General features: G+C 62.3%; 40 protein-coding genes and 12 pseudogenes (2 of these 52 only partly in view). 24 read left to right on the plus strand and 28 right to left on the minus strand.

Annotated elements, in window-relative coordinates; genetic code table 11:
• On the minus strand, positions 1-1,315 hold the 5' portion of the coding sequence (gene gatB / locus ETW23_RS06550) for an Asp-tRNA(Asn)/Glu-tRNA(Gln) amidotransferase subunit GatB (RefSeq protein ID WP_134829511.1). The gene continues 197 nt to the left of window position 1, outside the view; only the first 1,315 of its 1,512 coding nucleotides appear in the window; its start codon is at positions 1,313-1,315; its stop codon lies off the left edge, out of view.
• Between the two features lie 275 nt (positions 1,316-1,590).
• On the opposite strand from gatB, the pseudogene ETW23_RS06555 reads away from it, so the two are divergent.
• Positions 1,591-3,935 (plus strand): annotated as a pseudogene (locus ETW23_RS06555) (Tex family protein).
• A 43-nt stretch (positions 3,936-3,978) separates the two neighbouring features.
• Here ETW23_RS06555 and ETW23_RS25780 read toward each other — a convergent pair.
• The 4 genes and pseudogenes from ETW23_RS25780 to pepN form a co-directional block, all read right to left on the minus strand.
• Positions 3,979-4,302, minus strand: coding sequence for a hypothetical protein (locus ETW23_RS25780; RefSeq protein ID WP_254695161.1), 324 nt, complete (start codon positions 4,300-4,302; stop codon positions 3,979-3,981).
• A 32-nt stretch (positions 4,303-4,334) separates the two neighbouring features.
• Positions 4,335-4,922 (minus strand): hypothetical protein, encoded by a 588-nt coding sequence (locus ETW23_RS25785; protein ID WP_254695162.1) that lies wholly within the window; start codon positions 4,920-4,922, stop codon positions 4,335-4,337.
• A 512-nt stretch (positions 4,923-5,434) separates the two neighbouring features.
• Complete coding sequence (locus ETW23_RS06565; protein ID WP_134829512.1) at positions 5,435-5,893, minus strand: hypothetical protein; 459 nt, start codon at positions 5,891-5,893, stop codon at positions 5,435-5,437.
• A pseudogene (pepN, locus tag ETW23_RS06570) lies at positions 5,886-8,439 on the minus strand (aminopeptidase N). The gene ETW23_RS06565 and the pseudogene pepN overlap by 8 nt, the downstream one beginning before the upstream one ends.
• 223 nt (positions 8,440-8,662) lie before the next feature.
• On the opposite strand from pepN, the gene ETW23_RS06575 reads away from it, so the two are divergent.
• The 4 genes and pseudogenes from ETW23_RS06575 (at position 8,663) to ETW23_RS06590 (ending at position 12,780) form a co-directional block, all read left to right on the plus strand.
• A complete protein-coding gene (locus ETW23_RS06575) occupies positions 8,663-10,810 on the plus strand; it encodes a malate synthase G (protein ID WP_134829513.1) in 2,148 nt (715 codons plus the stop codon).
• A 114-nt stretch (positions 10,811-10,924) separates the two neighbouring features.
• Positions 10,925-11,353 (plus strand): heme-binding protein, encoded by a 429-nt coding sequence (locus ETW23_RS06580; RefSeq protein WP_129371446.1) that lies wholly within the window; start codon positions 10,925-10,927, stop codon positions 11,351-11,353.
• A gap of 121 nt (positions 11,354-11,474) precedes the next feature.
• Positions 11,475-12,253: pseudogene (locus tag ETW23_RS06585) on the plus strand (gamma-glutamyl-gamma-aminobutyrate hydrolase family protein).
• Between the two features lie 92 nt (positions 12,254-12,345).
• Positions 12,346-12,780: a GNAT family N-acetyltransferase gene (locus tag ETW23_RS06590; RefSeq protein ID WP_254695163.1), complete on the plus strand. Its 435-nt coding sequence runs from the start codon at positions 12,346-12,348 to the stop codon at positions 12,778-12,780.
• Positions 12,781-12,824: 44 nt separating this feature from the next.
• Here the strand turns inward: ETW23_RS06590 and ETW23_RS06595 are convergent, their stop codons facing one another.
• Together ETW23_RS06595 and ETW23_RS06600 are read right to left on the minus strand one after the other, a co-directional pair.
• Positions 12,825-15,065 carry a xanthine dehydrogenase family protein molybdopterin-binding subunit gene (locus ETW23_RS06595; protein ID WP_134829515.1) on the minus strand — a complete coding sequence of 747 codons (2,241 nt, stop codon included), beginning with the start codon at positions 15,063-15,065 and terminating at the stop codon, positions 12,825-12,827.
• A 4-nt stretch (positions 15,066-15,069) separates the two neighbouring features.
• The gene (locus ETW23_RS06600; protein WP_134829516.1) at positions 15,070-15,534 is read right to left on the minus strand and encodes a (2Fe-2S)-binding protein; all 465 of its coding nucleotides are present in this window, start codon (positions 15,532-15,534) and stop codon (positions 15,070-15,072) included.
• Positions 15,535-15,627: 93 nt separating this feature from the next.
• Between ETW23_RS06600 and ETW23_RS06605 the strand changes: the two genes are divergently transcribed.
• Positions 15,628-16,209, plus strand: a complete 582-nt coding sequence (locus ETW23_RS06605; RefSeq protein ID WP_134829517.1) for a TetR/AcrR family transcriptional regulator — start codon at positions 15,628-15,630, stop codon at positions 16,207-16,209.
• A gap of 33 nt (positions 16,210-16,242) precedes the next feature.
• On the opposite strand, the gene kynA is transcribed toward ETW23_RS06605, so the two are convergent.
• The 4 genes and pseudogenes from kynA to ETW23_RS06625 form a co-directional block, all read right to left on the minus strand.
• Positions 16,243-17,076, minus strand: a complete 834-nt coding sequence (gene kynA, locus ETW23_RS06610) for a tryptophan 2,3-dioxygenase (protein ID WP_129371440.1) — start codon at positions 17,074-17,076, stop codon at positions 16,243-16,245.
• A gap of 148 nt (positions 17,077-17,224) precedes the next feature.
• Positions 17,225-18,417 (minus strand): annotated as a pseudogene (gene kynU, locus ETW23_RS06615) (kynureninase).
• Positions 18,418-18,509: 92 nt separating this feature from the next.
• Positions 18,510-18,893 (minus strand): MmcQ/YjbR family DNA-binding protein, encoded by a 384-nt coding sequence (locus tag ETW23_RS06620; RefSeq protein WP_134829518.1) that lies wholly within the window; start codon positions 18,891-18,893, stop codon positions 18,510-18,512.
• Positions 18,893-19,645, minus strand: coding sequence for an SDR family NAD(P)-dependent oxidoreductase (locus ETW23_RS06625; protein ID WP_129371437.1), 753 nt, complete (start codon positions 19,643-19,645; stop codon positions 18,893-18,895). The genes ETW23_RS06620 and ETW23_RS06625 overlap by 1 nt, the downstream gene beginning before the upstream one ends.
• 146 nt (positions 19,646-19,791) lie before the next feature.
• Here ETW23_RS06625 and ETW23_RS06630 point away from each other — a divergent pair.
• From ETW23_RS06630 to ETW23_RS06650, 5 genes and pseudogenes are all read left to right on the plus strand, one after another.
• Positions 19,792-20,744 (plus strand): annotated as a pseudogene (locus tag ETW23_RS06630) (MBL fold metallo-hydrolase).
• 223 nt (positions 20,745-20,967) lie between these two features.
• Positions 20,968-21,416 (plus strand): annotated as a pseudogene (locus ETW23_RS06635) (isoprenylcysteine carboxylmethyltransferase family protein).
• Between the two features lie 138 nt (positions 21,417-21,554).
• Entirely contained in the window at positions 21,555-23,126 is a 1,572-nt protein-coding gene (locus ETW23_RS06640) for a Re/Si-specific NAD(P)(+) transhydrogenase subunit alpha (protein ID WP_129371434.1), read from the plus strand.
• A gap of 15 nt (positions 23,127-23,141) precedes the next feature.
• On the plus strand, positions 23,142-24,569 hold the full coding sequence (locus ETW23_RS06645) for an NAD(P)(+) transhydrogenase (Re/Si-specific) subunit beta (protein WP_134829519.1): 1,428 nt from the start codon (positions 23,142-23,144) through the stop codon (positions 24,567-24,569).
• A 221-nt stretch (positions 24,570-24,790) separates the two neighbouring features.
• Positions 24,791-26,070, plus strand: a pseudogene (locus ETW23_RS06650) (DUF3422 family protein).
• Here ETW23_RS06650 and ETW23_RS06655 read toward each other — a convergent pair.
• The 4 genes from ETW23_RS06655 to ETW23_RS06670 form a co-directional block, all read right to left on the minus strand.
• Positions 26,006-27,079, minus strand: coding sequence for a YeeE/YedE family protein (locus ETW23_RS06655; RefSeq protein WP_134829520.1), 1,074 nt, complete (start codon positions 27,077-27,079; stop codon positions 26,006-26,008). The pseudogene ETW23_RS06650 and the gene ETW23_RS06655 overlap by 65 nt on opposite strands.
• Positions 27,080-27,310: 231 nt before the next feature.
• Positions 27,311-28,222 (minus strand): ABC transporter permease, encoded by a 912-nt coding sequence (locus ETW23_RS06660; protein ID WP_129371430.1) that lies wholly within the window; start codon positions 28,220-28,222, stop codon positions 27,311-27,313.
• The gene (locus ETW23_RS06665) at positions 28,215-29,222 is read right to left on the minus strand and encodes an ABC transporter permease (RefSeq protein WP_129371429.1); all 1,008 of its coding nucleotides are present in this window, start codon (positions 29,220-29,222) and stop codon (positions 28,215-28,217) included. Before ETW23_RS06665 ends, ETW23_RS06660 begins: the two co-directional genes overlap by 8 nt.
• Before the next feature lie 146 nt (positions 29,223-29,368).
• The gene (locus ETW23_RS06670) at positions 29,369-31,072 is read right to left on the minus strand and encodes a peptide ABC transporter substrate-binding protein (protein ID WP_134829521.1); all 1,704 of its coding nucleotides are present in this window, start codon (positions 31,070-31,072) and stop codon (positions 29,369-29,371) included.
• A 342-nt stretch (positions 31,073-31,414) separates the two neighbouring features.
• Here ETW23_RS06670 and ETW23_RS06675 point away from each other — a divergent pair.
• From ETW23_RS06675 to ETW23_RS06690, 4 genes and pseudogenes are all read left to right on the plus strand, one after another.
• Positions 31,415-33,234: pseudogene (locus ETW23_RS06675) on the plus strand (ABC transporter ATP-binding protein).
• Between the two features lie 2 nt (positions 33,235-33,236).
• Complete coding sequence (gene argE / locus ETW23_RS06680; RefSeq protein ID WP_134829522.1) at positions 33,237-34,418, plus strand: acetylornithine deacetylase; 1,182 nt, start codon at positions 33,237-33,239, stop codon at positions 34,416-34,418.
• A gap of 183 nt (positions 34,419-34,601) precedes the next feature.
• Entirely contained in the window at positions 34,602-35,768 is a 1,167-nt protein-coding gene (locus ETW23_RS06685) for a M20 aminoacylase family protein (protein WP_134829523.1), read from the plus strand.
• Positions 35,769-35,802: 34 nt separating this feature from the next.
• Entirely contained in the window at positions 35,803-36,966 is a 1,164-nt protein-coding gene (locus ETW23_RS06690) for a M20 aminoacylase family protein (protein ID WP_129371424.1), read from the plus strand.
• Between the two features lie 267 nt (positions 36,967-37,233).
• On the opposite strand, the pseudogene ETW23_RS06695 reads toward ETW23_RS06690, so the two are convergent.
• From ETW23_RS06695 to moaA, 6 genes and pseudogenes are all read right to left on the minus strand, one after another.
• Positions 37,234-37,952 (minus strand): annotated as a pseudogene (locus ETW23_RS06695) (IS5 family transposase); the annotation flags it as partial.
• A 41-nt stretch (positions 37,953-37,993) separates the two neighbouring features.
• Positions 37,994-39,123, minus strand: a protein-coding gene (locus tag ETW23_RS06700; RefSeq protein ID WP_134828802.1) for an IS3 family transposase whose coding sequence is annotated in 2 segments (ribosomal slippage) — positions 37,994-38,889 and positions 38,889-39,123 — 1,131 coding nt in all. Because the reading frame shifts where the segments join, the coding sequence is not laid out codon by codon here.
• Between the two features lie 138 nt (positions 39,124-39,261).
• Positions 39,262-39,477: pseudogene (locus ETW23_RS06705) on the minus strand (transposase); the annotation flags it as partial.
• Between the two features lie 77 nt (positions 39,478-39,554).
• A complete protein-coding gene (locus ETW23_RS06710; protein WP_134829524.1) occupies positions 39,555-40,613 on the minus strand; it encodes a glycosyltransferase family 4 protein in 1,059 nt (352 codons plus the stop codon).
• A complete protein-coding gene (locus ETW23_RS06715) occupies positions 40,600-41,922 on the minus strand; it encodes a 3-deoxy-D-manno-octulosonic acid transferase (RefSeq protein ID WP_134829525.1) in 1,323 nt (440 codons plus the stop codon). Before ETW23_RS06715 ends, ETW23_RS06710 begins: the two co-directional genes overlap by 14 nt.
• 2 nt (positions 41,923-41,924) lie before the next feature.
• Positions 41,925-42,935 carry a GTP 3',8-cyclase MoaA gene (gene moaA, locus ETW23_RS06720; protein ID WP_134829526.1) on the minus strand — a complete coding sequence of 337 codons (1,011 nt, stop codon included), beginning with the start codon at positions 42,933-42,935 and terminating at the stop codon, positions 41,925-41,927.
• A 91-nt stretch (positions 42,936-43,026) separates the two neighbouring features.
• Between moaA and ETW23_RS06725 the strand changes: the two genes are divergently transcribed.
• The gene (locus ETW23_RS06725) at positions 43,027-43,467 is read left to right on the plus strand and encodes a hypothetical protein (protein WP_129371418.1); all 441 of its coding nucleotides are present in this window, start codon (positions 43,027-43,029) and stop codon (positions 43,465-43,467) included.
• 86 nt (positions 43,468-43,553) lie between these two features.
• On the opposite strand, the gene ETW23_RS06730 is transcribed toward ETW23_RS06725, so the two are convergent.
• From ETW23_RS06730 to glmU, 5 genes are read right to left on the minus strand one after another with little or no spacing between them, the layout of a single operon-like run.
• Positions 43,554-44,237, minus strand: a complete 684-nt coding sequence (locus tag ETW23_RS06730; RefSeq protein WP_134829527.1) for a DNA alkylation repair protein — start codon at positions 44,235-44,237, stop codon at positions 43,554-43,556.
• Positions 44,224-44,421 carry a hypothetical protein gene (locus ETW23_RS26720; RefSeq protein WP_368075877.1) on the minus strand — a complete coding sequence of 66 codons (198 nt, stop codon included), beginning with the start codon at positions 44,419-44,421 and terminating at the stop codon, positions 44,224-44,226. The genes ETW23_RS06730 and ETW23_RS26720 overlap by 14 nt, the downstream gene beginning before the upstream one ends.
• Positions 44,418-44,783, minus strand: a complete 366-nt coding sequence (locus tag ETW23_RS06735; RefSeq protein WP_368075878.1) for a pyridoxamine 5'-phosphate oxidase family protein — start codon at positions 44,781-44,783, stop codon at positions 44,418-44,420. The genes ETW23_RS26720 and ETW23_RS06735 overlap by 4 nt, the downstream gene beginning before the upstream one ends.
• A gap of 6 nt (positions 44,784-44,789) precedes the next feature.
• The gene (glmS, locus tag ETW23_RS06740) at positions 44,790-46,610 is read right to left on the minus strand and encodes a glutamine--fructose-6-phosphate transaminase (isomerizing) (RefSeq protein ID WP_134829528.1); all 1,821 of its coding nucleotides are present in this window, start codon (positions 46,608-46,610) and stop codon (positions 44,790-44,792) included.
• Positions 46,610-47,965, minus strand: coding sequence for a bifunctional UDP-N-acetylglucosamine diphosphorylase/glucosamine-1-phosphate N-acetyltransferase GlmU (glmU, locus tag ETW23_RS06745; protein ID WP_134829529.1), 1,356 nt, complete (start codon positions 47,963-47,965; stop codon positions 46,610-46,612). Before glmU ends, glmS begins: the two co-directional genes overlap by 1 nt.
• A 131-nt stretch (positions 47,966-48,096) precedes the next feature.
• Between glmU and ETW23_RS06750 the strand changes: the two genes are divergently transcribed.
• Together ETW23_RS06750 and ETW23_RS06755 are read left to right on the plus strand one after the other, a co-directional pair.
• The gene (locus ETW23_RS06750; protein WP_134829530.1) at positions 48,097-48,759 is read left to right on the plus strand and encodes an HAD-IA family hydrolase; all 663 of its coding nucleotides are present in this window, start codon (positions 48,097-48,099) and stop codon (positions 48,757-48,759) included.
• A gap of 79 nt (positions 48,760-48,838) precedes the next feature.
• A pseudogene (locus ETW23_RS06755) lies at positions 48,839-50,031 on the plus strand (DegT/DnrJ/EryC1/StrS family aminotransferase).
• On the opposite strand, the pseudogene ETW23_RS06760 reads toward ETW23_RS06755, so the two are convergent.
• Positions 50,019-50,476, minus strand: a pseudogene (locus ETW23_RS06760) (CreA family protein). The pseudogenes ETW23_RS06755 and ETW23_RS06760 sit on opposite strands and share 13 nt — an antisense overlap.
• Positions 50,477-50,652: 176 nt before the next feature.
• Here ETW23_RS06760 and ETW23_RS06765 point away from each other — a divergent pair.
• From ETW23_RS06765 to ETW23_RS06775, 3 genes are all read left to right on the plus strand, one after another.
• Positions 50,653-51,321: a DUF1236 domain-containing protein gene (locus tag ETW23_RS06765; RefSeq protein WP_134829531.1), complete on the plus strand. Its 669-nt coding sequence runs from the start codon at positions 50,653-50,655 to the stop codon at positions 51,319-51,321.
• A 157-nt stretch (positions 51,322-51,478) separates the two neighbouring features.
• A complete protein-coding gene (locus ETW23_RS06770) occupies positions 51,479-52,639 on the plus strand; it encodes an isovaleryl-CoA dehydrogenase (protein ID WP_134829532.1) in 1,161 nt (386 codons plus the stop codon).
• Positions 52,639-53,139: a lysozyme inhibitor LprI family protein gene (locus ETW23_RS06775; RefSeq protein ID WP_134829533.1), complete on the plus strand. Its 501-nt coding sequence runs from the start codon at positions 52,639-52,641 to the stop codon at positions 53,137-53,139. The genes ETW23_RS06770 and ETW23_RS06775 overlap by 1 nt, the downstream gene beginning before the upstream one ends.
• Before the next feature lie 60 nt (positions 53,140-53,199).
• Here ETW23_RS06775 and ETW23_RS06780 read toward each other — a convergent pair whose 3' ends face one another.
• A complete protein-coding gene (locus tag ETW23_RS06780) occupies positions 53,200-53,805 on the minus strand; it encodes an OmpW family protein (protein WP_129371408.1) in 606 nt (201 codons plus the stop codon).
• 149 nt (positions 53,806-53,954) lie between these two features.
• Between ETW23_RS06780 and ETW23_RS06785 the strand changes: the two genes are divergently transcribed.
• From ETW23_RS06785 to ETW23_RS06795, 3 genes are all read left to right on the plus strand, one after another.
• Positions 53,955-55,484 carry an AMP-binding protein gene (locus tag ETW23_RS06785; RefSeq protein ID WP_134831274.1) on the plus strand — a complete coding sequence of 510 codons (1,530 nt, stop codon included), beginning with the start codon at positions 53,955-53,957 and terminating at the stop codon, positions 55,482-55,484.
• A gap of 403 nt (positions 55,485-55,887) precedes the next feature.
• Positions 55,888-57,492, plus strand: coding sequence for a carboxyl transferase domain-containing protein (locus ETW23_RS06790; RefSeq protein WP_129371405.1), 1,605 nt, complete (start codon positions 55,888-55,890; stop codon positions 57,490-57,492).
• 9 nt (positions 57,493-57,501) lie between these two features.
• A protein-coding gene (locus ETW23_RS06795; RefSeq protein ID WP_134829534.1) for an acetyl/propionyl/methylcrotonyl-CoA carboxylase subunit alpha crosses the window boundary here: on the plus strand, positions 57,502-57,671 show its 5' end (the start). Its footprint extends 1,768 nt past the window's final position; only the first 170 of its 1,938 coding nucleotides appear in the window; it begins with the start codon at positions 57,502-57,504; its stop codon lies beyond the right edge, outside the window.

Consider the following 57,671-nt stretch of genomic DNA (forward strand, 5'->3'; position numbering starts at 1 on the left):
TGCCGCGCTCTTCGACGATCTGCGCAGGGTCGCCACCTTCGGTATAGACGATCTCGAACAGGTCCTTGGCGATCTTGCCCGAGATGGCGTCCGAGGAAATCAGATCGATGATACCGCCGAGCTGCGCCGGGGAAACCGGCGAATCGCTGATGGCATGATCTTCTTTCTTAAGGCGGCCGAACAGTTCGTTGATCACCCAGTTGGCAGCCAGCTTGCCGTTGCGGCCATTGGCGGTTTCTTCAAAGTAGGCCGCGGCCTCGACCTCGGCGGTCAGCACCGAGGCGTCATAGTCGCTAAGTCCGAAGTCTTTGATGAAGCGCGCCTTTTTCTCGTCCGGCAGTTCCGGCAGCTTGGCGGCGATGTCATCGACCCAGGCTTGTTCGATCTCCAGCGGCAGCAGGTCGGGGTCGGGGAAATAGCGGTAATCATGCGCTTCTTCCTTGGACCGCATGGAGCGGGTTTCGCCCTTGTCCGGATCATAGAGCCGGGTTTCCTGGTCGATCTTGCCACCCGCTTCGATGATGGCGATCTGGCGGCGGGCCTCGACTTCGATGGCCTGCTGGATGAAGCGCATGGAGTTCATGTTTTTGATCTCGCAGCGGGTGCCGAGGTGGCCGAAATCCTGGGTTTCCTGGTACTTCTCGTACTGGCCCGGCAAGCAGACCGAAACGTTCACGTCGGCGCGCAGATTACCGTTCTGCATGTTGCCGTCGCAGGTGCCCAGGTACTGCATGATCTGGCGCAGCTTGGCGATATAGGCGGCGGCTTCTTCCGGCCCGCGGATGTCGGGGCGCGACACGATCTCCATCAGGCAGACGCCGGTCCGGTTCAGGTCGACAAAGGACATGTTGGGATCCATGTCGTGGATCGATTTGCCCGCGTCCTGCTCCATGTGGATGCGCTCGACCCGCACGTTGCGTGCGGTGCCGTCGCCCAGTTCCACCAGCACTTCGCCCTCACCCACAATGGGATGGTAGAGCTGTGAAATCTGGTAGCCCTGCGGCAGGTCGGGGTAGAAGTAATTCTTGCGGTCAAAGGCCGACCACAGGTTGATGTCAGCCTTCAGGCCCAGCCCGGTGCGCACCGCCTGTTCAATGCAGTATTCGTTGATCACCGGCAGCATGCCGGGCATTGCCGCGTCCACAAAAGCCACATTGGAGTTCGGTTCGGCGCCGAATTTTGTGGAGGCGCCGGAGAACAGCTTGGACTTTGAGCTGACCTGGGCATGCACCTCCATGCCGATGACCAGTTCCCAGTCATGCTTGGCGCCCGCGATCACCTTGGGCTTGGGGAGTTCATATGTCAGGTCGAGCATGGTTTTCCGCCGTATCCGAATGTCCGATGTTGGCAAGCGTTCTAGGCCCGCTGGCGGGCAGGGGCAAGAGGGCAATGGGCGCTTGGTGCGGGCTAAAAGACCGGGCCGCGCCCGCCGCTCCCGTCAAACCGCAGGTTTGCCTCCGGCAAAGGGGAGGGCGCGTTCGCAGCCTCTCAGGTTTGGGTGCGGCCCTCCGCCGGGGGCGAAACATTCGCTTGGCGGTGCCCGCCAGCGCGGCTAAGAAAGATGCCCGAGCAGAATTTCAGGAGGCCGCATTGGACACATCCGCCCGCATCAGCCAGACAATCGCCGCAGAAATCGGCGCCGCATCGAAACAGGTGAACGCCGCGGTTTCGCTGCTGGACGAGGGCGCGACGGTGCCCTTTGTCGCTCGCTACCGGAAGGAGGCGACGGGCGGGTTGGATGATACCCAGCTGCGCACCCTGGCGGAACGGCTGGAATATCTGCGCGAGCTGGAAAAGCGGCGGGCGGCTATCTTCGATTCGATCAAGGGGCAGGACAAGCTGACCGAAGATCTGGCGGCCTCAATCGCCAAGGCAGAGACCAAGGCTCAGCTGGAGGATATCTATCTGCCTTACAAGCCCAAGCGGCGCACTAAGGCAATGATTGCGCGCGAAAACGGGCTGGAGCCGCTGGCCGATGCCATTCTGGCGGACCGGAGTGCTGACCCGGAACAGCTGGCCGGCGGGTATGTGACCGGGACGGTGGCAACGGTGAAGGATGCGCTGAACGGGGCGCGGGACATTCTGACCGAGCGTCTGACGGAAAAGGCGCATCTGCTGGGGCGGTTGCGGGAGTTCCTGCAGCGGGAGGCGGTGCTCACAGCCAAGGTGATAGAAGGCAAGGAACAGGAAGGCGCCAAGTTTTCGGACTATTTTGCCCATACCGAGCGCTGGGCGGATGTTCCGTCACACCGGGCACTGGCGATGCTGCGCGGCGCAAATGAAGGCGTGCTGACGCTGGATGTGGGGCCGGAGCCGGAGGAAGGCGCGGCCAGGGCCGAGGCGATGGTCGCAGCGGAGCTGGGCGCGGGCGGCAATGGTCCGGGGATATCTGGCTGCGCAAGGTGGCAGGCTGGACCTGGCGGGTGAAGCTGAGCCTGTCGATGATGCTGGAACTGATGGGCGATTTGCGGGGGCGGGCGCAGGAAGATGCCATTCAGGTGTTTGCACGCAACCTGAAGGACTTGCTGTTTGCAGCGCCAGCCGGTGCGCGGCCGACTCTCGGGCTGGACCCGGGCATCCGCACCGGCGTCAAGGCGGCGGTGGTTGATGCTACGGGCAAACTGGTGGCCACCGAGACGCTGTACCCGTTTCAGCCGAAGAATGATCTGCGCGGCGCGCAAGTGTCCATCGTCAAACTGATCGCCGAGCATGGCGTCGAGCTGATCGCCATTGGCAACGGCACTGCCAGCCGCGAGACCGAGCGGATGGTGGCGGAGGTGCTGAACCATCTGCCCGCGAAAGTGAAGGCGCCGACCAAGGTGGTGGTGTCTGAGGCTGGCGCCTCGGTCTATTCCGCGTCCGAGCTGGCAGCGCGGGAATTCCCGGATCTGGACGTGAGCTTGCGCGGCGCGGTGTCGATTGCGCGGCGCCTGCAGGACCCGCTGGCGGAACTGGTGAAGATCGAACCCAAAAGCATCGGTGTGGGCCAGTATCAGCACGATGTGGACCAGCACAAACTTTCGAAATCGCTGGAGGCAGTGATCGAGGATGTGGTGAACGGGGTGGGTGTGGATCTCAACATGGCATCGGCGCCGCTGCTGGCGCATGTCTCGGGTCTTGGCCCCGGCTTGGCGGAGGCGATTGTGGCGCACCGCGATGTGAATGGTGCGTTTATGTCCCGCAAGGAGCTGCTGAAGGTGGCGCGGCTGGGCCCCAAGGCGTTTGAGCAATGTGCGGGCTTCCTGCGCATCCGCGATGGCAAGGAACCGCTGGATGCGTCCTCGGTCCACCCCGAGGCCTATGATGTGGCGCGCAGGGTGGTTGCAGCCTGCGGGCGCGACATCCGCCAGATCATGGGCGATGAGACCGCCTTGAAAGGGCTGCGGGCAGAGGATTTTGTCAGCGACAGTTTCGGTCTGCCCACCGTGCGGGACATTTTGCAGGAGCTGGAAAAGCCGGGCCGCGACCCGCGTCCTTCTTTTGTGACGGCGTCCTTCAAAGACGGGGTGGAGCAGATCACCGACCTGAAACCGGGCATGGTGCTTGAAGGCACGGTGACAAATGTGGCAGCCTTTGGCGCCTTTGTGGACATTGGCGTGCATCAGGACGGGCTGGTGCATGTCAGCCAGTTGGCGGACCGTTTTGTGAAGGACCCGCATGAGGTTGTGAAGACCGGCCAGGTGGTCAAGGTGACGGTCACCGAAGTCGATGTGCCGCGCAAACGGATTGGACTGACCATGCGCAAGGATGGCGGTGCTTCGGCCAAGGAGGACCGCAGCGCGCGCGGTCCGTCCAAGGGCGCGGGGCCGCGGCGGGGCGGCATGCCTGCCGGCGCAAAAGGCAAAACCTCTGCCAGCCCCAAGGACAGTCAAGGCAAGGGGCAGGGCACAGGCGCGCTGGGCGCGGCGCTGATGGATGCCTTCAAGAAAACTTAGCAAAGCGGGGCCATGGCCCCGCTTTTTCCTTGATACCGGCCAGTTACGCCGGGCTGACTTGCAGGCCCCGGCCGGTAAAGGCGATTTGTTGCCCGCCTTCGATCTCTTCGCGGAATTGCCCGGCGATGGCCGCAAGCGCGCCGGCATGGCCACGGGCGGCAAAGCGGCTGACAGAGCGGATGCGGGCGCTGTTGTCAAAGCCTTCGGCGGCATGCGCCCAGACCAGCGGATGCAGTTCCGTCAGGTGATCGCGGATCAGCCAGTTTGCAGCCTCGGCAATCTTCAGCCGCGGCAGGTCGGCTTGCAGGTTTTGCCCCAGACCCTTGCGCAGGGAAACCGTGCAATAGGCGGCCAGCAGGTTGATCATTTCCTGCGAGGGGTTGGCATTGACGATGTCCTTCAGCCCGTCGAGAAAGAGCCGGGAGTCAACACGGGCGCAGGCCTGATCGTCGATGGCAATGGCGTCGAAATAGACCCAAGCGTAGCCGCCGGCCCCCAGGTTTCAGCGGTGCGCGAGGCGGTGCGGCGGGCCTCCAGTTCGAGGGCCGCATAGGAGCCGGACCGGCGCGGCAGCATATGGGTGCCGAGTGTGCGCATGTGGCGGTGGTTGCCGGGAGCGAGATCGATCAGCGCGGCGAATTCATCGGCCACCCGCAGCGTCCCGGCATTGCGGCCGGCAAACAGCGCGCAGTGTGCGGCTTTCAGGAACGGGCTGTCCTGGCAATCGTTTGCAATTGGATCCAGCAAGGCCGCGGCACGGTCGAAATGGGCGGCGCAGCGGCGCTGGTTCGCCTGCGGGGCTGCAATGGGTCCCTCAGATCCGCGCCAGGCCCAGCCGATGTCGATATGGGCAAGGGCGACCAGCGCTGTCAGATAGGGGTCGTGGCGGTTCTCGGCCCGCAACGCTTCAAACGCCATCAGGCCGCGGATCAATGTGCGGTTGCAGACATCCTGGTTTTCCGTCAGCGCATCTTCGGTTGCGTTCACAACATCAGCCCGGGCACCATAGGCGATGAGGTCGGCCAGCGGCAGTCCGCAGCGTGCGGCGGCGCGGGATTGATCTGCTTCACCGATTTGCCGGACAGTTCGTCCCAGCGCTCCTGACGGGCCAGAAACTGGCCGCGGTCCTGGGCCTGGATGCAATCCGGATCACCCTGTTCGCGGCTGACCGGGATCGACAGGCTGTCTTCCAGGCGGCGGTTCAGCAGTTCCTCTGCCGGGGCAGGGACCAGGACGAAACAGGAACAGGAACAGAAGTGGCGGCAGGCTTGGAGCGGTCGGAAACCAGACCTGAAATGCGGGACAGAAAATCCCGTGCCTGTCGTGAGGTTGTGAGCATTTGCGCTTCCTGATGAGTGGCAGCTTATCGTTGCTCCCAATGTCGTCAGGCATTGGGGCGCAAAGATGGCGGCACTGGGGAAGTTAACGCCTCAATGGGAACAATCGCGGGTGGCGGCAGCGGCAATGGCAGCTGATGCGCAAGTTCAAGACCAGCGCCGTCAAAACGCAGTGAAATAATGGCGTTCGGTCCTGATGCCGCGGGCCTGGAATGCGGCGTCCGCTTCGGCGTGCGGCGGGGTGGCCTCTTGCGGCAAGCGGATGCGTTTACCGTTGCGCAGGATCAATGTGGCGCGGACTGAGAAATCCCATCGGGTGTCAAAACGCACGCGGTCGATCTCTCCAAGCTCGGCCTTGCCGGTCAGGCCTCCGGTGAACCATTCCAATTGGTTTCCAGAAAACATGAGGCCTGACAGGGGGTTGCGGATCAGGTCCAGCAGCGCAGGAACAACCGGCAGAGCCAGCAGGATCACCAGCCAAACGGCCGCATCCAGCAAGAGCCACAACACCAGCAGCGCCGCCAGCCAGCCGCCGGTTGCCAGCATTGCCGTGGGAGAGCGGCCCCGGCGCGAGAAGCTGTAATCCGCCGCCGGAGAGCGTGGTTCCGGTGTTTCAGGCATCCAGGATCCGGGTGATCATCTCATTGGTGTCCCGGCTGAGACCCGGCGCGCCGGCAATGCGGCTCATCCGGGCGCGGATCAGCGACTGGCGGCCGGCGTCATAGCGTTTCCAAGTCTGGAAGGCGGCGCACATGCGGGCAGTGGTCTGCGGGTTCAGCTTGTCCAATGCAATCAGGTTCTCTGCCAGCAGGGCATAGGCCTCGCCGCTGGCGTGATGGAAGCCCGCGTGGTTGCCCGCCAATGCGCCAAAGACTGCGCGGAAACGGTTGGGGTTTTTCATGTCGAACAGCGCATGATTGGTCAGGGCGGCTGCGGTGGCTGCGGTTTTCTGTGGCGCTGCGCAGGCGATCTGCAGGGCGAACCATTTGTCCATCACCAGCCGGTCGTCATTCCACTGATCAAAGAAGGCCTGGGATTGGGCATCGCCTTTTTCAGCCTTCATCAGCGCGGCGAGGGCGGTGTATTGCTGGGTCATGTTGTCCGCAGCTGCGTATTGGCGCGCGGCCTGTTCGCCGCCGTCCAGACGGGTGAGCAGTGACAGGATACGGCCGTTCAGGGCGCGTTTGCCGGCGCTATCGGCGTCCGGCGCATAAGGGCCTTCGACTGTGGTGGCAGCATAAAGCCGGGCAGGCTGGTTTCCAGTTGCTGCGCCAGGGTTTGGGTAAAGGTCTCAGCCGCGTCATAGATTTTCTGCGGATCGGGGGTATAGCCGCGTTCAAACAGTGTCTGGGCGATGTCGGCCTGGCTGGGCGGCGACAGCACCAGCGCGCGGAAGGCCGGGTCCTGATCGTCATCGCGCACCAGTTTTTCCAGCGCATCCAGATAGGCGCCATCGGGCGCGGCACCGTCCAGCACCATCGCCAAGCGGACCTCCTTGGCCAGCGCGTTGCCTGCCTCCCAGCGGTTGAACGGGTCGGTGTCATGGGCCAGCAGGAAGGCGCGTTCGGCATTGGTGGTGTCGCGCTCCAGGATCACCGGGGCGGAAAACTCGCGCAGGATCGAGGGCACCGGTTTGGCAGCGAGGCCGTCGAAGGTGAAGCTTTGCTTGGCTTCCGTCAGCTCCAGCACCTCTGTCGCGCGGACCTCGTCGCCGTTGGGGACAACAGGCCCACCGCCATCGGGATCACCCGCGGCGCCTTGTCCGGCTGGCCCGGCGTCGGCGGCGTCGATTGTTCAAGCGTCAGGGTATAGGTGCCGTCGGCGTATTCCTCGGACACTTTCACCCGCGGGGTGCCTGCCTGACTGTACCACAGTTTGAATTGCTGCAGGTCGCGGCCGGTGGCGTCCTCGAACACCTGAAGCCAGTCCTCGATGGTACAGGCTTGGCCGTCGTGGCGCTCAAAATAGAGTTTCAGCGCCTTGTAGTAATTCTCATCCCCTACCAGCCGCTTGAGCATGCCGATCACCTCGGCGCCTTTCTCATAGACGGTGGCGGTATAGAAGTTGTTGATCTCCTGGAACTCCTCGGGGCGCGGCGGATGGGCCAAGGGGCCGCCGTCCTCGGGGAATTGGCGGGCACGCAGGGTGATCACATCCTCGATCCGTTTGACCGGTTCCGAACGCATGTCGGAGGTAAACTGGGCGTCGCGGAAGACCGTCAAACCTTCCTTGAGGCACAGTTGGAACCAGTCGCGGCAGGTGATGCGGTTCCCGGTCCAGTTGTGAAAGTACTCATGGGCGATTATCGCCTCAATACGTTCGAAATTTGCATCTGTGGAGGTTTCCGGGGACGCCAGGACGCAGGAGGAGTTGAAAATGTTCAACCCTTTGTTCTCCATCGCGCCCATGTTGAAGTCGTCCACGGCCACGATGTTGAACAGCTCCAGGTCGTATTCGAGGCCATAGACCTCCTCGTCCCATGTCATCGACTTTTTCAATGCTTCCATGCCAAAGGCGCATTTGCCCTCATCAGGGCCGGGACGGACCCAGATGTTCAGCTCCACCACTTTGCCGGATTTGGTGGTGAATTGGCCGGGATGGTTGACCAGATCGCCCGCAACCAGAGCAAACAGATAGGCCGGTTTCGGCCAGGGATCGTGCCATTCAGCCCAGCCTTCGCCGTGGCCCATGGGGTTGCCGTTCGACAGCATCACCGGCTCGTCGCCCTCAATCCTGACGGTGAAGGTGGACATCACGTCTGGGCGGTCGGGGTAGTAAGTGATCTTGCGGAAACCCTCAGCCTCGCACTGGGTGCAATACATGCGGTTGGACATGTATAGCCCTTCCAGCGCGGTATTGCCGGCCGGGTTGATCTCCACCTCGGCTTCCCAGGTGAAGGGGGCGCCGGGCACGTCGCAACTGAGGCCTTTGTCTGTCACTTCCGGCGCAACTTCCTGGCCATCGATCTTGGCCGAGATCAGCTGGAGGTCTTCGCCGTGCAGGAAGAATGTCTTGTCTGCCGCGTCCGCCTTGGGTGCAAAGCGGATTTTGCTGAGAACCCGGGTGGTTTCCGGCGACAGGCGGAAGGTCAGGTGAACGCTTTCAACGTCGTATCCAAAAGGGGTGTAATCTTTCAGGTAGAAGGTCTGGGGCGTGTCTTTGGCCATTCTCGCTCTCCTCGGCGCTGCGTCCTTTTAAGGTGTAGAGGATAGGCAGGTGACTGCAAGTGGATTGGGGGCCTGAAGGGCGGTCTGGAAAAATCCGCAGCACTTTCTTGATAAACAAGAAATTGAGTTCGGTTTCAGAGGAAGGCTGTTTTGTTGCCGATCGGAAACTTCTCCCCTAGTTAAGAGACAGCATACAGTGGTGTACCGCCCAAAGGAGCAAGTCATGAGCCGGGTCGAAAAGCAGGGAATTCAGGTCGCGCCGGAGCTGGCGGAATTCATCGAAAAGCAGGCGCTGCCGGGCACCGGGGTTGAGGCCGAGGCGTTCTGGGCGGGCCTGGCGGAGCTGGTGAACGGGTTCGGCCCGGAAAACCGTGCGTTGCTGGCCAAGCGGGAACAGATGCAGGCTGAAATTGATGCCTGGCATATTGCCAACCGGGACAAGCCCCATGACCACGAAGGGTACAAGGCGTTCCTGAGTAATATCGGCTATCTGCTGCCGGAGGGCGGCGATTTCGAGGTCGAGACGCAGAACGTGGACCCGGAGATCGCTTTGGTACCGGGGCCGCAGCTGGTGGTTCCGATCACCAATGCGCGCTATGCGCTGAACGCGGCCAATGCGCGCTGGGGCAGCCTGTATGACGGGTTTTACGGCACCGATGCGATGGGAACCCCGGCGCCCAAGGGCGGCTATGACAAGGGCCGCGGCGCGCGGGTTGTGGCGCGGGCGCGGGTGTTCCTGGATGAAGCCTTCCCGATTGACGGTGCCAGCCATGCCGATGTGCGCCGCTATTACGTGCAGGACGGTCAGCTGCTGATTGACGACCTGCCGCTGGCGCAGCCGGAGAAGTTTGCAGGCTACCGCGGCAACCCCAAAGCGCCTGAATCCGTGCTGCTGCGCAACAACGGGCTGCATGTTGAGCTGGTATTCGACCGCGCCCATGCGATTGGCGCCCGCGATCAGGCGGGGTTGGCGGATGTGCGGCTGGAAAGCGCAATGTCTGCGATCATGGACTGCGAGGACTCGGTCGCCTGCGTTGATGCCGAGGACAAGACGCAGGCCTACTCTAATTGGCTGGGCTTGATGCGGGGCGATCTGGAAGCGAAGCTGGACAAGGGCGGCAAGACCATCACCCGTCGTCTGAACCCGGATTTCGGCTTCACTGCGCCCGATGGCTCTGCGATGTCCGTAAAGGGCCGGGCGGTGCTGTGGGTGCGCAATGTCGGCCATCTGATGACCAACCCGGCGGTTCTGGATCAGGGCGGCAAGGAGGCTTACGAGGGGCTGCTCGATGCGCTGATCACCGTGATGATTGCCAAGCACGACTTGAAACGCGCGGGCGGCAACTCGGCCCATGGCTCGGTCTATGTGGTGAAGCCCAAGATGCACGGGCCGGACGAAGTCGCCTTTACCGACCGCATTTTCGACAAGGTCGAGGACATTCTGGGCCTGCCGCGCCACACCGTGAAGATCGGTATCATGGACGAAGAGCGCCGCACCTCGGTGAACCTCAAGGAATGCATCCGTGCGGCCAAGCACCGGGTGGCGTTTATCAACACCGGTTTCCTGGACCGAACCGGTGACGAGATCCACACCTCGATGGAGGCAGGCCCGTTCTCCCGCAAGGATTTCATCAAGCGCAAGGGCTGGATCGGTGCCTATGAGAACCTGAATGTGGATATCGGCCTGGAATGCGGCCTCAGCGGCAAGGCGCAGATCGGCAAAGGCATGTGGGCAATGCCGGACATGATGGCGGCGATGCTGGAACAGAAGATCGAGCATCCGAAATCCGGCGCCAACTGTGCCTGGGTGCCTAGCCCGACCGCCGCGACCCTGCATGCGCTGCATTACCACAAGGTGGATGTGTTCGCGGTGCAGGAACGGCTTATGGCCGGCGGCCGCCGCGCCCATGTGGACGGCATTCTGGAAATCCCGCTGGCCACTTACCGCAAATGGACGCCGCGCCAGATCGCGCGTGAGGTGGAAAACAATGCGCAGGGCATCCTGGGCTATGTGGTGCGCTGGGTCGATCAGGGGGTGGGATGCTCCAAGGTGCCGGACATCAATGATGTCGGGCTGATGGAGGACCGCGCCACCTGCCGGATTTCCGCCCAGCATATCGCCAACTGGCTGCATCACGGTGTGGTCAGCGAAGAAGAGGTGATGGGCAGCTTGCACAAGATGGCCAAGGTGGTGGATGAGCAGAACCGCGGCGACAACACCTATCGCGCGATGGCGCCGGGGTTCGACACCATCGCCTTCCAGGCGGCCTGCGATCTGGTGTTCCAGGGGCGGGTGCAGCCTTCCGGCTATACCGAGCCGGTTCTGCACGCCCGGCGGCTGGAGCTGAAGGCGCAGCAAGCGTCAAACTGACCGCGGCAAACTGACCGGATGAAACAGTTTCCCCGCAAAAAGGGGTAGTCAAAGGGGGCCTTTTGGCCTCCTTTTCTGTTCCGTGACGTCACGCGAACGGAAGGAAAGACACCCATGGCTGAGATTTCACTGGATCAGGCCCGCACAATCATCCGTGCGGCCTTGGGCAAAGGGCATGAGATGGGGCTGAAGCCGCTGTCGGTAGTGGTGCTGGATGCGGGCGGCCATGTGCGGGCGTTCGAACGCGAGGACGGCGCCGCACCGGGCCGGTTCCCCATTGCCCATGGCAAGGCTTATGGCTCGGTCATGCTGGGTATGGCCGGCAGCGCGCAGATGGCCCGGGCAGAAGCACAGGCCTATTTCATGGCGGCGGTGAACGGGGTCTATGGCGGCCAGGTGGTGCCGGTGCCGGGCGGGGTGCTGGTACGCGGTGCGGACGGTGCTGTGATCGGCGCGGTTGGTGTCACCGGCGACAGCTCGGATAATGATGCCGTCGCGGCCATGGCCGGTATCGAAGCGGCGGGTTTGCAGGGCGAGATCTGACTTCGCACGGACATTCCGCAGCGTTGTGCGCGGCTGAACAGTCTGTTGCGCCGTGCTCCCCGTTGATGTGGCGCCCGCAGGGGGCTAGGTTCTTCTTTATACAGCACAAGAAGAGCGGAAAATGGCGCGACCCAAAGTTGGCATCATCGGAAATTCCTACCTGATCAACGATCAGTACCCTGTCCACGCGGGCGGAACCATGAACTCCGAGGCGATCGCCGAAGTGGCGGGTTGCATGCCGCTGATGATCCCTTCGGACCCCCGTTTCGTGACGGTTGAGGAACTGCTGGAGAGTTTTGACGGCTTCTTGCTGACAGGCGGCCGCCCGAACGTGCACCCGCATGAATACGGCGAGGCCGAGACAGAAGCGCATGGCGCCTTTGACCGGGCGCGTGATGCGATCACTTTGCCGCTGATCCGCGCCTGTGTTGACCGCGGCCAGCCGTTTCTGGGCATCTGCCGCGGCTTTCAGGAGGTCAACGTGGCGATGGGGGCACGCTGCACCCGGAAATCCGCGATCTGCCGGGGCGGATGAACCACCGGATGCCGCCGGATGGCACGCTGGAAGAAAAATTTGCCCTGCGCCACACGGTGAAATTCAGCTCCGGCGGAGTGTTCCACCGCTTGTTCGGGGCCGAAGAAGTCATGACCAACACGCTGCACGGGCAGGGGATCAAACGCCCGGGCACCCGCGTGGTGATTGACGGGCAGGCGCCCGATGGCACAGCCGAAGCGGTCTATATCAAGGACGCAGCGGGGTTTACGATGTCTGTGCAGTGGCACCCGGAATGGGATGCGGCCAGCGATCCGGTGTCGCGCCCGCTGTTCGAGGCGTTCGGCGATGCGGTCAGAGCCTGGGCGGCTGGCAAGGCGCAGGCTGGTTTGCAGCGGTCAGCGTAAAAGGTTCGAATATGGCAAACAATGCACGGTTTGAGGCCGCTGGCAGGCCTGTATGCTGCGGAATCAGGCAATTCAGAGCCGGTGATGCAGCGGTGTTGACGGATGTTTTTGCATCCGCTGTTCATGGTATTGCCAGCCGGTTTTATTCTCCTGCGCAAATCCGCGCATGGTGCCCGGAGGCGCCGTCAAGCGAAGCTTTCCTGCGGAAGCTGTCCGATGGCCGCGCAGTCTGGGTGGCGGCGGATGATGCGGATGTGCCGGCGGCTTTCATTGATCTTGAGGCGGACGGCCATATCGACATGCTGTTCTGCCACCCCCGTGCGGCAGGGCAGGGCGTTGCGGCGATGCTCTACGGCAAACTGGAAGAGACTGCGCTGCGTCAGGGGATCGGACTGTTGTATACCGAGGCGAGCGAAGCGGCGCGCGGCTTTTTCGAGCGGATGGGATTTGCCTTGGAAAAACGGTGCGAATTTGAGCGTGGCGGCGTGAAAATTCACAACTACCGGATGGTTAAGATCCTGGACTAGGCGAAGAACCTGCGGCCCGCCCGCGCGGCAGGCCGCAAACCGTTTCAGACCAGCAGATCAAACTCGTGCATCAAAGGCAGGCGACGCGCGCGTTTGCCAGTGAGGTCGAACAGCGCGTTGGCCAGCGCCGGCGCCGCTGGCGGGGTGCCGGGCTCGCCGGCGCCGCCCATATGGGCCTGGGTTTCCAGCACCTGCACCTCTGTTTCGGGCATCGTGTGCATGCGCAGGGCGTCATAGTCGGGGAAGTTGCCCTGTTCGGCGGCGCCATCGGCAAAGGTGATCTCGCCAAAGCAGGCTGCCGACAGCCCGTATGCCATACCGCCGAACATCTGCGCCTTGACGATTTCCGGGTCGATCACCCGGCCCATGTCGCAGGCGATCCAGGCCTTGGCGATGCGGATGCTGCCGTCTTCCTCCGCCACCTCGATCACCTCGGCCACCGGCGTGCCAAAGCTGTAGGACAGGGCAACGCCGCGTCCCACGCCATCGGGTGTTTTGCCGGCCCAGCCTGACATCTCCCTGACCGCCTCCAGCACGCCGGCAGCGGGCGCCCATTCGCGGCGGGCAAGGTCCAAGCGGAATTCCAGCGGATCGGTGCCGGCCGCATGGGCCATCTCATCCATGAAACTTTCGACGAAGAAGGCGTTGAAGCTGTTGCCGACAGAGCGCCAGAAACCAACCGGGATCTGCAGGTCCGAGATATGGCCGGCCATCCGGTAATTCGGGATCGCGTATGGGGAGTTGAAGAACCCCTCGACATGCACCTTGTCCGGGCCTGCGGGGGTGAAATCCGCCAGCCGTTTCATCGCCTGTTCGGTGGGCGAGGCCGCTGCCACTTTGCCGTCCATCAGCACCGCCGTGCCATCCTTTACCGCGCCGCGCATCCGCGCCATGGCGCCGGGGCGGTACATGTCGTGCCGCATGTCTTCCTCGCGGCTCCACGTCAGCTGCACCGGCACGCCGGGCATGTCCTTGGCGATGCGGGTGGCGAACACTGCATAGTCGAACTCGACCCGGCGCCCGAACCCGCCGCCCAGATAGGTGGTGCGGATGTCCACCTGTTCGGCGTCCAGCCCGGCCTCGGCGGCGCATTTTGACTGGGTGAACGTGGGCATCTGATTGCCGCACCAGACGGTCAGCTTGCCATCCTCCAGCAGGGCAGTGGCATTCATCGGCTCCATTGTGGCATGCGCCAGATAGGGCACCTGGTAGTCTGCCGTCAGTTCAGTTGCGCCTGCGGGCAGCTGATCCGCATCGCCGTCATCGCGCAGCACCGAATTCGGAGCGTCTTCAAAGGCCGAAGCAATGCGGGCGAAGATCTGATCGGTTTCCGGCGGATAGGGGGCGTCCTGCCAGTTTACCTCGATGGCATCCACCGCCTGCATGGCGAGCCAAGTATTGCTGGCCACCACTGCGACGCCGGTGCCCATATCAATTACCTTTTCCACACCCGGCATTGCTGCGGCGGCTGCGGCGTCAAAGCCTGCCATACCGCCGCCCTGGCGCGGGTTCATGCGCAATGCGGCAAATTTTATACCCGGCAGCCGCACGTCGATGCCGAATTCGGCGGTGCCGGTGGATTTTTCCGCCATGTCGACGCGGGGCTGGGATTTTCCGATCAGCCGCCATTCATGGCGCGGGCGGAGGTCCGCTTCCACCGGGTCCAGCTTGGCGGCGTCCATTGCGAGCTCGGTGTAGGGGATCTGCGTGCCATCCGGTGCAATCACCGCCCCTTTGGCGGTGGAGAACTGGCTGCGGCTGAGGCCGAGCCGGTCCGCTGCCGCCTGTTTCAGTGTCTCGCGGGCTGTTGCACCGGCTTGGCGCATCCGCTTATAGCCGTCCTTCATCGAGGTGGAACCGCCGGTGCCATGCAGGTTCAGCACCTTGCCGAGGTGCCCCAGTGCCTCGCCGATGGAATGCTTGAAGGTGCCGCTGTCATAGCCTTTGCCCGGCAGCGCATCCGCCATGAATGCAGAGTTGTAGTATGCCCTGGCGGCCGGCCCGTGCAGCACCCGCACCTGATCCAGTTCCACATCCAGCTCTTCCGCGATCAGCGCCGCCCAGCTGGTTTTAACCCCCTGGCCCATTTCGGCACGCGGGGCAAACAGGGTGATGCCGTTCTGATCAATCAGAACAAACGGGTTCAGTGCTGCCTCGCCATCGCCCGGTTGCAGCGGGTTAGGGGCGGGACGGCTGACGTAATAGGCGCCGAAAGCAACGCCGCCGACGACAGCGGCAGAGCCGATGAGGAAGGTCCGGCGGGCGATTTTTGCGATGCTGGCCATGGGATTACGCCTCCTGCATCTGTTTCGCGGCGGAATGGATGGCAGCCCGGATACGCGGATAGGTGCCGCAGCGGCAGAGGTTACCCTGCATGGCCTCGTCAATCTCGGCGTCTGATGGGGCCGGGTTTTCCGCCAATAGGCTGGCCGCCTGCATGATCTGGCCGGACTGGCAATAGCCGCATTGCGCCACCTGATGCTTAACCCAGGCCTGCTGGATTGCCGCCATGGCATCGGGCGTGCCGAGACCTTCGATTGTGGTGACCTCGCCCCAGACATCCGACAGCGCCACTTGGCACGAGCGCACCGCCGCGCCGTCGATATGCACCGTACAGGCGCCGCAAGCGGCAACACCGCAGCCGAATTTGGTTCCGGTCAGGCCAACCTCATCGCGCAGAACCCACAGGAGGGGCACGTTATCCGGCAGGTCCACTTGATGTGTCTTTCCGTTGATGCGCAGGTCTGTTGGCATGGCGGGGCTCCCTTGCTGTGGTTCTGACAAAGTGTATCAATTGTGTCAGGGTGTCAATTGACATTTTGCGCTGAGAATGTCAGAAGCAAAAACATGAACATGGCAGGCATTGATCCGAAACAGCAGGTAATCCTGGGCGCCGCATGGGCAGCGTTCTCTACCTATGGGTTCCGCAAGACCTCGATGGATGACATTGCCAAAAGTGCGGGCATGTCGCGGCCGGCGCTGTATTTGCATTTCAGGAACAAAGAGGCGATTTTCCGGGCGCTTGTCGCCGCGTATTATGACAATACTGCGGAGAATGTCCGGGCCGGGCTGGCCTCCGAAGGAACCCTGGCCAAGCGCCTTTTGGCGGCCTTTGAGGGGCAGGGCGGCGAAGCGATTGAGTCGATGATGGCCTCGCCGCACGGAATGGAGCTGTTCGAAGTCACTAAGAACGTCGCCGGTAAGGAAATCGAAGAGGGCGAAACAGCTTTGCGCGGGCTTTATGCCACTTGGCTGCAACAGCAGGCAGAGACCGGGCAGGCGGTGCTGAACGGGCAGGCCGAAGTGATTGCCCGGACCATTTGCGCGTCCCTCAAGGGTATCAAGCAATCCGCCGGGGATTACGCCACCTACCTGGAAGGCGTGCGCCAGCTGGCGGCGCTGTTCGGGGCCGGGCTGACGCCGCGCTGACGGGCGGGCCGGACGAACCGGCCCGCGTGCGCATCAAAGCTCGGTGCGCAGGTGCCACAGCTCGGGGAACAGTTCCACTTCCAGCATCCGTTTCAGATAGCTGACGCCGCCGGTGCCGCCGGTGCCGCGCTTGAAACCGATCACCCGCTCCACCGTGGTCACATGGTTGAAGCGCCAGCGGCGGAAGTAATCCTCGAAGTCCACCAGCTTCTCGGCCAGTTCATACAGCTCCCAATGTGTTTCGGTGTCGCGGTAGACTTCGGTCCAGGCGGCTTGCACGGCCTCATGCGGTACATATGCCCCGGCCAGATCCCGGTTCAGCACTTCGTCCGGTAGCGGGAAGCTGCGCGCCAGCGCCTTCAGCGCTACGTCATAGAGCGAGGGCTGCGCCAGCTCTGCCTCCAGCAGTGCCAGGATGTCCGGGCGGTGGACGTGCGGGCGCAGCATCGCCGTGTTGCGGTTGCCCAGCATGAATTCGATCTGCCGGTACTGGTGCGACTGGAAGCCGGAGCTTTGGCCCAGCTCGTCCCGGAACGCGGTGTAGTCCGAGGGCGTCATGGTGCGCAGCACGTCCCAGGCAGAGTTCAGCTGCTCAAAAATGCGCGCCACACGGGCCAGCATTTTGAAGGCCTGATGCGCCTTGCCGCCCAGCAGGCGTTCACGGGCGGCGGTCAGTTCGTGAATGGCCAGCCGCATCCACAGTTCCGAGGTCTGGTGCTGAATGATGAACAGCATCTCGTCATGGGTATTGGTCCATGTCTTCTGCGCGTTCAGCAGCATGTCCAGCGACAGGTAATCGCCATAAGACATTCGCCCGTCAAAGGACATCTGCGCTCCGTCGTCGGCGGGATCATAGGGTTTTGTCATCAAAGTCTTCCTTTTCCAAAGTGTATCACGGTTCAGGGAAAGGAAGGGTTTCTCCGGTTCAGGGTGCCGCATTGGGCCAGCCGGCGCCACAGCGCGACCCAGCCCGCCGGGCGGCACAGCGGCAGATGGTATGAGCGGGTGGTTCGCATCAGGTAACCGCGTTGCGCACTTTGTATTCGGCACGGTCCCACAGGGCGTTGTTCATGACATCGGCAATGATCCGGGCCGCTGCGCGCACGTCGTCCTCGTTAATATAGAGCGGCGTAAAGCCGAAGCGCATAATATCGGGTGCGCGGAAATCGCCGATCACGCCGCGGCCGATCAGCGCCTGCATGGCGGCATAGCCGTAAGTGAATTTGAACGATACCTGGCTGCCGCGGAAGGCGGGATCGCGCGGCGAAGCAAGCTCCAGCTGCGGGCAGGTTTTCTCTACCTCGGTGATGAACAGATCGCACAGTGCGATGGATTTGGCGCGCACGGTTTCCATGTCCGCCATGTCCCAGATATCCATTGCCGCCTCCAGCGCGGTCAGTTGCAGGATCGGCGGAGTACCGACGCGCATCCGGTCGATGCCATTGCCGGGGCGGTAGTCGAGGTCAAAGGCAAAAGGCGCTTCATGCCCCAGCCAGCCGGACAGCGCCGGGCGGACCTGTTCCGCGTGGCGGGGGCAACATAAATGAAGGCCGGCGCGCCGGGGCCGCCATTGAGGTATTTGTAGCTGCAGCCAACCGCAAAATCGGCGCGGCAACCCGCCAGATCCACGGGAACAGCACCGGCTGAGTGGGCCAGATCCCAGACCGTCAGCACGCCGTTGGCATGGGCCTTTTCGGTCAGCGCTTTCATCTCGTGCTTGCGGCCGGTGCGGTAATCAACCTCGGTGATCATCAGCACCGCGATCTCGTCGGTGATGTTTTCCTCCACCGCTTCCGGGTCCACCACCCGCAGCTCATAGTCCGGCCCCAGCGATTTCAGCAGCCCGCCCGCCATATAGAGATCGGTGGGGAAGTTGCCATTGTCTGACAGCACCACCTTGCGGCCCGGGTTCAGCTCCAGTGCCGAAGCCACCGCCTGATAGACTTTGATCGACAGCGTGTCGCCCATCACCACATGGCCCGGCTCCGCCCCGATCAGCCGCCCGATGCGATCTCCCAGCGCCTTGGGCTTGTCCATCCAGCCGGCCTTGTTCCAGCCGGTGATCAGCATCCGGCCCCATTCGTCCTGCATCATCGCGCCAACACGGTCCTTGGCGGCACGGGGCAGCGGCCCCAGCGAGTTTCCGTCCAGATAGATCATGCCTTCCGGCAAGTCGAACATCGCCTTGGTCGCTGCAAAATCGGTCATCAGGGCCTCGCGTCAGGTGGGTATTTCAAGCTTAAAGCTTTGCGGTTTGCTATCGTATCCATTGCATTCTGTCCAGAGGCCGGCTGCCTGCGTCAGCCCTGACCGGCGGCGGGCTGGGGATCGGGAATGCCGAACTCAGCCCGTTTGCGTTTGGACAATCCTGCAGTGACCATCTGGTAGGACAGGGTGATCTGTTCCTGCAGCTCAGCATCTGACAGGCCGGGGGCTTCAAAATGCTGCAACCACTTCATCCCGCGTGATGCCAAATAGGGTGCCGGACGGACGCCGGGACGTTCCTGCAGCACTTCAAATGCAATTTCTCCTGCCTTGAATGTGAAGGCATCCTTGCCGCCGGCCCAGCCGCAGACCGCAAACAGCTTGCCGCCTGCTTTCCAGACGTCGGAATTACCCCATTGGACCACATGTTCAGCGGCGGGGAAGGTGGCGCAGAATGTGTTGAATTCCTTGCGGTCCATCAGGTTTGCCCTCCTGAAATCTCGATGCACTGGCCATTGATGGATCCCGACCCCGGTCCGCACAACCAAAGCGCCGCGGCGGCGACTTCGCCGGGTTCGATCAGCCGCTTGTGGCGGTTGGCGTTGACCATCACGTCCAGCGCCTCCACCGCGCTCATCCCGGCGCGCTGGGCGATTGATGTGATGTTGCGCTCGACAATCGGCGTGTCCACGTATCCGGGGCATAGCGCGTTAAAGGTGAAGGGCGTGCCCAGATAATCCTCGCTCAGCGCGCGGGTGAGGCCGATCATCCCGTGTTTGCTGGCGGAATAGCAGGCGGCGCCTTTCAGCCCCCGCAGCCCGGCGATGGATGAAACGGTGATGACCCGGCCCCAATCGGTCTGCCGCATCGATTTGAAACATTCGCGGATGGTCAGAAAGGCCCCGTCCAGATTGGTCGCCATCATGTTGCGCCAGAACTCCATCGTTGTCTTGTGCAGCGCAGCGCCCTCGGCAACGCCGGCATTGGCCACGCAGATCTGAATGGGGCCGCGCGCCTCAACCGCGGCGGCAATCCTGGCCGCCACGTCCTCCTCGCTGCGTACATCCATGGCCAGGGGATGCAGGTTCTCCGTTGCGGCTTCTTCCAGAACCTCTTGCCGCCGTCCGGTGATGGTGACGTGTGCTCCCTCCGCTGCCAGCCCTTGGGCGATGGCCAGCCCGATCCCGGTGCCGCCGCCGGTCACCAGCGCGTGTTTGCCTGTCAATGTCATGAACGTCCGGCCTCCCTGTTTTGCGGCACAGCCTATCTGGGCAGAGCGCTCAGGCAAGCCCGCCGTGCCGTCACGCCGCATGGGTCTGGCGTTTACAGTTATATTCACATGTGTGAATGTTGCGGCAAACGTTCAGGGAGATACCAATGAAAGCTTTTGCCGCCGCTGCCTGCGCAGCCCTGCTGATGCCCATTGCCGCGCAGGCAAGCGAAGACATTGCCGACCAATACCCCCAGTCCGAACTCTACTCCAAACCGGTGGAGGTCATCCCGCATGTGTTCTCCGCCATCGGCGCCACGGCCCCGCCGACCTATGAGAATGCAGGCCACAACAACAACCTGTCCTTCATCGTGACCGGCGAAGGAGTGGTGGTGGTGAATGCCGGTGCCTCGGACGCGCTGGCCAAGGCGCTGCATCAGGAAATCAGGCAAGTGACCGATCAGCCCGTGGTGCTGGTGATCAATGAAAACGGCCAGGGCCATGCCATGCTGGGCAATGGCTATTGGCGCGACCAAGGCGTGGATGTACTGGCCCATGCCGAGGCAATTGCAGAAACGCAGGAAAACAGTGACATGATCCTGCAGCGCATGCGCGGCTACAACAAGGACCGGGCCGGCGATACGCGGGTGGAACATGCCAACCTGTCCTTTGACGACCGCTATGAGCTTAGCCTTGGGGGGTGGAAATTCAGGTTCTGCACCTGGGCCCGGCGCATGATCCCGGCGACATCCAGGTCTGGATTCCCGCGTGGAACCTGATGATCGCCGGCGACATCGCCTTTCATGAACGGATGCTGCCGGTCTTTCCGCACACCTGCACCAAATGCTGGGTTGAGACCTGGCAGGACAAGCTGGAACCGCTCAACCCCGCCTATGTCATCCCGGGCCATGGCCACCCGACCAATTTGCCGCAGCTGCGCCGCTATACCTTTGACTATCTGGTGGACCTGCGGGCCAAGGTCGGCGCCCATATCGAGGACGGCGGAGACCTCGCCAGCGCCTACTATGTGGATCAGGAGCAATGGAAGGGGTTGGACACATTCGAGGAACTGGCTACCAAAAACGCAGGCCGGGTGTTCGAGGAAATGGAATGGGAATAAGCCCCTCCGCTTCAGTACACATAAATATACGTAGGCTTTCGGGCAAATCTATGCAGGATCATGCCGCAAGCCGGAACAGATTCGTCGTTTCTGCAGCATCGGGGGCAATTTGTCCTTTTCTGATAGTCCCGCCCGAACAGGTCTGGACGAGCAAGCCGGATAAGGAAAGATTGCCCGAAATGCATATGATTTCAGGACATATTCTGCAAAAGAGCAGGGCGTGATGCGGTGGCTGGATGTGCCGCCCGTCTGGCTGGCAGGCTTTGTTCTGACGGCCTGGCTGCAGTCGGTTCATGCCGCATTCGGGCTTTCTTTCGGGGGGCATGGGCCGGGTTCCTGGGTGGTATTCTGCTGGGTGGCGGCCTCTTGCTGGCTTTGCTCGCCATAACCGAGATGCGGCGGCAAAAAACCACGGTCATTCCGCACCAGACACCCAGCCGGCTGGTGCAGTCAGGGATCTTCAGCCGCAGCCGCAACCCGATCTATTTGGGCGATGTTCTGATCCTCGCGAGCCTTGTGCTGTGGTTTGACGCAGTGCTGGCGCTGCCGTTGATCCCCATCTTCCTGTGGCTACTGGAAAAGCGGTTTGTCATTCCCGAAGAAGACAGGCTGCGGCGGACCTTCCGGGCGGACTGGGCCCGCTATGAGAAAAAGGTGCGCCGCTGGATCTGATCGGGACGCGGCATTGCAGCATGACTTTGCGGCAATGCAGCAAAATCCTTGCGCAACAATCTTGCGTATAGTAAAGAAAATCATTGTGATCCGTACCTAGGCATTGCTGGCACGGGCAAGACGAGGGGGACCCATAAGGTGAAAATAGGGACACCAAAAGAAACATTTGCGGGCGAGAACCGGGTCGGCATGACGCCGGACTCTGCCAAGCAGTTGCAGAAACTCGGCTATGATTGCGCGATCGAAGCCGGGGCCGGTGCGGCTGCGGGTTTTTCTGACGCAGTCTATGAAGCGGCGGGCGTCGAGATCATCAAGACACCGGCAGCGTTGTGGAAAGCATCCGATATCATCGCCAAGGTGCGCCAGCCGGATGCGACCGAGCTGAAACGGCTGACCAAGGGCAAGACGCTGATTTCCTTCTTCAACCCGGCGGGCAATGAAGAGGGCATGGAGCTGGCCAAATCCAAGGGCGCCAATGTGATCGCCATGGAAATGGTGCCGCGGATCAGCCGCGCGCAGAAGATGGATGCGCTCAGCTCCATGGCCAATATCGCGGGCTACCGCGCTGTGATTGAAGCGGGCAACAACTTCGGCCGCTTCTTCACCGGCCAGATCACCGCGGCGGGCAAGGTGCCCCCGGCCAAGGTTCTGGTGGTCGGCGCCGGTGTTGCCGGTCTGGCGGCCATCGGCACCTCAACCTCGCTTGGCGCGATCACCCTGGCGTTTGACGTCCGCCCGGAAGTGGCCGAGCAGGTCGAGAGCATGGGCGCCGAATTTGTTTATCTCGACTTTGAGGAAGCCCAGCAGGACGGCGCCGCCACCGGCGGCTATGCCTCGGTCTCCTCGCCGGAATTCCGCGAAGCGCAGCTGGCCAAGTTCCGCGAGCTGGCGCCTGAGGTGGACATCGTCATCACCACCGCGCTGATCCCCAACCGCGAAGCACCTGAGCTGTGGACCGAGGATATGGTCGCGGCGATGAAGCCCGGCTCGGTCATTGTCGACCTTGCGGCGGAGAAGGGCGGCAACTGCAAGCTGACGGTGGCGGACGACAAGATCGTTACAGACAATGGCGTGACGATCATTGGCTATACCGACTTCCCCAGCCGGATGGCGGCGCAGGCCTCGACGCTTTATGCCACCAACATCCGCCATATGATGACGGATCTGACACCGGAAAAAGACGGCCAGGTCAATCACGACATGGAGGACGACGTGATCCGCGGCGCCACCGTGGCCTTTGCGGGCGAGATCACTTTCCCGCCGCCGCCGCCCAAAGTGCAGGCAATAGCCGCCAAGCCCAAGGAAACCGTGCCGGAGCTGACACCGGAAGAAAAACGCGCCCAGGAGGTTGCGGCCTTCACGGCGCAGACCAAAAGCCAGGTGACTTTGCTGGCAGGCGGCGGCGCGCTCTTGCTGCTGGTCGGGCTGTTCGCTCCGGTCAGCTTCATGCAGCATTTCATCGTCTTTGCGCTGGCCTGCTTTGTGGGCTTCCAGGTGATCTGGGGCGTGGCGCACAGCTTGCACACACCGCTGATGGCGGTGACCAACGCGATCTCCTCGATCATCATCCTCGGCGCCTTGATGCAGATCGGCTCAGGCAGCTGGCTGGTGATCCTCTTGGCGGCGCTTTCGGTCTTCATGGCCGGGATCAACATCTTCGGCGGCTTCCTCGTCACCCGGCGCATGCTTGCCATGTTCCAGAAATCTTAAAGCGAGGCAGGTACAATGGATTACGGTTTCACCACCGCCGCCTATGTTGTTGCGGCAGTTCTTTTCATCCTGTCCTTGGGCGGCCTGTCCAACCAGGAAAGCGCCAAACGCGCGGTCTGGTACGGCATTGCCGGCATGGGGCTGGCGGTTTTTGCCACGATCATCGGCCCCGGCTCAGGCCTGTGGCTGTTGTCGCTGCTGCTGATCGCCGGCGGCGGCCTCATCGGCACCTATGTCGCCAAGAAGGTCCAGATGACCGAGATGCCGCAGCTGGTGGCGGCGATGCATTCGCTGGTCGGCCTGGCCGCGGTGTTTGTGGGCTTCATCGCCCATTTCGAGATCGGCAATGTGGCGGCTGCAGGCAGCACCGAAGAGCTCGGCACCTTTGCCAAGCTGATCGCCAAAAAGACCCCGGCGGAAATCGCCTTTTTGCGGGTTGAGCTGTTCCTGGGCATCTTCATCGGCGCGATCACCTTCACCGGCTCGGTTGTCGCCTTTGGCAAGCTGGCGGGCAAGCTCACCTCGGCGGCCACCAAACTGCCGGGCGGCCATATGCTGAACGCCGGCGCCGCAGGCCTCTCCTTCCTCAGCCTGATCTGGTACTTCAACACGGGCGGCTTCTTCCCGCTGTTCCTGATGACCCTGGCGGCGCTGTTCATCGGCTACCACCTGATCATGGGCATCGGCGGCGCCGACATGCCGGTGGTGGTGTCGATGCTGAACAGCTACTCCGGCTGGGCCGCGGCGGCGATCGGCTTCAGCCTCGGCAATGATCTCCTGATCGTGGTCGGCGCGCTGGTCGGCTCTTCGGGTGCGATCCTCTCCTACATCATGTGCAAGGCGATGAACCGCTCCTTCGTCAGCGTGATCCTGGGCGGCTTCGGCGGCACTGCGGGCCCGGCGATGGAAATCGACGGCGAGCAGATCGCCATCGATGCCGACGGTGTGGCGGCGGCGCTGGACGAGGCCGACTCTGTGGTGATCATCCCCGGCTACGGCATGGCGGTGGCGCAGGCGCAGCAGAACGTGGCGGAACTCACCCGCCGCCTGCGCGCCAAAGGGAAGACCGTGCGCTTTGCCATCCACCCGGTGGCCGGCCGTCTGCCGGGGCACATGAACGTGCTGCTGGCAGAAGCGAAAGTTCCTTACGACATCGTGCTGGAAATGGACGAGATCAACGAGGACTTCCCGGACACGGATGTGGCCATCGTCATCGGCTCCAACGACATCGTGAACCCGGCCGCCCAGGAAGACCCCAACTCGCCGATCGCCGGCATGCCGGTTCTGGAGTGCTGGAAAGCGAAACAGGTGTTTGTCTCCAAACGCGGCCAGGGCACGGGATATTCGGGCATCGAGAACCCGCTGTTCTTCAAGGAAAACACCCGCATGTTCTACGGCGACGCCAAGGCAAGCCTCGATAATCTGCTGACCATGATCAGCTAAGAGAACAGATAACCTGTAAAAGGCGCTCCAACCGGGGCGCCTTTTTTCTGCGCTGCTTCTTTCTGGTCCAAAATACTCCGGGGGAAGCCGCAGGCTGGGGGCAGAGCCCCTTTGGATGGCCTCTGTATACCGTGGCATCCACATAACATATTGAAATACCAGTGTTCTTTACATGCATTTCCTCAGGCTTTATGGTCCGCGGCATTGCCCGGGAGACCCCAATGCCCCTGATCCAGGATCACCCTTTACGTTATCAGCTCACCAATGAGCTGCACGCGCGGCCCTTTCCCGCGATGTCCAGCCCCTGCACAGTGGTTTACCTGGCGGTAAAACAGCCGCAGGAAGCCGAACATCGCGACAGGCAACTGGATGTCCAGCATCTGACGGACCTTCTGGACCGCCATGGTGCAGCGCATCCGCAGCCGGGGCAACGCATCACACGGCGCAAATCGGGCGGCACATGATCAAATGGGAGCAGCACACGGAATTCGTCAGCTACACGGTCTACCGGGACGGCGTCAGCACACGTGCCTTTGATCCGGCGGATTTCGATGTCTTCCCCGAGGACTGGCTGGCACAGGCGCCGGGGCAGCGGATCACCTCTGCGCTGATCCGGGTGGTGCCGCGCACGGCTCCGGCCAGGCTGAAGGCTACCCTGCACGACTGGTTTGTGCCGGAAAGCGTGGCGGTGTCGCCGGTACTGGATGACAGCGCCGTGGTCGCCGGGGACTTTCGCATTGACCCCGCCGGGCACATGCGGTTTGCCGTGCTGCCGGGTGCGGGGACCGGAAGCCAGCGCATCGGCCGGATTGTGCAGCGGCTGTGCGAGATCGAGACATACCGGGCTATGGCGATGCTGGGCTTTTCCCGCGCCCGCGGCCTGACACCAACCATCAGTGCGCTGGACACGCATCTCAGCGAGATGATGGTGGAGATGACCAGCGGCACCGTGCCTGCCGAACAAACGCTGTCGCAGCTGCTGACAGTATCGGCGGAGCTGGAGGCAATGGCAGCCCGCTCTGCCTTCCGCTTTGGCGCAACGGGTGCTTACGAAGCTTTGGTCAATCAGCGCGTCAGCCTGCTGCGCGAAGGCCGCCACGAAGGATTTCAGACGCTGGCGGAATTCATGCTGCGGCGGTTTGAGCCGGCCATGCGCACGGTGAAATCGGTGGAAAAACGGCTGGAGGCGCTGGCGGGCAGGGCGCGCCGGGCAGGCGAGCTGCTGCGGACCCGGGTGGATGTGGAACGGTCTGCGCAGAATCAGGCGCTGCTTGCCAGTATGGACCGCCGCGCCGATCTTGCACTGCGTCTGCAGCACACGGTCGAGGGGCTGTCAGTGGTGGCAGTCAGCTATTATGCGGTCTCGTTGGTGTCCGACTTCTTCCTGCCGCTGGCCGAACGTTACGGGCTGAATAAAAAGCTGCTGATGGCGGCGGTCACTCTGCCGGTTGTCGGGCTGGTGTGGCTGGGGATCCAGCGGATTCGGAAGAAGCTGCATTAAGCAGGGCATTCATGCCGATGCCGCCAAGCGCGATAAAGGCCAGCGCCAGCACAGCAGCGATGCTTAGCGTCGGGATGCCGGCCAGCCCCGCACCCACAGTGCAACCGCCTGCCAAAACGCCGCCGGTTCCCATCAGCACGGCGCCGGTCAGATAGCGGCCTGTTTGGCGCGGGCTTTCAAAGCTTTGCCATTGGAAGCTGCCGCTAAGCAGTGAAGCCGCCAGGGCGCCCAGCAGCACACCGCCGATCAGCCCCGGCCCAAAGCCTGCAGGAATGGAGCTGGAGGCGATCACAAAGAACAATGTGTCCGCAGCCGGAGAGGTGAACGAGAGGCTCTCCATTGCGATCGGGTCGAATTCGTCAAACAGCACAAAGCCGGTGCCAACCCAGGCCAGGGGCACCAGCAAGCCGATCAAGGCGCCGCCGCCCAGTGTCAGCAGGCGGTTTCCCGAACGTAGCGCAACAGCTAGCGCGGCAGCGGCGATCAATGCGCTCCACAACAGCGCTCCACCGGGCAGAGCGGCCAGCGAAACCTGCTCCCCCAAGGGCAGCGTGACTGAACCAAGCGCGGTTCGAAGCGGCGCCAGAACGCCCTTGAGCGTTGCATGGGCCGTAACAGCGAAGACTGCGATCACCAGCAGTGCCCGCAGATTGCCGCTGCCTGCCAGAACCACCAGCCGCGACGCGCATCCGCGGGTCAGGATCATGCCGCCTCCGAACATCAGCCCGCCTGCGGCGATTGCCAGCAGCGGCAGATCTCCGGTTAGCAACCGGTGGTCCGCAAAACTGATCCAGCCCTGCGCCACAGCAGCTTGCGTGCCCAGGACCGCAACCGCCAAAGCCATCGCCCAGACACCAGCAGCCCGGCGCCGGTCGTCCCCTGCAAGCGCACGGCGGAAGCAGAAACGGGTCAACTGCGCCAGCGCGCCGAACAGCACGCCGATGGCCAATGCGAACAAGACGGAAACTTCCCGTGCTGTGGTGTCTTCAAAACCGAATGTTTCGAACATTGCGCTCTCCTGCTGCGGATTCGGAACGTTTTCCCGAAATGGCGGGTATTCACTGCATAGGCAAGCGGTGCCGGGCATGCTCGCGGTGCCAGGCCGGGACGCTTTTCCCAATTTTTACGGTTCGGGGGAAAATCGGATTTCAAGAAGCCGTGGCCAGCAAAACAAACTGGCCGCTTTGGGGAAAGCGGCCAGAAGGTATGTTTTTATTTGAATGTATGCGTGTGTTGCGCCTCAGCGCCCGCGGATCCGCGGGTCCAGCGCATCGCGCAACCCGTCGCCGAGGTAGTTCACGCTCAGCACCGTCAAGGAGATTGCCATGCCGGGCCAGAACACCCGCTCGGGGTGTTGCTGCAAGTAATCGGTGGCATCAAACAGCAACCGCCCCCAGGTCGGAAAATCCGGCGGGAAGCCGAGGCCGAGGAAGGAGAGCGACGATTCGGTGATGATCGCAGTGGCAATCCCCAGCGTGGCCGAGACCATGATGGGCGACAGCACGTTGGGCAGGATATGCCGGGTGATCAGCCCGCTGTTGGTGGTGCCGATGGATCGCGCCGCCATCACAAACTCGCGCTCCTTCAGGGCCAGCACATCGCCGCGCACGATCCGTGCGGTTGGCATCCAGCTGGTCACCCCGATGGAGACCACGATCAGGATGAAAATCCCCTGTTCCGGCCCAAAGGCCGCATTCAGCGGTTCGCGGAACAGCAGCATCATGACCAGCAGCAGCGGCAGCAGCGGCAGCGCCAGGAACAGGTCGGTGAGGCGCATCAGCGGCCCATCCAGCTTCTTGAAAAAACCGGCCATAACCCCGATGAAGGATCCCAGGAACAGCGCCAGCAGCATCGCCGTCAGACCGACGGAAACCGAGGTGGCGCCACCCGCCATCATCCGGGCCAGCATGTCGCGGCCCAGCTGATCGGTGCCAAAGGGATGCGCCCAAGTGGGGCCCTGGTTACGGGCGCGGATGTCGATCTTGGTGGCCTCAAGGTCCCACAGGTACGGGCCGAGATAGACCGCCAGGATGATGAACAGGAACAAGGCTCCGCCCATCAGCGCACCACGGTGGGATTTGAACTGGTCCCACACGTCCAGCCACTGGCTGCGCGGCGGTTTCGCAGGTTGCGGATTGCTCAACTCAGTCATAGCGGATCCTCGGGTCAAGAATGCCGTACAGCACGTCGGCGATCAGATTGAACAGCACGATCAGCACCGCAAAGATAAAGGTCAGCGTCTGCACCATCGGCAGGTCGTTGGCCTGAATGGCGCCGATCAGCAGCTGGCCGATGCCATTCACCTTGAACACCTGCTCGGTGATGATGGCGCCGCCAAAGATCGCCGGAATCCCCAGCGCAATCACGGTGACCACCGGGATCATCGAATTGCGCAGCACATGTACCATCACCACGACATATTCGCTGAGACCCTTGGCCCGCGCGGTACGCACATAATCCTGGTTCAGGTTGTCCAGCATCGAGGCGCGCATAAAGCGGCTGAGCTGTGCAGTGATCTGCAGCGCCAGCACCATCACCGGCATGATCATCTGCTTCAGCTGATAGACAAAACTGTCCCAGCTGTCGACCACATGGGTGGTGTCATAGATCGACGGGAACCAGCCCAGCTGCACTGAAAAGATCACGATCACCAGCACACCTGAGAAGAACGGCGGCACCGAGAAGCCGACCATCGACACGAATGTGCCCAGCTGGTCGAACCAGCTGTATTGACGGTAGGCGGAATAGATGCCGATCGGCAGCGCGATCAGGATGGCGACCACATAGGCGGTGCCGACAACCCACAGGGTCTGCGGCATCCGCTGCACCACGATATCCATCACTGGCGAGCGGGTCTGCCAGGAAATCACCCTGAGCTTGCCGTCAGCCAGGCCGGTGCCGAAGATGTTGTCGATCAGCACCTGCGGTTCGATCCAAAAGAACTGCACCAGCCATTTCCAGAACCGGATATGCATCGGCTCGCCCAGGCCCAGGGCCAGGCGCATCTTTTCTTTGACTTCAGCGGGGACGGTCAGGGGAACCTGCGCCATCGGATCGCCGGGGGCGAGCTCCAGCAGCAGGAAGATCACGAGGCTGATGAACAGCAGTGTCGGAACTGCCAGGATCAGCCGCCGGATTGTAAAGGTCAGCATCTGCTAAGCGCCTTTGCAACTTGTATTGAATTCGGAACATGCGGGGAGAGGCCCCGCGTCCAGGCCATGCGGGGGGCTGCGGCGCTGCCCTTCCGGATGGCAAGGGGCCCCGGCATGTGCCGGGGCCCCGGAAAAGCAAGCCGGGCTTACTTGATGCGGTACCAGTCAGCTGCGTTCCACAGCTCGCTGTCCCAGACGTTCAGGTTCACACCGCCCAGGGTATTGGAATGCGCCGACAAGCGGCCGCGGTGCACCAGCGGGATCATGCCGCCGTTTTCAACCATGATGTCATTCAGGCGGCGGCCGATCTCGGCACGCGCTTCCAGACCGGCTGTCTTGCTCAGCTCGGCGTGCAGCTGGTCGAACTCCTCGTTGCAGAAGCGCGAGATGTTCTGGCCCTGCCACTGCGTGTCCGGACGCGGAGCCTGATCGCACAGACCGTTGCCCAGGTAGGCCTGCGGATCGGTGCCGTCAAAGTTGTTGGCGTACATTTCGACGTCGGCATAGAACTTCTGGAAAGTGTCGGGCGAACCCGGGTCGCCGCCGAAGAACACCGAAGCGTTGATGTTGCGCAGCTCGGATTCGATGCCGATCTGGCTCCACCATTCCTTGATCAGCGCCTGGAAGTCCTGACGCACAGCGTTGGTCGAGGTCTGATACAGGATTTTCATTGGCTTGCCGTCAGGGGTTTCCCGCACGCCGTCGCCATTGGTGTCCTTGTAGCCGGCTTCCTCCAGCATCGCCTTGGCGCCTTCGATGTCCTGGGTGGAGCAGTCAAAGGTGTCGGAGGCAAAGGCCGCAGGTGCGGGCACCCAGTTGCAGCTGACTGCGCCTGCTTTGCCATAGCCGATTTCCACCAGCAGCGGACGGTCGATGGCCATCGACATCGCCTTATAGACAGCCGGGTCCTTCAGGAACGGATGCGGATGCTTGGCAGTCGCGCGCTCGCCCTCGGGCAGGCTTGATGACGGATCGGTCTGGTTCAGCATGATGCGCTCCACCAGCGAACCGAAGCCCGCAACCGGTGTGCCTTTACCGCCCGCTTCCATCTGGGCGATCACTTCCGGCGCCAGTTGCAGGTTCCAGGCATAGTCGAACTCGCCGGTTTCCATTACCGCACGGCCTGCCGCAGTGGCGTCACCGCCGCCTTTGAACAGAACCTTGGCAAAGGCCGGCTTGGCCGGGTCGCGGTAGTTCTGGTTGGCCGACATGGTGATCACGTCGTTCGGCTTGAACTCATCGACCACAAACGGGCCGGTGCCGATCGGGCCAAAGTTGGCATCGGTGCATTCCGGCGCCCGGGCACCGGTGCAGTTTTCAAACTGCGCCTTTTGCAGGATCGGGCCTTCGCCGCCCACAAACGGGCCGTAGGGGAAGGGGGTCGGCTTGTAGAAGGTGACCTTGACGGTCAGATCATCCAGCGCTTCGACATTGGTGACACCTTCATATTTGGTCAGCTGGGCGCAGCCGCCCTCAGGATGCATGCAGTAGTCTGCGGTGAACTTGACGTCATGCGCAGTGACACCGCTGCCATCGGACCACTTCATACCGGGCGCGATTTTCCAGGTTACAGAGGTCAGATCCTCGCTGACCCCGCCATTGTCCACAGTTGGAATTTCTGCGGCCAGATAGGGCACCATGTTGCCCTGCGGGTCGTAGCGCGCCAGCGGTTCAATCACCAGCGACGAGGACTGGATGTCCTTGGTGCCGCTTGACAGATACGGGTTCAGGATCGATGGCGCCTGCCAATAAATGATGTTGACCTGGCCGTCTGACCCGCGTTCGGCAAAGGCCGCCGGCGCGAGGGAGGCAGTGGCAACAGCCCCCATCAATAGGGATTTGAGTTTCATCACACTCTCCTTGTCGGACACGTTTCGTGTCTTTTTTGTTGGCCGGACTCTTTGGCCCGGACGATTGCCGCATCACTGCGGAAATGTAGCATTCGCGCCTGCAGGCAGCCAAAAAACGAAGAAACTAAGCAGTCTTAACATTTTGCCGGGCAGACCGGCGCGGGGCGCATTGCAGGCAGCCACTGGTGGTATCGAAGACCAGTTCACCGGAAATTGCAAATTCCAATTTCGATCACCCTATGCATTATTTGCATGAGCATTTTTGTGCAAAGTAGAGTTTACTCTGAAAGCTGAGGCCTCCGTTCCCGGCAGGCTTGGCAATAATAAGGCAGGGGAGCCGTCATGCTGGACAACACCATTGCGTCCATAAGAAATCTGCGGGTGGAGTTTCAGACTAAGGACGGCCCTGTCACCGGCGTTGAAGATGTCTCCTTTGATGTCAGCCCGGGCGAAACCGTTTGCATCGTGGGCGAATCCGGGTCGGGCAAATCGGTCTCTTCGCTGTCGCTGATGCGGCTGGTGGAGTTCGGCGGTGGAGAGATCGCGGGCGGCGAGCTGCTGTTCAACCGGCGTGAGGGCGGCGAGACCAATCTGGCCAGCACCGAACAGGAGATGATGAAGCAGATCCGAGGCAACGAGATCGGCATGATCTTCCAGGAGCCGATGACCGCGCTGAACCCAGTGTTCACGGTGGGCCGCCAGCTGACCGAGGGTCTGCGCATCCACAAGAACATGTCCAAGTCCCAGGCCGAGGAACGCGCGCTGGAACTGCTGAGCCAGGTCCGCATCCCCGAGCCGGAGCGGCGCCTGAAACAATACCCGCATGAATTGTCCGGCGGCATGCGTCAGCGGGTGGTGATTGCCATGGCCATGGCCTGCGAGCCGCGGCTTTTGATCGCCGACGAACCCACAACCGCGCTGGATGTGACTATCCAGGCCGAGATCCTGGCGCTGATGGACCGCTTGAAGCGCGAGACGGGAACGGCGGTGATGTTCATCACCCACGACATGGCCGTTGTGGCGCAGATGGCCGACCGCGTTGTCGTCATGTTCCGCGGCAACAAGGTTGAGGAAGGCTCTGTCGAGGAGATTTTTGAGAACCCCAAGCACGACTACACCAAGGCGCTGCTGGCCGCAGTTCCAAAACTCGGCGAGATGCGCGGCAAGAAATACCCCGAGCCGATGAAGCTGCTGGGGTCGAAGGCCAGAAGATCGAACCGATCAAGGGCACGGAGGAGGTGCTGCTGGACGTGCAGAACCTGACAACCCGTTTCCCGGTCAAAGGCGGGCTGTTTCGCCGCACGATTTCTAATGTCCACGCAGTAGAAGATGTCTCTTTCAAGGTGTTCAAGGGCCAGACTCTGTCGCTGGTGGGCGAATCCGGCTGCGGCAAATCCTCGGCCGGCCGCTCGATCCTGCGGCTGGTGGAACCTGATTCAGGCAAAGTGGAGTTTGAGGGCCGCGATGTGCTGGGTTTCAACGCCTCCCAGATGCACAAGGCGCGCCAGGACATGCAGATGATCTTTCAGGATCCCTTTGCGTCCCTGAATCCACAAATGCAGCTGGTGGATCAGGTGGCGGAACCCTTGCGCAACTATGGGATGGCCTCCGGCTCGGAACTGCATGACCGGGTCGCTGGCCTGTTCGACCGGGTGCATTTGCCGCGCAGCTTCATGCGCCGCTACCCGCACGAGATGTCCGGCGGTCAGCGCCAGCGGATCGCCATCGCCCGCGCGCTGGCCCTGAACCCCAAGCTGATCGTCGCGGACGAGGCTGTCTCGGCGCTGGATGTGTCGGTGCAGGCGCAGGTGCTGAACCTGATGATGGAGCTGCAGGCGGAACTGGGCCTGTCGTTCCTGTTCATCAGCCACGACATGGCAGTGGTAGAACGCGTCAGCCATCAGGTCGGCGTCATGTATCTGGGCCGCATCGTTGAGCTCGGTCCGCGCGAACGTGTGTTTGAAAACCCGCTGCACGCCTACACCCAGGCGCTGATGAAAGCGGTCCCGATCGCTGATCCGCGCCAGCGCAAGTCCGAGAAAGAGCTGAACTTCAAACCGATCCCCTCGCCGATCCACGAAGTGGGGTATGAGCCGGAACCGTCGGAGTACCTGGAGCTGGAACCCGGCCATTTCGTGCTGACCACAGACAGCGGCTACTGATCATGGCCGCCAGATTGACGCCTTTGGAGATCATGCAAGCGCTGGTCTCCTTCCCGACCGTGAGCCGGGACACCAACCTGCCGCTAGTGGATTGGGTGCAGGAATACCTGTCCTCGCACGGTATCGAAAGCCACCGTTGGGTGGATCCGCAGCAATCGCACAAGGCCGCCGTCTTTGCCCATGTTGGTCCTTGGGAGGAGGGTGCCTTGGTGCTCTCGGGCCACACCGATGTGGTGCCTGTGGACGGCCAGCCCTGGGACACGGATCCTTTCACCGTGGTCGAGAAAGACGGCAAGTACTTCGGCCGCGGCACCTGCGATATGAAGGGCTTTGATGCGCTGGCGATCTGGGCGCTGGTGGAGGCGCAGACCCAAGGCGTTAAGCGCCCGCTGCAACTGGCACTGAGTTTCGACGAAGAGATCGGCTGCACCGGCGCTCCGCCTATGATCGCCGCGATGCAGCCTGTTCTGCCCAAGGGGTCGGCGGTGATTGTCGGCGAACCGTCGATGATGCAGGCCGTCACCGACCACAAGGGCGGCACCGGCTATGACACTCATTTGGTCGGGTTTGAAGTGCATTCGTCGCTGATGCACACCGGTGTCAGCGCCATTATGCAGGGCGCCCGGCTGATCGACTGGGCCAACGAACAGAACGCCGCGAACATGGCCAAGGAGCCGGGCGAGGTGCAGGCGATGTTCTCCCCACCTTGGACGACCTGCCACGTCGGCATGATCGAGGGCGGCACCGCCCACAACATCACCGCCAAGGACTGCCGGTTCATGATGGATTTCCGGGTGGTGCCGGGGGAGAGCGCCAGTGATTGGGAAGCCGCCTATCTCGCCAAGGTGCGCGAAATAGAAGCGGAGATGCAGATGATCCACCCGGACGCCCGCATTGACGTGTCCAAGCATTTCGACGTGCCCGGACTGGTTCCGGAACAAAACGGCGAGGCAGAGGCGCTGGTGCGCCGGGTGACCGGCGACAACGGCTCCCATGTGGTCAGCTACGGCACCGAGGCGGGTCAGTTCCAGCAGGCGGGCTACTCTGCGGTGATCTGCGGCCCCGGCGATATCGCGCAGGCGCATCAGCCCAACGAATTTATCACAATCGCCCAATTCAACGCGGGTCACGACTTCATGCGCAAGCTGGTGGAGAAGCTGAGCGGGAACTTTCCGCTGCCTTGAATCCGGGCGTTTCATGCTCAGATTGGTGCTGAAGGTGTACAGATGCCGCACAGGGTGAGCACGGATGCCACCTCCGCCCTGGCGGGTTCCGCCGCGTCCCGGCGGGACCGGATACTTGCGAAGCTAAGTTTTTTCGCGGACAGTCTGCCGCAACGGAACCTGAAACAAAAAGGGGAGGGGAATATGCCGGCCAAGAACCGTTTTGCCGAGATGCACCAGGAGATCACCGCTTGGCGCCATCACCTGCACGAGAACCCCGAACTGATGTACGAGGTGCACGAGACTGCCGCCTTTGTGGTGGAGCGGCTCAAGGAGTTCGGCGTCACCGATATCACCACCGGCGTGGGTAAGACCGGGGTGGTGGCGGTGATCGAGGGCAGGACCAATACGTCGGGCCGCGCTATCGGCCTGCGCGCTGATATGGACGCGCTGCCAATCCCTGAAGCCTCGGGGGTGGACTATGCCTCCAAGACGCCCGGCGTGATGCACGCCTGCGGCCATGACGGCCACACCTCGATCCTGCTGGGGGCGGCTAAGTATCTTGCAGAGACACGGAATTTTGACGGCAAGGCAGTTCTGATATTTCAGCCCGCAGAAGAAGGCGGCGCAGGCGGCAAGGCGATGTGCGACGACGGGCTGATGGACCGCTGGGGCATCCAGGAGGTCTATGGCCTGCACAATATGCCCGGCCTGCCAGTGGGTGAATTTGCCATCCGCCCCGGCCCGCTGATGGCGTCTTCGGATGAATTTGTCATCACCGTCACCGGCAAGGGCGGCCATGCCGCCGCCCCGCATGAGGCGATTGATACGACGCTTGCGGCCTCGCAGATCGTGGTCTCGCTGCATTCGATCGTCTCGCGCAACGTCGACCCGGTAAAGCGGGTGGTGCTGACCGTCGGCACGTTTGAGACCGACAGCACGGCTTCGAACGTGATTGCCCATACCGCCAAGCTGCAAGGCACCGTCCGAACCCTGGATCCGGAGTACCGCACCCAGGCCGGGGATTGGGTGCGCCGGGTTGCCGAAAGCACGGCAGTGGCATTTGGCGCCAAGGCTGAGGTCGAGTGGGTTCCAGGCTACCCCGTTACAATCAATGATGAAAACGGCACCGTCCATGCGGTGGAGGCAGCGCAGGCGGTCTCTGGCAAAGTCGATGCCGAGACCCCGCCGATTATGCCATCCGAGGATTTCTCATATATGCTGGAGCAGCGCCCCGGTGCCTATATCTTCCTCGGCAACGGCGACACCCAGATGTGCCACCACCCGGCCTATGTCTTTGACGACGAGGCGATCCCGCTGGGATGCAGCTGGTTTGCCGAGCTGGTGGAACGAAGAATGCCTGCGGCCTGAGGCTGCGGGGAAAAGACAACCAAAGGAGCGAGAAATGCCGGTCAAGAACCGCTTTGCCGAACTGCAGGATGAAATCACCGCCTGGCGCCGTGACATCCACGAAAACCCGGAAATCCTGTTCGAAACCCACCGTACCAGCGCGCTGGTCGCGGAAAAACTGCAGGAATTCGGTTGCGACGAGGTGGTGACCGGCATCGGCCGCACCGGCGTGGTGGGCGTGATCAAGGGCAAGGCGGACACATCGGGCAAGGTCATCGGATTGCGCGCCGATATGGACGCGCTGCCGATCCACGAGCAGACCGGGCTGGAGTATGCCTCCAAGACCCCCGGTGCGATGCATGCCTGCGGCCACGACGGCCACACCGCGATGCTGCTGGGCGCGGCTAAGTACCTTTCCGAGACACGGAATTTCGACGGCACCGTGGTGGTGATCTTCCAGCCCGCCGAAGAAGGCGGCGGCGGTGCCAAGGTGATGTGCGATGACGGGCTGATGGACCGCTGGAACATCCAGGAAGTCTACGGTCTGCACAATTGGCCGGGCCAGCCGCTGGGCTCCTTCGCCATCCGCCCCGGTTCGTTCTTTGCCGCCACCGACCAGTTCGACGTCACTTTCGAAGGCCGCGGCGGCCATGCTGCCAAGCCGCATGAAACCGTGGATACCACCGTTCTGGCAGCCCAGGCCGTGCTGGCGCTGCAGACCATTGCCTCGCGCAACGCCGACCCGGTGCATCAGATTGTGGTCTCGGTGACCTCGTTTGAGACGTCCTCGAAGGCGTTCAACGTGATCCCGCAAAAGGTGCAGATCAAGGGCACCGTGCGCACAATGTCGGGGGAGATGCGCGACCTGGCCGAGAAGCGGATCAACGAGGTCTGCACGGGTATCGCGGCGACCTTTGGCGGCACCGCAGATGTCACCTATCATCGCGGTTACCCGGTGATGGCGAACCACGGCGCGCAGACTGAGTTCGCCGCCAAGGTGGCCGCCAGTGTTTCCGGTTCCTGCGAAGACGCGCCGCTGGTGATGGGCGGCGAGGATTTCGCCTTCATGCTGGAAGAGCGCCCGGGCGCTTATATTCTGATGGGCAACGGCGATACTGCGATGGTGCATCATCCGGAGTATAACTTCAACGATGACGCGATCCCTGCAGGCTGCAGCTGGTGGGCGGAGATCGTCGAGCAGCGGATGCCGGCTGCTTAGCCATATGCGGTGAGGGGGCTGTTTGCCCCCTCACGAGCCTGCGGTTCAATTCACTTGCCGAGGCAAGGGCCCAGCTCGCGGCTTATCTCCGCGGTCGAAGCTTGCGATCGCTGTATTGCTTCTCGGTCTGTCCGTCGTCAGAGTTTTTGGGTCCAAAGGCGGCCTTAACTAAGCGCGATTCCGGCTCATCTGGCCGGTTTGATTATGCTGCGCGGCTCTGTTGCGCAAATCGGAGCGTGAGCGTATTTTCCCTTTCCCCAGATGGACTTATCCTACGGGCACAGTGACGGGTAAGCCAAGAGCGGTGTAGCGGTTGAGCACCGCAATCCGGATTTGGAGCTCGGCTACCTGCCGTTCAAAGTCCCTCGCCATGAGGCCCTGGCCGAGTAGTTTGACGCAGTGCATCTTTGTCACTGCGCGGCTGCGGCGGTGATAGCCGGTCAACTTTCGCCAGAGTGCCCGTCCAAGATACTTGCAGGCTCTCACGGCTTCGTTTCGCGCGATAGCTCCCGCCGTGGTTGGCTTCCAAAGTTGGGCATTCTTGCGCGGCGGGAGCGAGCCATTGATGCGCCATTGGTTCGAGCACAATGGCGAGCGGCTGCGGCTCCCCGAGCGGCAATCACATTGTGGCACCTGCGAGTGTCATAAGCCCCGTCAGCGGTGACGCTGGCAATCTCCTGGCCGGGCGGGATTTGTTCCAGCAAGTCAGGTAAAATGGGTGCGTCGCCGACGTTGCTTGTCGTTACACCGACCGCCCGGATTTCCAGTGTTTCCTCATCCATCCCGAGGTGTAGCTTGCACCAAAGGCGCTTTTTGCTACCGCCATGCTTGCGAGCGTTCCACTCGCCCTCACCTTCGGCCTTAATCCCTGTCGCATCAATCAGCAGATGCAGCGGCCCCTTTCCGCCACGGTAGGGGATGGCGACTTGCAACGTCTTTCGGCGACGGCAAAGAGTGCTGAAATCCGGAACCTTCCAGTCGAGCCCTGCTGGACCTGCACCGTTTTCGTTCCGGTGTGTAGCTCATGTTAGGCGGCGATCTTTTCGAAAGCCACGGGTGATTTCCAGCCGATGGCCGAATGCCGTCGGCGTGGGTTGTAGAAGCCGTTGATGTATTCGAAGACGGCCAGTTCGACCTCTCTGCGGGTCTGCCAGGTCCGGCGCCAGATTAATTCGGCCTTCAGCGACTTGAAGAAGCTCTCGACGGCCGAATTATCATAGCAATTTCCCTTTCCGCTCATCGACGGCACCAAGTCGTGCTTGCGCAGACGCTTTTGATACTCGTGGGCACAGTATTGGGCGCCGCGATCAGTGTGGTGGATGCAGCCCGGGGGCGGCTTTCGTAGGGCAATCGCCATGTCCAAAGCGCGCAAGGCCAGATCCTGTTTCATGCGGTTGCTCAGGGCCCAGCCGATCACCCGTCGCGAATAGAGGTCGATGATCACAGCAAGATAGGCCCATCCCTCGCGGGTCCAAATATAAGTGATGTCTCCCGCCCACTTCTGGTTCGGGGCGCTTGCGGTGAAATCCTGACGCAACAGGTTGGGCGCGATATTGAAGGTGTGATTGCTGTCGGTCGTGCGCTTGAACTTGCGGCTGCGCAGCACCTGGATGCCGTTATCACGCATGATCCGCGCCACACGGCGTTGCCCGACATGGATGCCCAGTTCATTGAGTTCCTGCGTCATGCGCGGACGACCGTAGCTGCCCAGGCTCAAGCGATGCTGCTCTCGAATATGCGCCAAGAGCACCATATCCCGACGTTGGCGGCGTGACGGCGGCCTGTGCCGCCAGGCCCGAAGACCACGATCCGTCACCTGCATCAGGCGACACAAATGGCTGCGTGGCAAATCCCCGCGGTAATCCGCAATGAACTGAAATCTCATTGCTTTTGACCCGCGAAGAAGATTGCCGCCTTTTTTAACACCTCCCTCTCCTCCCGAAGAATGCGGTTTTCTTTGCGTAGGCGTTCGTTCTCGCGCCGAAGCTCAGAATCCTGGGTCGCGGTAGAAGGATCGTCCGAGAACTGACGTATCCATTTGCCCAAGGTCGAAAGGCCGACCCCCAGATCCGACGCGACTTGGCGACGCGTCAGCCCGCTGCTTGTCGCGATCCGAACCGCTTCGCGTTTGAAATCGTCACTGTGTTTGGGTGCCATTTCCGGTCTCCTCTATGGCGAGCATTGCTCGCAGAAAACCGGAACAAAAGTGAAGCAGGTCCATGCCAGATGTAGCAGGCTTTCAACGAAGCCGCCTCGCCATGGTCTCTCGGACCAGTGGTGTTCCCATGGCTCGATCTGACGAAGTGGCATCCCGAACAGCACCTTAATCGTCAAACAAACCTGGATCGAGGCGTCGCTGAACTCAGGCTGACGACCACGCTTGCCGGTCGGAGGTGCATGCCAAGGCATCCCAGGATCAAACCAGATAGATAGCGAACCGCGCTGCTTTAGCGCTGTGTTGTACGAAGGCCAGTTCCTGGTCGTGTACTTCGTAGGGGGCCAACTGCTCATGCTCGCCAGCTATCACGCTGGTTTCATAAGATGAATCCCCTACGGATTTGTGCAACAAAGCCGGATAAAGGAAGAAGCTAATGCTCCAGCATCTCGCGGTAGATCGCGACCAGCGTACCGGCCTCCTTTTCCAACGCGAAATTGGTAATCGCGTGCTTGCGTGCTGCCTCTGACCAAGCGTCCAGTCGCCCTTCGGTGGATAACACCTCATTGATCGCCTCCACCATCTGCCGGGTCTCGCCTGCGTCGATCAAGAGGCCGGTTTCACCCGGGGCGATCAGCTCTTCAAAGGCGCCAACGCGGGTGGCAACCGCAGGCACCCCGCAAGACATGGCTTCCAAAGGGGTCAGGCCAAACCCCTCCCAGCGTTGCGGTGCCACATAGAGATCCAGCGCCTGATACCAGCGGGAAACCTCCCAGACCGGCACCTCAGGCGGGAACAGCAGGCGGCCGGACAGGCCTGCGGCCTCCACCTTGGCGCGCAGCTCTTTTTCAAACGCCACATGCTTTTCGGTGGCGCGGCCCATGACCAGGCCCACCGCTTGGGGATGCGCTTTCAGCACCTCCAGCATGGCATCGACAAAGACGTCTGTGCCTTTTTGCGCCCGGATGCGGCCGTAGCAACCGATCAGGATTGCATCCTGAGGCAGGCCCAGTTCACGCCGCAACGCGGCTTTGTCAGCGGGCGGGGAAAATTCTTCGGTATTGATCCCGTGATGCACCACCTGCACCGGGTTCTGCAGATAGGCGGCACCTTTGGCCGAGGTTGCAATCACCCGGTCCATGTTGGAAATCAGCCATTTGGTGTAACCGGAGTGATGGCGCTGGGAAGCCGAGGTGAACAACAGTTTCAGCCGCTTGCCCAGCAGGTATTTCAACGCCAGCCCGCCGAGCATTTCGACATTGCGCCGGGCGTGCCAGACGCGGGCGCCGGCGGGGCCGTTGCGTTTCATGAACAAGAGCTGCGGCACCGATAGATGCGGCATGCCGCCGGGCAGGCCGCTGCCGGCGGTGGCAATGGCGATCTGCTGGCGCTGCAGCGGCACCAGCCGCACGATGGTAGAGGTGACGCCGGACAGGCGGCGTTTGAAATTCGGCGCGATGACTTCGACCGTATTGGCGTCAGTTTGTGCCATCATGGCCTCCATCGCGGGGCAGAATCGCCAGCAAGGCGTCCACCGTCTTGTCCAATTGATCCGACTGGCGTGAGATGAATTGCCGGGCGGCATCACAAGCGGCCTGGAATGCCTGCGGCTGTTCCAGCCAGGTGGCAACCTGATCGGTCAACTCTGCCGCGGACCGCACCTCAGCGGCGGCGCCAAGCGCGGTCAGTTCGGCATAGGTTTCGGCGAAATTGTAATGTCCGGTGCCGGTGATCACAGTGGCGCCCGCCTGCATCGGCTCAAACGGGTTGTGGCCGCCTATTTCGCGGAGGGAGCCGCCCAGGAATACCAGCGGGCTGAGGGCATACCAGGTGCCGACCTCGCCCAAAGTGTCAGCCAGATAGACCTGGGTGGCCGTCCCGGGCATGACGCCCTTGCTGCGCCGCGCGCAGGACAGGCCTGCGCCCTTCACCAGAGCTTCTGCCGCATCGCCGCGTTCGGGGTGTCGGGGAGCGAGCAGCAGGCAAAGGTCCGGGTGCTTTTTCAGCAGCGTTTTATGTGCCTCCAGCACGGTCTCTTCCTCGCCCTCGTGGGTGGAGGACGCAATCCAGACGGGGCGTTCACCTATGTTTCTACGCAGCTTTTCAAGGCTGTCCCGGTCGACCGGCAACGGCGCTGAGACAGCCTTGAGGTTGCTGCCGGGACGGACGCGCTTGGGGTTGGCGCCCATCGCCTGCAGGTTTGATGCGGTCTTTGCATTTTGCGTCACCAGCAGGTCGAATTGCCCCAGGATGTAGCGCGCCGTTTCCGGGCGTTTCTTCCAGCCTTCCACAGACCGGTCCGACAGCCGCGCATTCAGCAGCACCAGCGGGCAGCCGCCCTTGCGCGCCCGCACAAGCATTTGCGGCCACAGCTCGCTTTCGACAAACACGCCCAGATCGGGGCGCCAGTGCGCCAGAAACCGGTCCACTGCCAAGGCTGTGTCCAGCGGCGGGAACTGATGGCGGCAGCGCGGCGGCATCCGTTTGGCAATCAGTTCGGCAGACGTTGGCGTGCCGGAAGTGATCAGAAATTCCGCGTCCGGCGCCTGTTCTCCCATGCGCTTGATGAGTGTGAGCACCGACAGGCTCTCGCCGACCGAGGCGGCATGGAACCATATCAGCTGCCCGGCGGGACGGGGCAGGGAGGCGTGGCCGAGGCGTTCGCGCACGCGCGCCTCCGGCAGGCCGTAATCACGCAGCTTGCCCGCCACCTTGCGCCAGGCAAAGGGCGCAATCAGGGCGCTGGCGCCGCAATAAAGGGAGTAAAGCAGCGTCGGCCGCACGGGCGAGTCACTGGACATGATCAGCCGCCGGTGTGGCTCATGTGGCGGGACATCTGGCCGCCGGCTTCCTGCCGGGAATAGTCAAAGTCATGCCCGCGGGGCTTGTCGCCGATGGCGGCGCGGATCGCGGCCTCCAAGACGCCGGTGCCTTCCTCGTTTGCGCGCAGGGGCGCACGCAGGTCGGCTTTGCCCTCCTGGCCCAGGCAGGTGTAAATTTCACCGGTGCAGGTCACCCGCACCCGGTTGCAGCTTTCGCAGAAGTTATGGGAAAGCGGGGTGATGAAGCCGATCTTCTGGCCGGTTTCCTCCAGCCGCACATATCGCGCCGGGCCGCCGGTGCGCTCAGCCAGATCGGTGACGGTATAGTGGTTTTCGTATTCCGCACGCACGTCCTTCAGCGACCAGTACTGGCCGATGCGCTCCATCGCGCCGATGTCTTCGCCCATCGGCATGACCTCAATCCAGGTGAGATCCAGGCCGCGTTCGGCACACCAGGCGGTGATCTTGGGCAGTTCCTCTTCGTTGAAGCCCTTGAGCGCCACGGCGTTGAGTTTGACCTTCAGGCCGGCCTTCTGCGCGGCGTCAATACCCTTCAGTACCTGCGGCAGGCGGCCCCAGCGGGTAACATCGGCGAATTTCTGTTCGTCCAGCGTGTCGAGCGAGATATTCACCCGGCGCACCCCGGCGGCATAAAGGTCATCGGCGTATTTCGCCAGCTGCGAGCCATTGGTGGTCAGCGTCAGCTCCTTAAGGGCGCCGGTGTCCAGATGGCGGCTCATCGACTGGAAGAAAGTCAGGATGCCGCGCCGGACCAGCGGCTCACCTCCGGTGATCCTGAGTTTTTCAACGCCGAGCCGGATGAAGGTGGAACACAGCCGGTCCAGCTCCTCCAGGGTCAGGAGATCCTTCTTGGGCAAAAAGGTCATATTCTCGGACATGCAATAGACGCAGCGGAAGTCGCAGCGGTCGGTGACCGAGACACGCAGATAAGTGATTGCGCGGGCGAAGGGATCAATAAGCGGAGCTGTCATGCCTCCTAGGTAAAGCGGGGCACCGCCCGCGGCAAGAGGGGGACGGCTTTTACCGCTGGCAAAGAGTTTCGCGCAAAGCTAGGGTCGCCTCATGCGTATGACAGTCATTTCCCTTGCTTCGATTTCCCTGCTGGCCGCCTGTAACGGGATCCAGCTGAATTCTTCTATCCTTGGCGGCCAGGGGGCACCGGCGGCAGCTGAGCTGCAGGACCCGGTGCTGCAGCCGGCCCCCGGCGTTGATGCGGCCGAGGCGGATCCGGCCTTGCCCGCCGCGCCGTCGTTCCGCGGCTCTGCAACCACGGTGGCCTCGCTGGGCGATCCGTCGCTGCCGGGATTGTGGATGGAAACACCGCTGGTGGCTGCTGAACAGCAGGCATTGGTGCGCACCAGCCGCAACACCCAGGTGGTGCTGACGCTGAAGCCAGCCCCGGGGGCCGAGTCCGGCGGCAGCCGCCTGTCGATCGGCGCCATGCGCGCATTAAGCCTGCCGCTGACGGAATTGGCCGAGGTACAGGTACTGCCCGCGGGTTGATCCTGCTTGAGAGCGGGGAAGCGCCCGCCCTCTTGGGGCGGGGGCGTGCGCTGCCCGGCTGGCGCCGGGCGGACGTTTTGGCTGGTCTAAACCTCTTTCAGGTATTTTGCCGCTTCCTTGCGGGCGAAGGCTTTCATGGCTGCCCTATGTTCGGCCAGAAACGCGCGGGTGCGCTCCGCGTCATGTTTGCTGAGGTCGCGCAGCCACCAAGCCACGGCTTTTTGCATGAACCAGTTGCGGTCCGGCACATAAGCCGCCGCCCAGCCGAGTATACGTTCGCGCTGTTCCTGGTCAGCAGGCTTCAAATTGTTCATCTTGGCCCAGGGCAGGGTGGCGACCAGAGCGGCGCGGCGGGACCACATGTGATCCGACTGCGTCCAGGCCTCGACCGTGTCCAAGCGTTCCGGTGCGGCTTGCAGGCGCTTTGAAATGGCCGAGCAGGCGTGATCGGCAATGGCCCAGCTGTCAAACCCGGGCACCCATGCCTGCAGCAGTTCCCAAACGGGCGCATCCTCTTTGATCCGCGCCTGGGTCAGCAGTTTGGCGGCAGCGATGCGGGCCTCAAAGATATCCGTCTCCCACAGGGCGCGTGCCAGGTTGACCCGTTCTTCGAGCGGCAGCGCCTGCCGCCAGGTCTTGGTCAGGTCATTGGTGGCCGGGTTGGGCACGCCGAGTATTTCGCGGGTTTGCTTGTGGTAGGCGGCCATCTGCGCGGCGCGGCCGGGTTCTGCCTGCGCTTTCAAACTGGCAAGAGCGTCATCCAGCGTCATCAGTATCTCCGAAAATGTTGGACGGCTGCCCGTCGATTGTGGTCATGTTGCGCTCTGCCCAGAATGTATGCAGTCCGTCCTGGCCCAACGGTTCGGTCACCCTGTCCAATGTGTCCCGTTCGCCGGCGTAATCGAGGAACGGCACCGCGTAGCCGCAGGACGTCTGAACCATTTCCACACTCATGTCATAGATCTGGCGCGGGCCTGGGTTGGCAGGGAACAGCGCGTTGAGCTCCGCAAATTCCGGGTCGCGGGATGCAGGGTGCGGGCCGAGCCATAGGCCCGCAGTATCAGAGGCCGCGTCGCGAAGCTGCACCACATCAGCGTCATCCGGTTCATCTGGCGCAAATGCCCCGCAGTCTCGTTGCCGCTGCCGGTGAGGTTGCGCCAAACGATCCGGTTCGGGTCCATCACCCGCAGGCTGTCCATGCCCTTGGGAGAGATGTTCACCCGGCCTTCCGCCGCAGCGGTTCCGGAAAAGAAGATATGCTGCGCAGCGATGAAACGCGCGTGATCCTCATTGATCCGGTTGAATTGCTTGGCCACCGGCTGCTACTCCACGGTAACGGATTTCGCCAGATTGCGCGGCTGGTCCACGTCGGTGCCCTTGGCCACCGCGGTGTGATAGGCCAGCAGCTGCGCCGGGATGGCATAGAGGATCGGGGTCAGCGCCTCCTTCACCCGGGGCATCCGGATGGCGCACCAGACGTCGTCTCCGGCCTCGTCAATGCCGTTCTGATCGGAGATCATCAGCACCTTGCCCTTGCGCGCCAGAACCTCCTGCATGTTGGAGACCGATTTGTCGAACAGCGAATCCTTGGGGGACAGCACCACCACCGGCATATGTTTGTCGATCAGTGCGATGGGGCCGTGCTTCAACTCGCCGCTCGCATAGGCTTCAGCGTGGATGTAGCTGATTTCCTTCAGCTTCAGCGCGCCTTCCAGTGCCAGCGGGAACATCAGGCCGCGGCCCAGGAATAGCACGTCGCGGGCTTCGCTGACCTTCTGCGCGGCTTGGCGGATTGCCTCGTTCTGCTCCAGCGCGGAGGACATCACATTGGGCAACCCGCGGATCGCGGTGGCATAATCCGCCATCTCCCCGGCGCTCAGATGGCCGCGGTCGCAGGCGGCTTTCAGTGCCAGCGCCAGCAGAACTGTCAGCTGGCAGGTAAAGGCCTTGGTGGACGCCACGCCGATTTCCGGCCCGGCATAGATCGGCAATGCCAGATCGCTTTCCCGCGCGATGGAGCTTTCGGGGACGTTCACCACTGACAGGATCTTGTCGGCCTTTTCCTGGCAATAGCGCAGCGCGGCCAGAGTGTCGGCGGTCTCGCCCGATTGGGAGACAAACAGCGCCAGTGTCTTGCCGGGGATCGGCGGCTCGCGGTAGCGGAACTCGGACGCTATATCGACCTCGACCGGCAGCCGGGCGATCTGTTCAAACCAGTATTTGGCGGTCACACAGGCGTAATAGGCGGTGCCGCAGGCCACCATGGTCAGACGTTCGACCTGCGAAAAGTCCACCTCGCCGGGCAGGCGCACGGCGTCTTCCTCAACCGGCAGATAGTGGCGGATTGCCTCAGCAATCACATGCGGCTGCTCGGCGATTTCCTTGGCCATGAAATGCTTGTGGCCGGCTTTGTCGACCTGGGCAGAATCGATCTGGATGGTCTTGGTCGCCCGGTTCACCAGGGCGCCGTCTGCATTGCGGATTTCTGCGCCTGCGCGGGTGACGACGGCGCGGTCGCCTTCCTCCAGATAGGTGATCCGGTCGGTGAGCGGCGCCAGGGCGATGGCATCGGAGCCCACGAACATCTCGCCATCGCCATGGCCGATTGCCAGCGGCGAGCCCTTGCGGGCAGCGATGATCAGGTCTTCCTCGCCATCAAACAGAAAGGCGAGCGCAAACGCGCCTTGCAGCTGGTCCAGCGTCTTGAAAGCGGCATCCACCGGCGCCAGCCCTTCCTGCAGGTAGCGTTCCGTCATCAGGGCGACGGTTTCGGTGTCGGTCTCTGTCCGGAACTCCATACCGCAATCCAGCAGCTCAGCCCGCAGCTCCTTGTAGTTCTCGATGATGCCATTGTGCACGACCGCGACGGCGCCCGCGCGGTGCGGGTGCGCATTGCTGACAGAAGGCGCGCCATGGGTAGCCCAGCGGGTGTGGCCGATGCCGGATTTGCCGGCCAGCGGTTCATGTACCAGAAGGTCGCTAAGGTTCACCAGCTTGCCAACCGCGCGGCGGCGGCGCAGGGCGCCCTTGTTCACGGTGGCAATGCCGGCACTGTCATAGCCGCGGTATTCCAGCCGCTTCAGCGCTTCGACCAGGATCGGGGCCGCTTCGTGATTACCCAGTACGCCGACAATTCCGCACATCACTTGGCTTCCTTCTGCAGGCGGGCTTTCTTGGCGCGCAGGATATCCATCAGCTTGCGTGCCCGGCCCGGCTTGTTGGTCTGTTCGGCGCGGGCAAGGGCCAGGGCGCCGTCTTCGACATTCTTTGTGATCACTGCACCGGTGGCGGTCATCGCCTCACTCCCGACCCGGACCGGTGCCACCAGCATGGTGTTCGATCCGATAAAGGCGCGGGCGCCGATTTCGGTGCGGTGCTTCATCACCCCGTCATAGTTGCAGGTAATTGTGCCTGCGCCAATATTGCTGGCTTCGCCAACCGAGGCATCGCCGATATAGCTGAGGTGATTGACCTTGGCGCCGGCGGCGATTTCGGCATTCTTGATCTCGACAAAGTTGCCAATGTGAGTGTCCTCGGCCAGTTCCGCACCGGGGCGCAAGCGGGCATAGGGACCGACTTTGGCGCCGCGGCTGACATGGCAGCCCTCCAGATGCGAAAACGCCCGGATCAATGCGCCGCTCTCCACCGTCACGCCGGGGCCGAAAACCACGTTGGGCTCGATCACCGTGTCGCGCCCGATGATGGTGTCAAAGGCGAGATAGACGGTTTCCGGCGCCATCAGGGTGACGCCGAGATCCAGCAGTTCGGCCCGTGCGCGGGCCTGAAACAGCGCATCCGCCTGAGCCAGTTCCGCGCGGGAGTTGACGCCCAGCGTCTGCGCCTCATCGCAGGACACAGCGGTCACTTTAAGGCCTTCGCGCCGGGCCAGCTCCACCAGGTCAGTCAGGTAATATTCGCCCGAGGCGTTTTCATTGCCGACCTTGCCGATCAGGTCGAACATGGTATTGGCGTCGCAGGCCATCAGCCCGGAATTGCAGAACGAAATGGCGCGTTCCGCGTCGCCGGCATCCTTGAATTCAACAATCCGCTCCAGACTGTCGCCATCCATCACCAGACGGCCATAGCGGCCCGGATCCGCAGCCTCGAACCCCAGTACCACCAGATCGGCGCGCTGGCGGGCCTCGACCATGCGCTCCAGCGTGTCCGCGCTGACAAACGGCGTGTCGCCATAAAGCACCACCACGTCGCCCTCGAACCCGTCCAGCGTCGCGCGGGCCTGATCCACAGCATGGGCGGTGCCCAGCTGGTCCTCCTGCAGCACAACTTCGGCGTCTTCGTCGATGGCGGCCACGGCCACGCGCACCGCCTCTGCCCCGTGGCCTGCGACGATGATGCTGCGCTCCGGCGCCAGCGCGCGGCCCGCGGCCATGGCATGCTCCAGCATCGGCGCCTGTGCAATCGGGTGCAGGACTTTGGGAAGGTCAGAGTTCATCCGGGTGCCTTTTCCGGCCGCCAGGATGACAAGGGCAATGCTCATAATCGCTTTTCTCTTTGTCTTTTTATCGCTCCCGTTTTATCCGCTGAGGGACGGGGCGCAAGAGATAGCGCCATCAAACAAGATTGCGGGCTGCAACATGCGGCAGCGGAAATGCGCCGAAGGGGCAGGATATGCGAACAGTTATCTTCGATCTGGACGGCACGCTGGCGGATACTTCCGGCGATCTGCTGGCGGCGGCCAATGCCTGTTTCCGGCAGATGGGGCTGGGTGATGTGCTGAGCCATCCGCGCGATGCGGCGGTATCGCTGCGCGGTGCCCGCATGATGCTGACGCATGGGCTGAAGCGGGTGGATCAGTATGATCCGGCGGTGGTGGAAGAGTTCTACCCGGTATTCCTGAATGTCTACCGCGACGCTATTGACCACCACACTGTTCTGTACTCTGGCGCGATGGACGCGGTCGAGGCGCTGAAAACCGCAGGCTTCGGCGTCGGCATCTGCACCAATAAGCCGGAGGGGCTGGCGGAACAGTTGCTGCGCAGCCTGGGGGTGCGCGATGCCTTTGCATCGCTGGTGGGCGCGGACACGCTGCCGGTGCGCAAACCCGACCCTGAGCCGTTGTTTGAGGCCGCGCGCCGGGCCGGCGGCGATCCGGCCCGCACATTGCTGGTGGGTGACAGCGACACTGACCGCAATACATCTGCCAATGCGGGCGTGCCGTCGGTGCTGGTGACATTCGGCCCGTCGGGCGATGATATGGCAGCGCTCAAACCCGAAGCGCTGCTGCACCGGTTCGAAGACCTGCCGGAGATCGCGGAGCAGCTGATTGCGTGATCCCGCAACTTAGTTTCGGGAAACTCGGCCAAATGGCTTCCCTCTTGACCCTTGCCGGGCGGCGGCTCACAAACGCCGCATGAGCGAGATTTTTTCCGGGTCTTTCACCCAGCAGGAACCCATCCCGAAGACGCCATCGAGGCAGCACTTGCGGTGCTGCGCAGCGGTCGGCTGCACCGTTACAACGTGGCAGAGGGCGAGGCAGGGGAAACTGCGCTGCTGGAGCAGGAATTCGCCGCGCAGATGGGCGCGAAATACTGCCTGGCGGTGGCCTCGGGCGGTTATGCGCTGGCCACCTCGCTGCGGGCGGTCGGGGTGAAGCCCGGCGATAAAGTTCTGACCAATGCCTTTACACTTGCGCCGGTGCCGGGATCCATCGCTTCGGTCGGGGCAGAGCCGGTGTTTGTTGAGGTCACCGAAGACCTGACCATTGATCTTGACGATCTGGCCGCAAAGGCGGATCAGGCCAGGGTGCTGATGCTGTCGCATATGCGCGGCCATCTGTGCGACATGGACCGTCTGATGGAGATCTGCAATGCCGCCGGCATCACCGTGATTGAAGACTGCGCCCACACCATGGGGGCGTCCTGGAATGGTGTGCTCTCGGGCAAGCACGGGGCAGTGGGGTGCTATTCCTGCCAGACCTACAAACATGTGAACTCGGGCGAAGGCGGGCTGCTCATCACCGACGATGAAGAGGTCGCCGCCCGCGCAATCATGATGTCAGGATCCTATATGCTTTATGGCCGCCACCTGGCGGCGCCGGGGCCGGAAGTTTTCGAGCGGGTAAAATATGAGACCCCCAACATTTCGGGCCGGATGGATAACCTGCGTGCCGCCATCCTGCGGCCGCAGCTGAGTGACCTGGAAACCCAGGTGCAGCGCTGGAATGACCGCTACCGCGAAGTTGAGAACGGCCTGCGCGGCACGCCGGGCCTGACCGTGGTGGAGCGGCCTTCGCAGGAAATCTACGTCGGCTCCTCGATCCAGTTCCTGCTGATGGACTGGTCCGAGGAAGCCGTGCAGGAGGCGGTGCGCCGCTGCGCTGCCCGCGGCGTGGAGCTGAAATGGTTCGGCACGCCCGAACCTGTGGCCTTCACCTCCCGCTATGACAGCTGGCGCTATGCGCAGACGCCGCGCCTGCCGCAAAGCGACCGTGTTCTGGCAGGTATCATCGACATGCGGGTGCCGCTGACATTCAGTGTGGAAGACTGCGCCCAGATCGCCCGCATTATCCGCGCCGAGGTCTCTGCCGTCTATCAGTCCGCCTGATAGAGCGGCACCGTCGAGATCGAGACCTTGGCCGAGCCATCGGTCAGCTCTGCCGCGTGGGCAGCATAGATCAGTGTCTGGTTGGCCTCGTCGAAGATGCGCTTGACCCGCAATGATTTCAGGATGATGGAGCGGGACGCGCGGAACACGTCCTCGCCATCGCGGCCGCGGTCGATGTCACCTATTGTGATCGGCCCGGTCTGGCGGCAGGCGATTGAGGCGTTGGACGGATCCTCGAACCAGTTTCCGTTGGACAGGCGGTCCAGCAGCCCCCGTTCGAAATAGGCGATGTGGCAGGTTACGCCGCTGACTTTGGGGTCGGCGATAGCCTCGATTATGATGTCGTTTCCCACCCAGTCGACGCCGATCTCCCGACTTCCTCCGCTGCGGCAGGCAGGCTCAGCAGGCAGGTCAGGGCTGCCACGGTGCGGTTCAATCGTTTCATCAGTTTATATCCTCGCAATCTGATTTGTGCCGGTCTGTCCGGCTACTGCTAAACCAACGCGCGCAATCGGCAAAACGATCCGGGGAACCTTTTTGAACAAGCGGACGTTGTTTCATCACAACGGCGCAAAAAACGCGCCCTCAGACAGAAATGATATCGAGGAGAACATAATGTTCATGTCCAAACGCACCCTGACCGCTCCTGCCCTGACCGCGTCCGCTCTGGCCCTGCTGGCCGCACCGGTCTGGGCCGGCGCCCAAGTGCAGGCTGTGACCGACCTGAACCTGCGCGCAGGCCCGGGGCCGCAGCACAAGATCATTGGCGTCATTTCTGCCGATGGCTCGGTTGATCTTGAGGGCTGCCTTGAGGAAAGCAATTGGTGCAAGGTTGCATATGATGGCGCGGACGGCTGGGCTTACGGCGAATACCTGACCGGCACTCTGGCCGACAAGTATGTGCCGGTTGTTGCCAAGGACAACCCGGTTAAATTCAACACCGTCACATACACCAGCACTGAAACCGGCGAAGACGATGCTGCGCTGGGCGCTGTCGGCGGCGCCATCACCGGCGGATTGATTGCAGGCCCGGCAGGCATTGTCGCAGGGGCGATTGCGGGTTCACTCGCGGGTGAGGCTGCGGTGCCGGACGAGAAAGTGGTGACCTATGTGCGCAGCAATGCCACCGAGCCGGTTTACGTGCAGGGTGAGGTGGTGACAGGCGTCATGATCCCGGAAGAGGTCCAGCTGACCGAGGTTCCGGACACCAATTACCGCTATGTCTACCTGAACGGCCTGCCTGTGCTGGTTGAGGCGGACGACCGCACAGTGGTTTACGTGGTCCGCTGATCCAATCCAAAGCAGCTATTTTGCGGGCGGTCCCTGTCGGGGCCGCCCGTTGCTGTTTGCGGCGCCGGCACGGAACACGATTGACCCGAATCGAGGCCTCGTCTATTGAATTGAACAACTGTTCATATAATCGGCTCTAACCGGGAGGTCCCGCGGGATGTTCAATGCAAGCATGACTTTTGATCTTGGCGATGACGTGAATGCGCTGCGCGACGTAATTCACCGCTGGGCGCAGGACCGTGTCAGGCCGATGGCGCAGGAAATCGATCAGAGTAACGCGTTCCCTGCGGAGCTTTGGAAAGAGATGGGCGAGCTTGGCCTTTTGGGGATCACCGTGCCGGAGGAGTTCGGCGGTGCCGGCATGTCTTATCTGGCCCATACCGTCGCAGTCGAGGAAATCGCCCGCGCCAGCGCCTCTGTCTCGCTGTCTTATGGCGCGCATTCCAACCTCTGCGTCAATCAGATCAAGCTGAACGGCAACGCCGAGCAAAAGGCCAAGTATCTGCCGCGGCTGATCTCGGGTGAGCATGTCGGTGCGCTGGCGATGTCCGAAGCAGGTGCGGGTTCCGACGTCGTTTCAATGTCGCTGCGGGCGGAAAAGCGCAACGATCACTTCCGCCTGAACGGCAACAAGTATTGGATCACCAACGGTCCGGATGCCGACACTCTGGTGGTCTATGCCAAAACCGATCCTGACGCCGGTTCCAAAGGCATGACGGCCTTCCTGATCGAAAAAGAGATGAAGGGCTTTTCCACCTCCAAGCACTTCGACAAACTGGGCATGCGCGGCTCCAACACAGCTGAGCTGGTGTTTGAAGACGTGGAAGTGCCGTTTGAGAACATTCTCGGCGAGGAGGGCAAGGGCGTGCGGGTGCTGATGTCCGGCCTGGACTATGAACGCGTGGTGCTGGCAGGTATCGGCACCGGCATAATGGCCTCCTGCATGGATGAAATGATGCCCTACATGGCTGAGCGCAAGCAGTTCGGCCAGCCGATCGGGAACTTCCAGCTGATGCAGGCCAAGATCGCCGATATGTACACCGCGATGAACTCGGCGCGGGCTTATGTCTATGAGGTGGCCAAATCCTGCGACAAGGGCACGGTTACCCGCCAGGACGCGGCGGCCTGCTGCCTTTACGCGTCTGAAGTGGCAATGACCCAGGCGCACCAGGCGGTGCAGGCCTTTGGCGGCGCCGGCTACCTGTCCGACAATCCGGTGGGCCGTATTTTCCGCGATGCCAAGCTGATGGAAATCGGCGCTGGCACCTCTGAGATCCGCCGCATGCTGATCGGCCGCGAGCTGATGGGGACCATGTGATGAAAACGGCTCTGCCGTTTGCTCTGCTGATGGCAGGCACGTCCGTCATGGCACAGGAGGTTCAATTCTCCTCCGGTGCGACGGCGGCTTGCGTCGCGGGAGCGGCCAATCAGGACGCAAAGCGCAGCTGCGTGGGCACCTCGGCACAGCACTGCATGGGGGCGACGCCGGATGGCTCCACCACCGTTGGAATGATGGGATGCCTGGATGGCGAACGCAGCTACTGGGATCAGCGGCTGAACCGCGCCTACAAGTCTTTGCGGGCCAAGGCGGAAGAATTGGATGCCGAAATGGAGGAACTTGGTTCTGCCGCACCAAAGACAGCGCCGGCGCTCCGGGATATGCAGCGGGCCTGGATCAGCTATCGCGACGCCACCTGTGATTTCGAAAGGTCGCAATGGGGCGGCGGCACTGGCGGCGGCCCGGCCACGCTCAGCTGCCTGATGCGGCTGACCGGAGAGCAGGCGCTCTATCTGGAAGATGCCTGGCTCGGCGAATAGCATGCCGGAAAGAGACGCTGGCGGACGCGCATTGGCCCGCCAGCATAGGGATACAAAGGATCAGAAGCGGTGCACGTAAGCAATGTTCAGGACAACCGGGTCGATCTCGGCGGTGCCGATTGCGGCTCCGTTCAGGGTAACGTCGCTTTCGATGTCGATGTAGCGGACATTGAAGCGTACCGCGCCGCGGTCGGAGATCTGCCAGTCCGCGCCGGCATTGAGTGCCACGCCAAAGCTGTCGTCCATTTCGATCACACCAAGCGGCGAGCTTTCTTCAAAGAAAGTGGTGTAGTTCAGGCCCAGGCCGACAAACGGTTTGATCTTGCCCTGGGTCGGGAAATGGTAGTTGACCGAGATGGTCGGCGGCAGCTGCTTGGCAGAGGCGGCATAGCCGGCACCGGCCAGAGTGACATCATGCTCGAACGGCGAAGCGGCCAGCAGCTCGACACCCCAGTTGTCGCGGAAGAAGTACTCAACTGTCAGCGACAGCGCGGTGCCGTCGTCGATATCAGCAGCCATGCCGGCAAGGGTGCCGTTGCCGGATTTCGGGTTCACGTTGGCGATGCCGACGCCAACGGTCCAATCGCCCTGCTGCTGGGCCAGCGCGGGGCCGGCCAGCGCGGCCAGGGCAGAGGTCAATGCCAAAGCGGAAACCATGCGTTTCATGGGGTGCGTCCCTTTTCTTATGATTACTCCGCCGTGGTGCACCCGGAAGCAAAGGAAAACCCTGATCTGGATCAAGGGAACGGATGCTTTGTCTTTGAAAAGGCAAGGAAAAAATGCATATCAGCTATGCGTTTCTGGAATGTCTAAACATGCATGATATTCGTAACATTCCCGGGCTGCGCGCCGATGGCAGCTGGGACCTGCCGAAGCGGCTGAACATGGCCGCCCAATGCCTGTCGCATCCTGCTGAGGCTGTGGCGCTGATCGATATGACCGGCCCTGCGCGCCGCAGCTTTTCTTATGGTGCGCTGTCCGAGATGGTGGATGGCCTGGCTCGCTACCTGCTGACCCGCATCCGGCCGGGCGACCGCGTCGGTGTGCTGCTGAGCCAATCGCCATGGTGTGCTGCAGCGCATCTGGCCATCTGGAAGGCGGGCGGTATCTCGGTGCCGCTGTTCAAGTTGTTCAAACGCGACGCGCTGGCCTCCCGCGCTGGCGATGCTGGCGTGCGCTTTGTCTTTACGGACCAAGAAGGCGCGGAGCTGCTCGGCGATCTGGCCGAAGCGGTGATGGCTGACACCGCTGGAATAGACGGCCCGCCGGTTGCTTTTGCCGATACCGCACCTGAAACCCCCGCGGTGCTGATTTACACTTCGGGCACCACCGGCAGCCCAAAGGGTGCGCTGCATGGCCACCGGGTGCTGACTGGCCATCTGCCGGGCGTTTCGATCAGCCATGACCACTTGGGCCAGCCGGGCGACTGCCTGTGGACGCCTGCCGACTGGGCCTGGATTGGCGGATTGTTCGACGTGCTGATGCCGGGTTTGGCGCTGGGCGTGCCGGTGGTGGCAGCACGGCTGGACAAGTTCACCCCCGAGGCCTGCGCAGATCTGATCGCAGCGGCCGGCGTGCGCAATATATTCTTCCCGCCAACTGCCTTGAGGATGCTCAAGGCAGCCGGGCAGGGGCTCAACGGTCTGCGCTCGGTTGCCAGCGGCGGAGAGCCCCTGGGCGCGGAGATGCTCGCTTGGGGCCGGCGGGAACTGGGCGTAACGATTAATGAATTCTACGGCCAGACCGAGTGCAACATGGTTGCCTCCTCCTGCGCAGCGGATTTTGAACCGCGTCCGGGCTGCATTGGCAAACCGGTGCCGGGGCATGAGCTGGCGGTGATCGACGAAGCGGGCAATATCACAGATGCCGAGGGCGACGTCGCCATCCGCCGCGGCTCTGCCTCGATGCTGCTGGAATACTGGAACCGGCCTGAGGAAACTGCCGAGAAGTTCCGCGGCGACTGGCTGGTGACTGGCGACCGCGGCATCTGGGAGGGCGACTACCTGCGTTTTGTGGGCCGCGAGGATGACGTGATCACCTCCGGCGGCTACCGCATCGGTCCGGCAGAGATCGAGGATTGCTTGATGACCCACCCGGCAGTGGCGACGGTGGGCGTGGTTGGCAAGCCTGATCCTCTGCGCACCGAGATCGTCAAGGCCTATGTGGTGCTGAAGCCGGGGGCGGAGGCTTCGGCGCAGGAACTGCAGGAATACGTCAAGGACCGTCTCGCGCAGTATTCCTATCCTCGGGAGGTGGAATTCCTGGAGACACTGCCGATGACCGTGACCGGCAAGGTGATCCGCAAGGAACTGAAAGCGCGGGCCGCCGGGGAGGCAAGCCAGTGACGCAATCACAGGAAAGCCTTAGCGATAAGCATGTTGCATGGTTGGCCCGGTTGGTTAACCCAAATTGCCCTGCGTGCGGCGGCGCAGTACCGCTTACTAAACTTGCAGCCAAGAGGAAAAAGTGGCCGCAGGCTGCCGCGTGTGGGTCTTGCGGCACGTACTGGCGCTTAGGGTTAAGCCGTTGGGAATACAATGTCCGGCTAATGATACGGTGTGTTCCCTTCATGCTGGCTTCTGTCTTTCTAATGGGGGGCTTCCTCAGCGCGACGTTCCCCGAGCTGACCTATGAGACATCAAGCGGTCTTACGAAACTACGGGGCGGAGCTTTTCCGTTTCTTGCCATAGCATTCTTTGCTCCCATCGTTGTCTTCTCCCGCCGCCTCCCTTTGAAAAAGGATACGGAATGAAACTTACATCCAAGGCGATGCCCTCCTCGGAAGGCTTCAAGCAGAACCGCGAGGCGCATCTGGATGCGCTCGGGCAGATCAGCGAGGCGGCTGAGGCCGCGCGCATGGGCGGCGGCGAGAAATCCCGCGCCCGCCACGAAGGCCGCGGCAAGATGCTGCCGCGCCGCCGGGTGGCGAACCTGCTGGATCCGGGGTCTCCGTTCCTGGAGATCGGTGCAACTGCGGCCCATGCCATGTATGACGGTGCCGCCCCCGGCGCTGGGGTCGTGGCGGGCATCGGCCGGGTGCACGGCCAAGAGGTCATGGTGGTCTGCAATGACGCCACCGTGAAGGGCGGCACCTATTTCCCGATGACGGTGAAGAAACACCTGCGGGCGCAGGAAATTGCCGAGGAGAACCGTCTCCCCTGCATCTATCTGGTCGACTCCGGCGGTGCCAACCTGCCGCAACAGGATGAGGTCTTCCCCGACCGCGACCATTTCGGACGCATTTTCTACAATCAGGCGCGGATGTCGGCCAAGGGTATTGCCCAAATCGCCGTGGTCATGGGCTCCTGCACTGCAGGCGGGGCCTACGTTCCTGCCATGTCCGACGTGACCATCATTGTGAAAGAACAAGGGACCATTTTCCTCGCAGGCCCGCCGCTGGTGAAGGCCGCGACGGGGGAGGTCGTAAGCGCCGAAGATCTGGGCGGCGGCGATGTGCACACGCGCCTGTCAGGCGTGGCCGATTACCTGGCCGAAGATGATGCCCACGCGCTGGCGCTGGCGCGGCGCGCGGTGCAGTCCCTGAACATCACCAAGCCGCTGACGGTGAATTGGGCCAGCCCCGAGGAACCCGCCTATGACCCTGAGGAAATCCTCGGCGTGGTGCCAGGTGACCTGCGCACGCCTTACGACATCCGCGAGGTGATTGCGCGGCTGGTCGATGGCTCCCGCTTTGACGAATTCAAACCGCGTTTCGGCGAAACTCTGGTCACTGGTTTTGCCCATGTCAAAGGCTGCCCTGTAGGCATCATCGCCAACAACGGTGTGCTGTTCTCGGAAGCCGCCCAGAAGGGCGCGCATTTTGTGGAACTGTGCAGCCAGCGCAAGATCCCGCTGGTTTTCCTGCAGAATATCACCGGTTTCATGGTCGGCCGCAAATACGAAAACGAAGGCATCGCCCGCCATGGCGCCAAGATGGTGACCGCGGTGGCGACCACCAATGTGCCGAAGGTGACAATGCTTGTCGGCGGCTCCTTTGGAGCGGGCAATTACGGCATGTCAGGCCGGGCTTACCAGCCGCGGTTCCTGTGGTCCTGGCCCAACTCCCGCATCTCAGTGATGGGCGGCGAGCAGGCGGCAGGCGTGCTGGCGACGGTCAAGCGCGATGCCATCGAACGCCAGGGCGGCAGTTGGAGCGCCGCGGAAGAAGCTGATTTCAAACGCCCCACCATTGAGATGTTCGAGGAGCAGAGCCACCCGCTTTATGCCTCTGCACGTCTCTGGGACGACGGCATCATCGACCCGCGCAAGAGCCGCGATGTGCTGGCGCTGTCGCTCAGCGCCGCGCTGAATGCCCCGATTGAAGACACACGCTTCGGCGTGTTCCGGATGTGAGGACCTCCCATGTTTGACAAGATTCTGATTGCCAACCGCGGAGAGATTGCCTGCCGCGTGATGGAAAGTGCCCGCGCCATGGGAGTGCGGACCGTGGCCGTCTATTCAGACGCCGATGCGGCCGCCAAACATGTGGCGCTGGCGGATGAGGCCGTGCATATCGGCGGCCCGGCGCCTGC

Source organism: Leisingera sp. NJS201 (assembly GCF_004535885.1).
In the GTDB taxonomy this organism is placed as follows: Bacteria; Pseudomonadota; Alphaproteobacteria; order Rhodobacterales; family Rhodobacteraceae; genus Leisingera.

What these genes read in the sequence shown, in the direction of transcription:
- ETW23_RS06660 (WP_129371430.1), bottom strand. Translation starts at nt 28,222, where the DNA reads ATGACTGAGTTGAGCAATCCGCAACCTGCGAAACCGCCGCGCAGCCAG.
- ETW23_RS06575 (WP_134829513.1), top strand. Translation starts at nt 8,663, where the DNA reads ATGAGCCGGGTCGAAAAGCAGGGAATTCAGGTCGCGCCGGAGCTGGCG.
- ETW23_RS06670 (WP_134829521.1), bottom strand. Translation starts at nt 31,072, where the DNA reads ATGAAACTCAAATCCCTATTGATGGGGGCTGTTGCCACTGCCTCCCTC.
- ETW23_RS06765 (WP_134829531.1), top strand. Translation starts at nt 50,653, where the DNA reads ATGTCCAAACGCACCCTGACCGCTCCTGCCCTGACCGCGTCCGCTCTG.
- ETW23_RS06655 (WP_134829520.1), bottom strand. Translation starts at nt 27,079, where the DNA reads ATGTTCGAAACATTCGGTTTTGAAGACACCACAGCACGGGAAGTTTCC.
- ETW23_RS06665 (WP_129371429.1), bottom strand. Translation starts at nt 29,222, where the DNA reads ATGCTGACCTTTACAATCCGGCGGCTGATCCTGGCAGTTCCGACACTG.
- moaA (WP_134829526.1), bottom strand. Translation starts at nt 42,935, where the DNA reads ATGACAGCTCCGCTTATTGATCCCTTCGCCCGCGCAATCACTTATCTG.
- ETW23_RS06595 (WP_134829515.1), bottom strand. Translation starts at nt 15,065, where the DNA reads ATGGCCAGCATCGCAAAAATCGCCCGCCGGACCTTCCTCATCGGCTCT.
- ETW23_RS26720 (WP_368075877.1), bottom strand. Translation starts at nt 44,421, where the DNA reads ATGAGTGTGGAAATGGTTCAGACGTCCTGCGGCTACGCGGTGCCGTTC.
- ETW23_RS06600 (WP_134829516.1), bottom strand. Translation starts at nt 15,534, where the DNA reads ATGCCAACAGACCTGCGCATCAACGGAAAGACACATCAAGTGGACCTG.
- kynA (WP_129371440.1), bottom strand. Translation starts at nt 17,076, where the DNA reads ATGACAAAACCCTATGATCCCGCCGACGACGGAGCGCAGATGTCCTTT.
- ETW23_RS06625 (WP_129371437.1), bottom strand. Translation starts at nt 19,645, where the DNA reads ATGACATTGACAGGCAAACACGCGCTGGTGACCGGCGGCGGCACCGGG.
- ETW23_RS06750 (WP_134829530.1), top strand. Translation starts at nt 48,097, where the DNA reads ATGCGAACAGTTATCTTCGATCTGGACGGCACGCTGGCGGATACTTCC.
- ETW23_RS06580 (WP_129371446.1), top strand. Translation starts at nt 10,925, where the DNA reads ATGGCTGAGATTTCACTGGATCAGGCCCGCACAATCATCCGTGCGGCC.
- ETW23_RS06770 (WP_134829532.1), top strand. Translation starts at nt 51,479, where the DNA reads ATGTTCAATGCAAGCATGACTTTTGATCTTGGCGATGACGTGAATGCG.
- ETW23_RS06725 (WP_129371418.1), top strand. Translation starts at nt 43,027, where the DNA reads ATGCGTATGACAGTCATTTCCCTTGCTTCGATTTCCCTGCTGGCCGCC.
- ETW23_RS06780 (WP_129371408.1), bottom strand. Translation starts at nt 53,805, where the DNA reads ATGAAACGCATGGTTTCCGCTTTGGCATTGACCTCTGCCCTGGCCGCG.
- ETW23_RS06690 (WP_129371424.1), top strand. Translation starts at nt 35,803, where the DNA reads ATGCCGGTCAAGAACCGCTTTGCCGAACTGCAGGATGAAATCACCGCC.
- argE (WP_134829522.1), top strand. Translation starts at nt 33,237, where the DNA reads ATGGCCGCCAGATTGACGCCTTTGGAGATCATGCAAGCGCTGGTCTCC.
- ETW23_RS06775 (WP_134829533.1), top strand. Translation starts at nt 52,639, where the DNA reads ATGAAAACGGCTCTGCCGTTTGCTCTGCTGATGGCAGGCACGTCCGTC.
- glmS (WP_134829528.1), bottom strand. Translation starts at nt 46,610, where the DNA reads ATGTGCGGAATTGTCGGCGTACTGGGTAATCACGAAGCGGCCCCGATC.
- ETW23_RS06645 (WP_134829519.1), top strand. Translation starts at nt 23,142, where the DNA reads ATGGATTACGGTTTCACCACCGCCGCCTATGTTGTTGCGGCAGTTCTT.
- ETW23_RS06605 (WP_134829517.1), top strand. Translation starts at nt 15,628, where the DNA reads ATGAACATGGCAGGCATTGATCCGAAACAGCAGGTAATCCTGGGCGCC.
- ETW23_RS06715 (WP_134829525.1), bottom strand. Translation starts at nt 41,922, where the DNA reads ATGTCCAGTGACTCGCCCGTGCGGCCGACGCTGCTTTACTCCCTTTAT.
- ETW23_RS06785 (WP_134831274.1), top strand. Translation starts at nt 53,955, where the DNA reads ATGCATGATATTCGTAACATTCCCGGGCTGCGCGCCGATGGCAGCTGG.
- ETW23_RS25780 (WP_254695161.1), bottom strand. Translation starts at nt 4,302, where the DNA reads ATGATCAACCTGCTGGCCGCCTATTGCACGGTTTCCCTGCGCAAGGGT.
- ETW23_RS06685 (WP_134829523.1), top strand. Translation starts at nt 34,602, where the DNA reads ATGCCGGCCAAGAACCGTTTTGCCGAGATGCACCAGGAGATCACCGCT.
- ETW23_RS06565 (WP_134829512.1), bottom strand. Translation starts at nt 5,893, where the DNA reads ATGCCTGAAACACCGGAACCACGCTCTCCGGCGGCGGATTACAGCTTC.
- glmU (WP_134829529.1), bottom strand. Translation starts at nt 47,965, where the DNA reads ATGAGCATTGCCCTTGTCATCCTGGCGGCCGGAAAAGGCACCCGGATG.
- ETW23_RS06620 (WP_134829518.1), bottom strand. Translation starts at nt 18,893, where the DNA reads ATGGACCGCAAGGAATTCAACACATTCTGCGCCACCTTCCCCGCCGCT.
- ETW23_RS06790 (WP_129371405.1), top strand. Translation starts at nt 55,888, where the DNA reads ATGAAACTTACATCCAAGGCGATGCCCTCCTCGGAAGGCTTCAAGCAG.
- ETW23_RS06710 (WP_134829524.1), bottom strand. Translation starts at nt 40,613, where the DNA reads ATGGCACAAACTGACGCCAATACGGTCGAAGTCATCGCGCCGAATTTC.
- ETW23_RS06730 (WP_134829527.1), bottom strand. Translation starts at nt 44,237, where the DNA reads ATGACGCTGGATGACGCTCTTGCCAGTTTGAAAGCGCAGGCAGAACCC.